Below are 57,671 nucleotides of genomic sequence, written 5' to 3' on the forward strand. Positions count from 1 at the left end.
TTTTTTAACGTCCTCCCCGTCTTAGCGGTGATTCTATTTTTTTAGCGTCTTAGCGTCCTTGCGGTGAAAACCTACAAGAATTGTCTTGGGTCAGTAACCACACCCGTCACCGCTGCTGCTGCTGCCACTAATGGAGAAGCCAAAAGCGTTCTTGAACCCGGACCTTGACGACCTTCAAAGTTTCTATTTGACGTTGAAACGGCGTATTTTCCAGCAGGAATTTTATCGTCATTCATCGCTAAACAAGCTGAACATCCTGGTTGACGAAGTAAGAAACCTGCTTCTGTCAAAACGTCCAAAATACCTTCTTCTTTAATTTGTGCTTCTACAATGTGCGAACCTGGAACTAACCAAGCAGTTACATTATCCGCTTTTTTACGACCTTTCACGATTGAAGCAAATGCACGGAAGTCTTCAATACGACCATTTGTACATGAACCTAAGAATACATAATCAATTGGTTTACCGATGATTGACTCGTTTTCAGCAAATCCCATATAACCTAATGATTTCTTGTAACTTGCTTCACCATCAATTACTTCACTTGCCAAAGGAATATTTTTAGAAATACCTGTTCCTAAACCTGGGTTTGTACCGTAAGTAATTTGTGGTTCGATATCAGCAGCATTATAAGTATATTCAACATCGAAAGTTGCACCTTCGTCTGTTTTCAATGTATTCCAATAAGCTAATGCTTTTTCCCAAGCTTCGCCTTTTGGTGCTTGCTCACGACCATTCAAGTAGTTGAAAGTAGTTTCGTCTGGAGCAATCATACCACCTCTTGCACCCATCTCGATTGACATATTACAAACTGTCATACGTCCTTCCATCGTCATATTTTCGAAAACCTCACCAGCATATTCACAGAAATATCCCGTTGCACCTGCCGCCGAAAGTTGAGCGATAATATACAAAGTAACATCTTTTGGCGTAACACCTTTTCCTAATGTACCATTGATAGTTACACGCATTTTCTTTGGTTTAGGTTGCATGATACACTGCGAAGAAAGTACCATTTCAACCTCAGAAGTACCAATACCAAAGGCAATTGCTCCGAAAGCACCGTGCGTAGAAGTATGAGAGTCACCACAAACGATAGTCATACCCGGAAGAGTAATACCATTTTCTGGCCCAACTACGTGAACGATACCATTTTTCTGATGTCCTAAGCCCCAGTGAGAAATACCGTGTTTCGCTGAGTTTGTCTCCAATTGTTGTAATTGGTTAGCAGAAAGTGGGTCTTGTACAGGTAAATGTTGGTTAATCGTTGGCGTGTTGTGGTCAGCAGTAGCGAAAGTACGATTGTTGTACATAACGCCAATTCCACGACCTTCTAAGCCTAAGAAAGCCACTGGACTTGTTACTTCGTGGATAAAGTGACGGTCGATAAAAAATACATCTGGACCATCTTCAATTTTACGTACAACGTGTGCATCCCACACTTTGTCGAATAAGGTTGTTGGATTATTCATATTATTAAATTTATTCTCTATTTGATTATTCTACAAAAGTTATGCTTCTCCGAAGCATAAATCGCAACTTTAAACCCTTTTTCTACAAAGGTTGTGCTTCTACGAAGCATTGACGAAAGGTTAAATCCTTAACGACAAAGGTTGTGTTTCTACGAAGCATTGACGAAAGGTTAAATCCTTAACAACAAAGGTCATACTTCTACGAAGCAAAAATCGCAACTTTAAATCCTTTTTCTACAAAGGTTGTGCTTCTACGAAACATTGACGAAAGGTTAAATCCTTAACGACAAAGATTGTGTTTCTACGAAACATTGACGAAAGGTTAAATCCTTAACGACAAAGGTCATACTTCTACGAAGCATAAATCGCAACTTTAAATCCTTAACAACAAAGGTCATACTTCTACGAAGCATAAATCGCAACTTTAAATCCTTTTTCTACAAAGGTTGTGTTTCTCCGAAACATCCTCACATATCTTTAATTAATTGATTTTCTTAAGATTATCACAGGTATAACCTCGGAGAGGTTTAAACATTTGTAGCAAAAAAATATGAATGGGAACTAAACTTCGGAGAAGTTTAACCTTAAAATCAATTCCTCAACTATTCAGATAATTCCTACGTTTAATCAAACCATTCAAAAAATTCTTTCCTACCTATTTCAATTCCAAAATCATCACAAAACTTCACAAACTCTTCTTGAAACGTCTTTTTATTATGATGTTCTTTCTGATTGAGAATATACTTACAAACTGCATCTATTTGTGAACGACTATGTGAAAAAGCTCCATAACCATTCTGCCATTCAAACTTAAATTTTGACAGTTTTTCGTTTTTTATAAAATCATTTGAGGCAACTTTTATCTCTTTTACTAAATCTGAAATTGCTTCAGCGGGTTTTAATCCCACAAAAATATGAATGTGATCAGGCATTCCTCCAATAGCTAATAATTTATGACCTCTTTCTTGAATCGTGCCTGTTATATACTTATGCAAGCGTTCTTCCCAATCTGAATTAATTAATGCTTCTCTATTCTTAGGTGAGAATACAAGATGAATATATAGTTGTGAGAAAACATCTGCCATTTGTTTTAAGGTTTTGCTTATCGGAAGCGAACTAATTGATGATTGAACATTTTTAAACTATTAAGTATTTCACCTTACAAATTTCCAAATAAATACTCAAACATTCATACCGACAAACGCCCAAACAATAGCGTTTTTAGTCCAAAACACCAAAAAGTCTTAAAACCTTATTGATAAAAATTAGTTTTATACAGAAAGCAGGATAACTGAAAGAGAATATTGCGTACTTTTACGGATTGATAACCCAGTAAAAAATTAGATGAGTAAGAATATATTGTACTTTGAATTAACCACGCCAGTTGAAGATGAACGCCCTGTATATATTTCTGGAAACTTTAACGCTTGGCTACCTGATAAAGAAGAGCTTAGATTAGACAAAGTCGAAGATGGCAAATACGCTTTAAAATTTCCAGAAAACATAAAGCTCCCCGATACTTTTGAATATAAATACACAAAAGGTGGTTGGAACCAAGTTGAATTAGACGAATTTGGGAATCCAACAGGAAACCGTGTAGCCAAAAATAAAACAGGCGTTTTCCATGATTTTGTCCCACATTGGAGATTAGATGGTGAAAACCTTTCAGAAAATCTTATGCCCGAAGTTCGTTTGATTTCTGATGAATTTGAAATGCCTCAGTTGGGTAAAAAACGTGCTGTTTATATCCTTTTACCTCACAATTACGAAAAATCAACCAAACGTTATCCTGTTATTTATTTGCAAGATGCCCAAAATCTCTTTGGTAATGGTTCTGAATTTGGTAATTGGGGAATAGACAAACAATTGGCAGTTTTGGCAGCTCGTGAACACGGTGATGTTATTGTGGTAGCTATTGCACACGGCGGTGACGAACGTTTTGAGGAATATTCTCCGTACAGCAATCCCAAATTAGGCAAAGGACAAGGACGAAAATATGCTCAGTTTTTAGCCAAGACTTTAAAACCATACATCGACAAAAACTATCGTACCATTCCCGACCGTGAATCTACGGGGATTGGTGGAAGTTCTTTGGGTGGTTTAATTAGTATTTATGCAGGTTTGATGTTCCCAGAAGCATTTGGAAGATTGATGATTTTCTCTCCTGCTCTCTGGATTTCTCCTAATATTTATTTCGACGCTATTGATTTTCTCTCACATTTACCCACTCGTATTTATGTATATGCAGGAGGGCAGGAAAGTACGGCGATGATTCCCAATGTTGAAAAATTAAAACAAACCTTTGAGCGTCAAGGAGTTAAAAAAACCGAAATCAATATTTCTCTTGACCCAGAAGGTGGACACAGCGAAGACCAATGGGGCAAAGAATTTCCGAAAGCAATGGAGTGGCTGTTTTTTTAGTAATTGTAAAATAGATTTTAGAATGCAGAACAAGGAATTGAGAATGTAAAAGTGAGTTCAATAAAACTTCTACATTTTTAGTTCCTTGTTCTGCATTTTGCCTTTGGTGACAATTGAAAAATTTAACAAAAAAAGATTTTGTGTTATCTCTACATAAAGTCAAAATAAAAAATGAAAAAAGTCGCCATCATCGGAGCAGGTATTGCGGGAATTGCCTCCGCTATTCGTTTGGCTCACAAAGGTTTAGACGTTTCCGTTTATGAAACTAATTCCTACGCAGGTGGAAAGTTGAGTAGCTTTGAACTAAACGGCTACCGTTTTGATGCTGGCCCTTCACTTTTTACACTTCCCAATTTAGTTACTGAACTGTTTGAGTTAGTTGGTAAAAACCCCGCTGATTTTTTTGAATATGAACAACTTAATGAAGTTTGTCGGTATTTTTGGGAAGACCAAACCCGACTAACGGCATGGGCTGAACCGCAAAAATTCGCCCAAGAAGTTGAGCAAATTACAGGCGAATCTGCCGAAAAAATCGTGCAATTTTTGAAAGAAAGTGCCTTTAAATATGACGTTTTAGACGGACTTTTTCTACAAGATTCTCTACATAAATTATCAACTTGGGCATCTCGAAAAGCTTTAAAAGGTTATTTGAATCTTCCGAAATTAGGTATTTTTGGAACGATGAATGATGCCAATGAAAAGCTATTTTCAAATCCTAAAATCGTCCAACTTTTCAATCGTTATGCCACTTATAACGGTTCAGACCCTTACCAAACACCCGCAACGCTCAATATTATTCCACATTTAGAGTACAATATTGGAGCATTTTTTCCGAATAAAGGCATGGTTTCTATTACTGATTCTTTGGTAAAATTGGCTGAAAGTCTGGGCGTTCAATTTTATTATGAAACAAAGGTGGAGGAAATTGTAGTGAAAAATGGAAAAGTAACGGGGGTAAGAATTATGCGTGAAGAGTTAGAAGGAATGGGGAATGAAGAAGATAATGCAGATACCTTTATACCTCATAACTACGACCTTATACCTCATAACTCCAACTTCATACCTACCGACTCCGTCATTTCTAACATGGACGTTACGCATACGTATCGTAAACTTTTACCGAACGAAAAACATCCGAATTTCTTACTAAATCAGCCCAAATCGAGTTCTGGAGTTATTTTTTATTGGGGAATTAAAAAGCAATTTTCAGAATTGGGCTTGCATAATATTTTCTTTAGCGATAATTATCAAGAAGAATTTAGGACGATGTTTGATAAAAAAACCATTTATCACGACCCAACGGTTTATATCAATATCACCTCAAAACATAAAACTGACGATGCCCCCGAAGGCTCTGAAAATTGGTTTGTCTTGATAAATGCCTCTGCCAACGAAGGACAAAATTGGGACGAAATTATCCGTCAGACCAAAGAAAATGTATTGCAAAAAGTTAGTAGAATTTTAGGGCAGAATATTGCAGCATTAATTGAATGTGAGGAGATTCTCGACCCAAGAACGATTGAATCAAAAACCTCCTCAGCACAAGGAGCATTGTACGGCAATTCGTCAAATAACCGATTTGCAGCATTTTTGAGGCACGCTAATTTCTCTTCAAAAATCAAGAATTTATACTTTGTTGGTGGAAGTGTTCACCCTGGTGGTGGTATTCCGTTGGCTCTTTCTTCGGCAAAAATTATGAGCGATAATTTTAAGTAACACAGGCTTTAGCCTGTTTGATTGACGACAGCCTAAAGTCTGTGTTACAAATTTACTTTTACTCGCTTTTTGTACAACCAAAATCCCCCGAAAGCTAATAAAATCACAAACCAAAGTCGGAATATAACCACCACAATATCCTCAAAAATGTACCAACCTTCTCGTACACTTTGCCAAATTCTCAGAAATAAATTGGGTTGAAATGCGTGCGTATTTTCAATATTGGGCAGTTTTTCCTGCATAATTGCTATGGGCTGATAAAGATGCAAAGTGATTGTACTATAATTGACTTCGTCTTTCAATTTTAAATTGAGGACTTGGTTTTGGTCGGCTGACGATTGGTGATTGTATAAATTCTCCTCCGCTGATGAGGTTTCGGATAACTTTTTCCCTTTTTCATCAATGGCATTTTCAAATCGTTTTTCAAATTTTGAGAAGCGTTTTTTCTGCAATTCATTACTAATAAATGACAAACTGACATCTTCAGCAGAAACCGTCTGATTATCTAAAAACGCCATAATTGGTTGTAATTCTCTCAGTGTTTTCTCAAAATATTCGTTCGGAATTCTTAGCGTAATTTCATTGCTGGCTTCATAGGACTTGCTTCTTAAAATTGAGTCTTCACTAATTTCTATGTCATTGATATTAAAAACTTGCGTAGATAATTCGTTACGAACAATAAAACCCTTGTATTTATCAACTAAATCCTCCACGACGTTAGTGGCATTCTGAACATTATTAACCTTAAATCTGACCTCAGCGGTACGAATAAACTTGCGGTCTTGCGGTGAAAGAGGTATTCCTGCATCAGCTTGGGTTTCTACCGATGTGGTATCCGCCAAACCAAAATTAGAAGCACTTTCTGCTTTCTTTTCTGAACAATTTGATAATGAAAAAGCTATCATAACGACAGCCACAGAGATGGGAATATTTTTCATTTTTGTAAAGGTTATGTTGTTTATCAAAAACGACATAACCTTTACAATTATTTCAAATAATTAAAAACTTATTAAAATTTACTTAAAATAATATTAAATTATAGTCCAATATTCAATTTGCTACTTGCATTATTAAACTTTAAAGAGCCTGTTCCATTATACTCAACGTTTTTGGCAGTTCCTATTCCATTAACGATAACGGTATGATTAGGCTGAATAATTACAGAAATTCCGACTTTAGGAATACGACTAATATCCCATGTTGATTCTATTTCCCAATCGCCAGAAGATACACTTTTTATCACCGAAGTCAGTGCCACGTTGAGAATATTACTTTTCAGAGAAGGACAAGCTAAAGTATTTTGGGTTTTCTCACAAGTGGCATAATATTGAGATGAAGCGATGGGTGAAAGTGGCATATTTACAGCAACATCATTTAGAGCTTGATACCATTTCAAAGCAGAGCCAACTCCAACACAATTCGTAGCTTTAAGCGTAATCGTATCGCCAAGCAGTAAAAGTGTATCTTTTTGAATATTGGGAATTGGAGAAATAGCATTAACCGTTACTAAAACATCTATAAAAGCACTTTGGCAGGTCAAGTTTTCACAACGTGTCTTGTAAGTGGTATTATTACTTAAATTTTCTGTGGTAAAAGTTGTGCCTGTTCCTTTTAAAATTGTTCCCGTAGAATCATACCATTTCATCGTATTTCCTAAACAAGTACCTGATAATGAGGCAATAGAATTGTAACAGATTGTCTTATTGGTTGTACCAGAAGGTAAAGAATCTATCAGTGTTTTTGTGGAAATATCCGTACCTACGCAGCCTAATCTATTGACAGAAAAATTGCTATATATGCCTGATTTTAAACCAGATACAGAAAAAGAATTATTCAAAACATTAACATTTTGAGGAGAATCAGCACCTGTATAACTTACCGAATAACTACCGTCTGGAAGATTGACTGACGTGAAATTTATACTACCATTTGATAAGCTACATAATGTTGGATTATTGGCACTTCCAGACAAAATTGTTGGCATTGGCACAGCCGTTATTGTAGCTACCTGCGAATTTGCAGCTACACAAGCACCACTTTTTAGAATAGCTCTATAATAGGTTGTTTGCGATAAATTGCTTGTCGTTAAAGAAGTCGTTGTATTGGCAATATCTGTGGCAGTAGCAAAATTGGCAACAGTTGATGATTGCCATTTCTGAACATTTCCTTTTTGTCCAGACAGTGTCAATGTAGAAGTATTTGTGCCTGCACAAACAGAAGTTGTTCCTGTAATATTACCTCCAACGCTTGGCGGATTTATGGTAAAAGTGGTAGCAGTTTTACAGGTTGGATACAAACTATTAGAAACATAAAAAGTGGTTGTTCCTTCGGTGGCGGTATTGGTAATGCCTGAGCCAGAAATACCAACGGGATTAAATATTTCTCCTGTTGCCAAGGCAGTGCCTCCACTTGCATCTTTATACCAACTGTTTATGATTGGGAAAATCGGAATACTTAATTGTAATCTAAAACTTCCTGTGGTTAAATTGTCATACGTACTCACAACCACGATATAGGTAGTTCCTTGCACAAGCGTATGTGTAAAACTTGATTTCAGACTAACGCCACTATCATCATCACCTCTTAAAAAATTGGTAGCAGGATTGGCGGGGTCAAATGAAGTTTTATACAAGGTCATATAAGTATCATCACTGCCTGCATTACCCAAAACTGCCTGTGTAATTTCAAAATTAACGGCACCGTTACTTGGAGCTACAAAAGTATATGTTTTGTAATATACCGCCGTAATGGTACTTTCTGTAATATAAGTAGTTGTGTTATCGCCTCCACCTCTTCTATAAGTTGCTCCTACTGTTAATACACCATCAACAACATTTGTAGTGGATGCAGGAACAACTAAACCTTCTCCATTGAGAACAACACCATTCTGACAAACAGCATAATCCGAAACTGTTGGTACAATAGACGGAGTTACCGTAACTGAAACCACCTGTGTAATGGGTGAACAAGTATTAGGAGCTAATACAAAATTATATTTTACGATAATGGGGGCATTGGTTGTGTTAATTAATATTTCGCTGATGTTTGGCGTATTTCCTGATGAAGCCAAATTACTAATTCCTGCCACCACAGGACGTGTCCAGCTAAAAGTTGCTCCAACGGTTGATGAAGTTGCCACGTAATCGAAAGCAGTATTTGTACAAATATTGAAGGTTTTGGCAGAAGTCAAAGGGGCATTTCCGACGGGATTATAGTCTTCTGTAACAATTCTATCATTCGACGATGCACCTGTTGAGGCATTTACGCCTAAACCTCTACGTGCAAAGGCTTGCCCAATAGCACAACGATAACGTCCATTAAATAATAATTGGTCTGCTTGTAAAATTGCATCTCTGGCATCTACAAAACTTGGGCTACATGGTTGCAATCTCAAGCCTTCATTAACCAATTTTAGGGCAGCAGCATTTCCTCTCAAATCAGCAATTACCGTTGGAGTTTCATAGATATTATTCACAATTTGGTTATCCTGCAAGATAATTGCCCATGTCATATCCCAGAGCATAGTAGCCCAAATAGAACCTATTCCGTGAGGCTCTGAAAAACTGACATCGCCAACTTTTGCATAGGTTACAGGAGCATTAATATTTGCCATGTCATACGAATAACGATATGGACGTATTCCTGCCCCAGCAGTAGTTTGCCCTAAAACGTAAGTTCCGATTCCTCTGGGAATATTGGCACTTGTCACCGTAGGAGTTAGTGATGCCCAATTAGTAGTTAGCATTAGGGTAAGATAATCACTCCAACCTTCTCCACCTTGTTCTACATTATCCAAGCAGTTTGAATTGGCAGGACCTCCCGTCAAACGTATTGACCAACCGTGTCCGTATTCATGGGCAATAATACCATTATCGAAATCTCCATCAGGCTGAAAAGAAGGAGAACCAACATTACTCCACAAATACATTTGCATACGTCCGTTTGTACCATCAGCGGGCGGATAAAAATTGGCATTATTTGTACCACCACCATCTTGTGCATCTGCAAAAACGTAGTCGTTGCCAAGCCCTCCTCTTCCTTGATTATTATTCTGAAAATTACCACTTGGTTCATCAAAACCATATCGCCAAAGCACATCATGAATTAAATTATTCCAATAAAATAAATTGGTAATGGCTGCATTTTGATTTCCCGTAGAAGTGGCTAATCCTTTTGTGTAAGCATAGTTAAAGTCTAAAGTTGCCGACGTTGGGCTATTTCCAGGAATATCATCATCATTCACATCTTCCTGAGCCCACACATTATTTCCTCGGGTGGTGGTATAATTGGTCGTTCCATCATTATGCCAACCATTGGTAGCACCCGGCCCACTTGATGCAGGGAAAAAACGAGTGTATGGACTTGTTACGGCTGTTCTTGTTCCATGAATTGGGCTTTCAATTGGATAATCAAAAACTTGATAGGAATTTGCCGCCACAGCCAATTTTGCAGTATTTTGAGTAGCAAGCGGAGAGGAATTTTCCGCACATTCGTGAGGAGTCGTCAAATGTTCTGGTGTTCCAAAATTACAGTGAATGATATTATCTTGTTGACGAATGATTTCTCCAGAATTAGCATCAATATGAAAACTCCACGCATTTTGCTGATTTTTTGCTAAAAACTTTACATTCCAAGCAAGAGCCAATTTAGATTTCGTCACTTTGTTTTCTTGTATATCATAAGGCAACCAATAAAGTTTGACTTCTATGTTATTATCAGCAATAGTCGCATCTGTAAATGACGTTTGAGTCGCTATGCCATTGAGTAAATTTTTAGGGTTAATCTCCTGTAAATTAGCCGCACTGATTCCGAGTTTCGTTAAAGTTTTGTTTAATGCCTGCGTTGGACTAACACTTAGTTGTTTCAAGCTAACGGGTACTTTTTCTGCAACATTCTCAATAAATTTATTGGCTACATACTGAACTTGCCCATCTTTTAGTATCAAATTTAACATTCCATTATACACTTCGATAGACTGATAAGTTTGATTAAAATATATGTGATACCAGCCTGTTGTTGGTGATAAATAGGCACTCGAAACCACCATTTCGTTTACATCAGAAGAAAGTAGTTTATATTGGTTGGTATGGTCTGACAAATATTTTTTGGCGGATTCAATTTCGGTTTGTGCCTGAGAGGATACCGAAAAAAACAAACTCAAAAACAGTATTATTTTAAATTTGAACCCAAAAGTAAAATACGTAAAATTAGACTTCATAAAATGAGGCTTTAGTTAGTGTGGCTAATTAATGTAATGATTATATTAGAACTTCTCGGGCGAGTATTGTATTGAAGAGTTTTGTGTAAGGCTTCAAATGTAAAATTAAAATATTGAAAAGGGTAATATTTAAGATAAAACTATTACAAAATTTATCTTTTGGTCATTGTTGAAAAATTGTAAATGCTCAAAATACCTTGTAAAAAGCAAAAAGGTCAGCAATTATGCTGACCTTTCTATTTATTGAAATTAAGAAATCTTGTAAATATAGGCTATGCTTGATTATTCGGTAAGTTCTACCCCTAAATCCTAACCGAGCGACGGTCGCCCCTACTTATTACTAAAAGTATGCTTTCATTAAAGTACGGCTGCTCAAATAAATAATCAATAAACCAACTACAATGGTCATTGGTCTTCTTTTGATTTTATTAACGAAAAATGCTCCGAACGGTGCAGCAACAACGCCACCAATTATCAAACCAGCAATTACTTGCCAACCGTTAATTCCTTCAAAAAGTAAAAAGGTAATACCACTGGCAAATGATATGGCAAACTCAGCCGCATTTACAGAACCAATGGTATAACGTGGGTCACGACCACGCCCAATAAGCGTTGAAGTTACGATTGGACCCCAACCACCACCACCAACGGCATCCATAAATCCACCAAAAACGGCTAAAACACCTAAGTTTTTAGTCTTCTTTTTAACATTATTATTTCTCAAACCTTTAATAATAATCATCACCGCCAACACAATCATATAAACAGCAATAAATGGCTTGATGACTTTTCCATCAATAACATCCGAAAGTAAATAAGCACCCACAACTGAACCAATTACCCCTGGAACTAATAAATAAGTCACCAAACGCTTATTTATATTTTTGAATTTGTAGTGAGAAAGTGCCGATGCCCCCGTTGTGAACATTTCAGCCACGTGTACACCCGTACTACTAATAGCGGGCGGAACGCCTACTGATAAAAGGAAAGATGTTGAAGTTGCACCATAGCCCATTCCTAAAGTTCCGTCAACTAATTGAGCAAAAACGCCAATTAACAAATAAATGAAAAAATCTTGATTCAAGCCTGCAACCAATTTATCTACCGAAAACAATGCGTGATAGTTATATATCAGGATACTCGCAAGACCAACCAATAAAAAGGCAGGAATACCAATCCAAAGTAACTTGGATGAGTAAATGTTATTTTTAGAAACATTCGTAATGCTTGGTTGCGAAGGGGATTCTACGTTCATTGGGAAGTTATTATTATTTTTAAAGAAAAAGTTTTTGACTGTGGAGTACAACTCAATTTTTTCACAAATATAATCATTCTATTTACTCTATCAAACCAATAGAGTAAAATATTTTTCAATAAGGAAAATATCGCAACTTTTCATTTGATGAAAATGTATTCAAAAATTACTATTTACGATGGACTTTTCAGGCTTTATAAAGATTATTTTAAATCGTCCTTGTGCTTACAATCAATTATGTTAAAACATATTAAAAAACCGACCGTTTATCAAAAAGAACAAGTTTATTTCAAGAATTATCACTTTATTGCAATTATTAAATCTAATCTAAAATCTACTTTTACGATGATTAAAGGACGCTTACAACTCTTAGCAATAGCTTTTTTGCTATGCTTCTCATCAACATTTGCTCAAAAAACGTATGAATGGAAAACTGCAACCTCTGGCGGATATACCTATAAATACGTGAGCAACGACCCCATGAAAGCCCGTTTTTATACGCTAACAAACGGTTTAACGGTTATTTTGAGTGAAAATCATAAAGAACCACGCATTGCGGCTCTTATTCCTACTCGTGCAGGTTCAAATACTGACCCACGTACTAACACGGGTTTAGCCCACTATTTGGAACACATGCTTTTTAAAGGAACTGATAAATATGGTTCTTTGGATTGGTCTAAAGAAAAACCATTGCTCGACCAAATTGATGCTCTTTACGAAAAGTACAACAAAACAACTGACTCTACTCAACGTAAAGCCATTTACAAGGAAATCGACCAGAAATCTGGAGAAGCAGCCAAATTTGCCATTGCCAACGAATACGACAAAATGATGGCTTCGATGGGTGGACAAGGCACAAACGCTTTTACTTCTTATGAACAAACAGTTTATACCGAAGATATTCCCGCAAACGCTCTCGACCGTTTCTTGAAATTACAAGCTGAACGTTTCAGAAATCCAATTCTTAGAATTTTCCACACGGAATTGGAAGCTGTTTACGAAGAAAAAAACCGTAGTCTTGATAACGATAACTGGAAAATGTATGAAGCTCGTAACGCTGCACTTTATCCAACGCATAATTACGGTCAACAAACAACCATCGGTACGATTGAGCATTTGAAAAACCCTTCGTTAGTGGAAATTCGTAACTATTTCAAAAAATATTACGTACCCAACAACATGGCAATTATCATGGCAGGAGATTTTAATTCTGATGAACTCATCAAGAAAATTGAAGCTTCTTTCAAATACATGGTTACTAAGCCAGTTACAGAATACAAACCTGCTCCAGAAGCTCCCTTAACAACTCCAGTTGTGCGTGAAGTATTTGGACCAACTCCCGACAATCTTTCTATTTCTTGGCGTTGGTCAAGTTCTGTAAATGCGAAAGAGAAAATCGTTGGAACAATTGTAGATGAATTGATGTCGAACTCAAAAGCAGGTTTAATTGACCTTAATTTAGTAAAAGCTCAAAAGGTTTTAAGAGCAAGTTCAAGTCCTGAGTGGAACAAAGATTATTCAACTTGGTCGATGACGGCAACGCCTAAAAAAGACCAAAGTTTAGACGACGTAAAAGCCTTGTTATTAGGAGAATTAGATAAACTAAAAACAGGCAATTTTGACGAATCTATCATCAAAGCAATTGCGGCTAACTATAAATTAACTGCCATTCAAGGTTTAGAAGATAATACCTCACGAGCGTATGGTTTGTTAGGAAGTTTCATTGCATCAAAAGCAACCAACTGGAACGACAATGCGGCAATGAACGATGCTTTGGGTAAAGTTACCAAGCAAGATGTAATGGCTTTTGCTAAAAAATATTGTGGTGATGGTTACGTAGTTGTGTACAAACGCAAAGGAACTGACCCTAAAATTACTAAAGTTGATAAACCAACTATCACGCCAGTAGAAGTAAACCGTGAGGCACAATCTGCCTTTTTGAAAGATGTCAATGAAACACCAATGGCAAACATTCAGCCTAAATGGTTAGATTTCTCGAAAGACATGAAAAAAGGTAAAATCGGGAATTTAGATGCTTATTATGTTCAAAATACAGATAACGATTTATTCAGAATGTCATATCGTTTTGACATGGGTTCTTGGAATAGTAAAATCTTGCCAATTGCTTTACAATATTTACAATTTGTAGGAACTGACAAAATGAATGCCGAACAAATCAGTACCGAATTTTATCGTTTAGCAAGCAGTTTCACCCAAAACTATACCGACCACCATATCACTTTAGGAATGTCTGGTTTGAATGAAAATTTTGCCAAAACAGTAAGTCTTTTTGAAGATTTAATGACAAAATGTAAAAAAGATGATGCCGCTTTAGAATTATTGAAAGGCAGACTTTTGAAACAAAGAAATGATGCAAAATTGAACAAAGGAGCAATTCTTCAAGGCTTAACATCTTATGCAACTTTTGGAGCGAAAAACCCAAGAAATACCTTACAATTCACCGATGCAGAGTTGAAAGCACTAACGGCTGACGAATTGATTTCTTTCCTTCAAAACTTATTCTCATATAAGCATTCTATTACTTATTATGGGCCACAAACAATGGAAGGTTTAGCCTCAACAGTGAGTGGAATTCATAAAACACCTGCAAGTTTCAAGGCTGATTTACCACTTGTAGCTAATTTTGAAGCGACTTCTCCAGAAAAACCAACTGTATTATTTACAGATTACGACATGGTTCAGGCAGAAATCAACTGGGTTCGTCCAACTGTTAAATACAATGTAGCTGAAACACCAGTTGTAGAATTGTACAATAATTATTTTGGTGGAGGAATGTCGTCAATTGTATTCCAAACCATTCGTGAATCTAAAGCTTTGGCGTACTCAACTTATGCGTTCTATTTCACACCTGCAACCAAAGACGAAAAATACAGAATGATTGCGTATGTAGGAACACAAGCAGATAAAATTCATGAATCTATTGCAGGAATGAACGAATTATTAAACGTTTTTCCATCTTCTGAAAAGAACGTAGAAACGGCAAAAGCCAGCATGAAAAAGAATTATCAAACCGAAAGAATCACGCAAGACAATATCATCAATACGTATTTCAACAACCAAGAAAAAGGTATTTCGGGAGATGAACGCCAAGCCATTTATCAGGCTTTGGATAAATTAACGGTTGATGATTTGAAAAAACTGCAAGACTCTCAACTTGCCAACAAACCATATAATATGTGTATTGTGGCTTCTGAGAAAAAAGTAAATTTAGAAGACCTCAAAAAATACGGCGAGGTTAAGAAATTAACTTTGGAAGAGGTTTTTGGTTATTAATTTAAGTAACGGGTATAATTGTCCACAATTGTACCACAAAGCGTCTTCGCTTACAGGAGCGTGGATGCTCAAATCAGTTCAAACGTAGGCGTTTGAACCAGTTAGAAATTTTATTTTCGGATAAACAACAAAGGAAGTCTTTGCTCAGTGCGAAGACTTCCTTTTGTTTTGTAACTTTTTGGTACGAGCTTTGGTTATTAATAAGTATTCTCAAATAAAAAATCATATTTAAACATGAACATTGCAGTAATTGCCACATCCCCAAGACACAATAGCAACTCTTTACGCTTTTCAAAATATATTCAAAAAACACTACAAACCTCTGACTATAAAAACGTTACCGTTGTAGATTTTCATCATTACGACATTCCATCGGTTGGACGTGGTACAGTTAAAAAAGATGATTTAACGACTTTTCAAAACGAATTAATTTCAGCTTGGGAAAAAGCTGATTTAGTATTTTTTGTAACACCAGAATACAATTTTACCGTAAATGGAGACTTACTAAACGCTCTTCATCAGTTAGGTTCAAAAGACTTTGCACATCTTTTCAATAATAAAACATTTGCTTTGGCGGGCGTTTCAAGCGGAAGAGGCGGTAAAGTTCCTTGTTTAGAATTAACGACGGTGATTAACAAAATCATCAATTTCAGCAATCAATATTCGGTAGTTTCTCCACGCATATACGAGTCACACGAGACATACAAAAACCTTGATGAAAACGCAGATTCAGTAGGAAATACCATTTATGAAACTACCGTAAAAGCGTTTATTGACTATTCTTTGGAAGTGGCAAAACGTTGGAAAGCGTAAGATAAAACTTTCAGAATCTTAAAATTATTGGTTTTTCAACGATTTATAAGGTAATTATGAATATGGGCTAACGCTGACAGGGTTTGAACCCTGCCAGCGTTTTTCTCGGTATATTATCAACGAAAAAACAAATTATTTCTCTCAAAATCACTCCTTCTCATTTACTCAATTCTCGCCGTCAATCGACTGATATTTTGGAATTTGGCTAATAAATAGCGACCTTGCGGGATAGTAGCAATTGATGCTATTGCCAAAAACAACAAAACACTTCACTAACACCTAAATAACCAAAACCAAAAAATGACAGATTTAAAACCATCAAAAGAACAAAATTTTAGAAGTAGAATTAAGGCTGAAATCCTTGAATTCTTCCAACTAAATGAAGATACTGCTTGGTCACTGAACCAAGTACATAAAGCGTTTGCCATCCGTGACCGCAAAACGAAAGACCTTTTTGGAGATTTATTAACGGAACTTCACAAAGACAAAAAATTGATTCGTCAACAAGACGGTCATTATTTAGCAGATACCACCACCGAATTTGTTGAAGGACGTATCGACCACGTAAATGTCCGTTTTGGATTTGTGGTTGTAGAAGGACGTGAAGGCGATATTCTCATCAACGCTCGTGATTTGAATGGAGCTATCGATGGAGACATCGTGAAAGTATTGGTTTGGGCAAAAAAGAAAAAAGGCTCAGACCGTGCCGAAGGAGAAGTGGTAGAAATTCTCCAAAGAGGACGTGCCGAAATGGTTGGTACTATTGAAATTATGCCTCATTATGCCTTCGTTGTACCAAGTTCTAAGAAAATTTATGGAGATATTTTTGTCTCTAAAAATGACTTAAAAGATGCTCAACATGGTGATAAAGTGATTGTAAAAATCACGAAATGGGCAGAAGGCGAGCGTAAAATGGAAGGCTTCGTAAAAGAAGTTTTAGGAAAATCGGGAGAAAATAATACGGAAATGCACGCCATTTTAGCAGAGTTTGGACTTCCAAATCATTTCCCAGAACAAGTAGAAAAAGCTGCTGATGCTATTTCAACAAAAATTACTGCTACCGAAATTAAAAAACGTAGAGACTTTAGAAACATCACAACTTTCACCATTGACCCTGTGGATGCAAAAGACTTTGATGATGCTTTGAGTTTTGAGTTTTTGGAAAACGGAAATTACGAAGTAGGTATTCACATCGCTGATGTTACGCATTACGTTACGCCCGAGTCTATTTTGGAACAAGAGGCTTATTTACGTGCGACTTCGGTGTACTTGGTAGATAGAGTTGTGCCAATGTTACCAGAAAAACTTTCTAATGGACTTTGTTCGCTTCGTCCAAATGAAGATAAATTGACTTTTTCGGCAGTTTTTGAAATTACGCCAGAAGCAAAAGTTGTGAAAGAATGGTTTGGACGTACAATTATTCACTCCGACAAACGATTCACTTACGAAGAAGCACAGGAGCAGTTGAACAGTGAACAGTCAGCAGTAATCAGTGAGCAGAAATCGGAAGAAATTTCAAACATCGAACATCAAGCGACGGACATTGAAATTGAACCAAAGAAAAAAGGTAGAAAGAAAAAGGTTGAAGAGGGCGAAACACTAACACCTAACCCCCAAAACCTAACACCTAATTTCAAAAAAGAACTTACAATCCTCAACCAACTTGCTCATAAATTGCGAGATGAGCGTTTTGCCAAAGGTGCGGTAAATTTTGAGACGGTGGAGGTTAAATTCAAATTAGATGAAGACGGAAAACCTTTGGGAATTTATCAAAAAATACGTGTTGATTCGCACAAATTGATTGAAGAATTCATGTTACTTGCCAATAAAAAAGTAGCAGAATATGTATTTAATCTAAAGAAATCTGAGCCAAGAAACACGATGGTTTATCGTACCCACGATGCTCCAGACCCAGAAAAGCTCAAAAATTTCTCAACATTTGCTAAGCGTTTTGGCTACACAGTTGATACTGATACTACTAAAATAAGTGCATCTTTCAATGAATTAATGCACGATGTAGAAGGAAAACCAGAGCAAAATATTTTAGAGAATTTGGCGGTTAGAACGATGTCAAAAGCAAAATATAGCACCGACCCAATCGGTCACTTTGGTTTGGCATTTCCATTTTATTCGCACTTTACGAGTCCAATCAGACGTTATCCAGACATGATGGCTCACCGAATGTTGCAACATTATCTCGACGGTGGCGAACCTTTAGAGCGTGCCTCGTGGGAACAACGTTGTAAACATAGTTCTGAGCAAGAGAAAATGGCTGCCGAAGCCGAGCGTTCTTCTATCAAATATAAACAAGTGGAATACATGAGTTTGATGGACGAAGGCAAAGTTTGGGACGGTATCATTTCGGGCGTTACGGAGTTCGGAATTTTCGTTGAAATTACAGAAACGGCTTCGGAAGGATTAGTTAGAATGGTAGATTTGAAAGACGATTTCTACGACTACGACCGTGAAAATTATAGAATTGTTGGACAAAGAAACGGACGTGTTTTCACTTTTGGCGATAAATTACAAGTAAAAGTAAAAGAATGTAATCTGGCTCGCAGAAGTATGGATTTATTATTAGTAGGTGGTGACGAGAAAATGAGAAAAAGTAAATCTAAAGCTCCAAGAGGTAGAGAATCAAGACATAAATCAAGTGATTCGAGGTCATCAAAAGGCGGTAAACGCTCAAATTCAAAAGATTCTGATAGAAGAAAAAGAAGATAAATAATATGTAGAGACGTTGCCTGCAACGTCTCTTTTATTTTATCAAGAAAAGCAACGATTTTTGCAACATAATATCAAAAACGTTGCGGGGAACATAATACAAAGACGTTGCGGGGAACATAATACAAAGACGTTGCAGGCAACATAATACAAAAACGTTGCAGGCAACGTCTCTACGAATATCTGTCATTTCTCCAAGGGTATGCCGTATTTGAATATCCTCTTTCCTCCCAAAAACCTAATTTATTTTTAGGCATAAATTCCAATCTTTTTATCCATTTCGAGCCTTTCCATGCGTACAATTGTGGCGTAATCATGCGTAAAGGACCTCCATGTTCTACTGCAAGTGGCTGACCGTCAACGGTATGACCTAATAATACATCAGGTTTTAAAGCTTCTTCCAAAGAAATATTAGTTGTATAAGTATCATAACCGTAACACATAATATGCGTAGCAGTTTCTTTAGGTTGTACCAATGCCGCCAAATCAATCAAACTTACCCCTTTCCAAGCCATATCCAATTTCGACCAAGTTGTTACACAGTGAAAATCAGAAACATCTTCTGTTTGAGGCAAAGCCATGAAATCGTCCCAAGTTAAAATCACAGGATTTTCAACTTCTCCGTCAATAATTAAACGCCATTTATCCAAAGGAATTTTCGGTTGGTAACCCAAATCTAAAACAGGCCATTTAGTTGTCAACGTTTGCCCAACGGGTGTATTTGGCATTCCATGACGATTAATTTCTCCTTTTCCCTGCGGTTTTTCATCCGCCATGGAAGGGGTCAACTTCATTTTTTCCTCAAATCGAGCCTTCAATTTCATGCGGGCTTCAATAATACGGTCGAGTTTATTATCTTGAATTTCTTCGTTTTCCATTTGTTGAATATTTAGTATCGTTCTAACGTAAAAAAATAAGAAAAGGTTTATAAAATCTATTCAATAACTCAAAGTAGTCGGCGTTTAAAACACTGACTACTTTACTGTTTCAAAATCACAAAAAAAGAGACAAAGCAATGTGCTTTGTCTCTTCATAAATAAATCAAACCTTATTAATCACTAAATAAGACCGTTTTTAGCTAATGCTTCACAAATTTGTACTGCATTTGTAGCAGCTCCTTTACGTAAATTATCAGCTACAATCCACATATTTACGGTATTTGGTTGAGTTTCATCACGACGAATACGTCCTACAAAAACCTCATCTTTACCATGTGCATTGATTGGCATTGGATAAACAGCATTTTTAGGGTCATCTTGTAAAATTACACCTTCTTCTGCTGCTAAAATGCTCTTAATTTCTTCTACATCAAAATCGTTTTCAAACTCAATATTTACTGATTCTGAGTGACCACCAATCGTAGGAATACGAACAGTTGTTGCAGTTACTTGAATCGAGTCATCCATCATGATTTTTTTCGTTTCATTCACCATTTTCATTTCTTCTTTGGTATAACCGTTATCCAAGAATACGTCGATGTGTGGTAAAACGTTTAAGTCAATTTTGTGTGGATAAACCGCAGGAACGTCTGCACGTCCTTCACGTTCTGCAAAAAGTTGGTCAACCGCTGCTTTTCCTGTACCTGTTACTGATTGGTACGTAGAAACAACAACACGTTTGATTTTGTATTTTTTATGTAATGGATTCATTACTACCACCATCTGAATCGTTGAACAGTTAGGGTTTGCAATGATTTTATCTTCTGATGTAAGTGTGTGAGCGTTGATTTCAGGAACAACCAATTTCTTAGTTGGGTCCATTCTCCAAGCTGATGAATTATCAACTACTGTGATTCCCGCCTCTGCAAATTTTGGAGCTAAATTAAGAGAAGTACCTCCACCCGCTGAGAAAATTGCTACGTTAGGTTTCATCTTGATAGCATCGTCAAAACCTACTACGGTATATTGTTTACCCTTAAACTCAACCTGTTTACCCACTGAACGCTCAGAGGCAACTGGAATAAGTTCTGTTACAGGGAAATTACGTTCCGCTAATACTTTTAGGATTTCGCCACCGACCAAACCTGTGGCTCCGACTACTGCTACTTTCATTGTAATTAATTGATTATTAAATGATTATATAAAATACTTTAATTGAATTAGTTGTTAAACGTATGACAGATTTTCAACCTGTCAAGAGAAACTGATACCTATTTGACAATTTAGAAACCTGCTCTACATTATCAAAAACTATGCACAAACCCCACTCCTACTATCGCTTGATTATCAAAAGATTTATCAAAAACCAAGCCTACTTTATTCTCTGCAATAATTTCGTTGTAACGTTTTATGGCTTTCCCTAAATGCTTTCCCGACTTAAAATTCAAATAACCTGAAATTAAAGCTGTTCCTCCAAAAACGCTCCAGTATATTCTATTCGATACTTTTTCACGATTCAGAACTGTATAAAGTGAAAAACCTGCCGTAAGTAAATTAAGCGTTTGAACTAACTTTCGTTGTTTTTTGAAAGTCAAAAACTCAACATTTACTTCGGTATCTCTCGCCTGCAACAATGGAATTTGTAAGGCTAAAGGATTTTCAAGAGTTTGTCTATCATAGATAAATTTTGTACTCAAAAACTTATGTCTTACCTCAATAGGAAACAAACTTTTCCTATCAAGTTGACCATAAGATTTTGAGAAAACACCTATCAATAAAAAAAGTAATATTCTTGTTTTCAAGGCTTTATCTATCTAACCACGAAAACAAATATTATTTGTCTATTTCGTGTTACAATTCTCATGAAAAAGTCCGCAAAATTACTCTATAAAATTGGAAGAGAAAAGGGAAATTAGAGATTAGCGTTTAGAGTTTAGAGACAAACAGCATAATCAATTGATTATCAAAACATTACGACATTTTAAAATTTGTAAAAATTTGAGTGGCTTATACAAAAATCCATTTTTACATCAAATTTATTTACGTCTTCAATTTGTTCTATTGGTTCTTCGAGACAAATGCCAACTTTTAAGGTTTCGGGGCGACATTGGTTTAAAAATCTATCATAGAATCCTTTTCCATAACCCACTCTATTGCCTTGTTGGTCGAAAATGAGTAGCGGAATAATTACTAAGTCTATTTGATTGGGCTGAATTTCTGTTAAATTTTCTCCAGAAGGTTCTAAAATCCCCCAATGATTTTTAGTTAGATTTTCTTCGTCTAAAAGAAAATGTTGCATTTCAAAAGTAGAAGGAATAATTCGTGAAACTACCATTTTTATTTTAGCATAATTACGCTTCAATTCTTTGATTATCAAAAATGTATCTATTTCATTTTGCTTTTCAATCGGCAGAAAAATATGCAAATATTCTACCGATTCAAGATTTATTTCTTGAAAAAACAAGTCTTTAATTTCTTCGCTTTTTGATTTTACTTCTTCTGGAGAAAGCGTTTTTCGTTTTGCGAGATAATATTTTCGGAGAGAGGATTTATTCATAGTTTACTTGAGCGTGGACGCTCAAATTTGTTCAAACGTTGGCGTTTGAACAAGTGGTTATCAGCAGTAATAAAAATCAAAACGTACCACAATGAATATTATGGTACGTTTTGGAAAATAGGAACCTCCCGAAAGTTTAAAACTTTCGGGAAATTGAACAGTAAACTCCAAATTCTCATCTTTATTTTGAAAGTGCCAAAGAAGAAGTTTAGAATGGTAATCCTAACCCCTAATTATTGATGTTCGTCTCTCAATAAATCATTTACCGTTTTAACAGGATTGAAAGTTATTAAAGGAACTTCGACAAAAATGGTATTCCAGTCAGCCATTGAGCCATTCCAAAGTCCTGGAAGTTCTTGTGCTTGAAGGTCTTTCCCATCTTTTGATTTTTGAGTAACGAATCCCGTTTTAGGGTCACGATATTTCAATAAATCGAATTTTTCGTTACGATAATTCTTCATCGAACAAATTAAATCAACAGGATTAAAGTGCGTTGAGTTATTGAAAATTGCTTTTTGTGCAGCATCGTCCATATCAACTTGTGCTGATTCTACAATTTGAAGTGATGTTGTTCCATCAGGATTTTTACACCAGAAAGGTCCTCCACCGGGTTCGCCTGTATTTTTCACAACACCACAAACACGTAACGGACGATTGAGTTTTCTTTGGAAATACATTACTTTCTCATTATGATTGAAACCTTCGTAGCCAATTGGAGGCAACACACAAAGTTCTTTCTCGAAGAAATTTGAAAGTTCAAGTAAAAGTGGCTCAGAAGCCCATTCTTTCAGTTGATATTGGTAGTCAAAAATACGGTCTTGATATTTCAATAAAACACCTGCCAATGCTTTTTTATAAGCGTAAGTTGGTTGTTTAATGCGGTCTGGAACGACGTTATCAATATTTTTGATAAAGACAATATCCGCAGAAATATCATTTAAGTTTGCTAACAAAGCACCATGTCCTGCTGGGCGGAACAATAATGAACCATCTTTTTCACGGAATGGCGTATTGTCCATATTTACCGCAATGGTGTCGGTAGAACGGCGTTGTTCTGAAAATGAAATATCGTATTTTACACCGTAAGCTGCTTCATAATCTGGTACAACTTTGTTCAATAATTTCAAGAAACGGCTTAAATGCTCTGGAGAAACCGTAAAGTGTAATTTCACCTTTCCGTTATTGTTCGCATAGTTTGCTCCTTCCACTAAATGTTCTTCTAAGGCTGTTCTTGAGCCATTTTCATATTTATGGAATTTCAATAAGCCTTTTGGCAAAGTGCCATATTCTAAACCTTTTCGGGTAAGATAGTAGTCTGCAACGGTTGTATTATCAGCACCTTCAGGTACTACTTTGTTCAAGTCGTCGGCAAAGGCGAAGTCTGATAATTTGTCAAAAAATTGGTCAGTTGATTTATCCGATTTTCCTTCTTCCAAGAAAGAAAACAAGGATTTAAACATTCGTGTAGCAGCTCCAGAAGCAGGAACAAATTTCAAAGGAGTTAATTTTGCGACCTTACTTTCATACAAAGATTTCAATTCTGATAATTCTTCTTCTGATAATTGCGTTACGCCGTCATTTGGTGTAGCCGCTTTTTGTAATTGCATGAAAGGAAAGCCCTCTTTAAAATCATTGATTTGTTGGTAAACAGTCTCTAAATCAATTCCTAATTCATGAATTTGGGTGAAATCTTTTTCTAAAAACATAGTCTTGGGTTGAAATCTAATAAGGTAATAAATAAAAATAGCACGACTCTTGGAATCGTGCTACTAAGATAATATTATTTTGGAGTTTATGAGTTTTTGAGTTGAAAGTTTATGAGAGAACTATCACCTTAAACTTAGAAAGTCTCTACTTAATCCTAAAAACTGCTTTGATTTCGTAACGAACTTTAATTTTTTGTACGTCAATCGTACTTTCAGGCATTGCATCGGCAGCCATTTCCATTTTGGCACTACGCATCATCATGTTTGAATACGCAACGGGTTGAGGGCTATATCCATTGTCAATTTCGATAATCTCGATGGCTTCTCCCAATTGTTCGCCTATGCCTTCCAAAAGATATTTGGCTTTTTCTTTCGCTGCTTGCAAAGCCTTAATTTTGATGTCACGACGAAGTTGCTCTATTTTAGAAAATTCATAGCGGTCGATATTAATACCAGCTACGCCTTTTTCTTCAACTTTAGAAACGATACCGTCTATTTTATATAGATTTGGTACTTTCAAGATATAGTTTTTAGTTTCTAAAAAGGTTGTTGGTTTCTTTTTGCCCCACCATTCACGATACCCATTGATTGCTCCGATAGTAAAGTTTTCTTTCGGAATGCCAGCTTCTTCTACGGCTTTTTGGAGTTGTTTTTCCAAAACCATAATATCCACTTTATTCTTGTTGTCTTTCTCCTTGAAATATTCACGTAGAGAAATACTCACAAAGATTTCATCTGGCAGAACTTCCTGTTCGGCACTGCCATTCACTTCGATTTTTTTAACGAGCGGTTTTTCCATTGTTTGTTGTGCATTGCCCACAAAAGCTGTTGCGAGCATTAAAGTACTAATTGCAAGAGTTTTTATTAATCTGTTCATTGTATTGGTTTGTTTGGTTTTCTGTTTAACGAGGCTTTTTTGTAGAAATTATCTATTAACAAAACATTAACGTTTAGGCGGGACAGAGGACATACAAATCCGATAAATTTCTGCCTAATCCGTCATAATCTAATCCGTAGCCTAACACAAATTTATTCTCAATTTCAAAACCTACGTATTCAACTTCAAGGGGTTGTTTTAAAGCTTCTGGTTTTTGAAAAAGAGTTACTACCGACAATGAGGCAGGATTTTGAGCCATTAATTGTTGCTTAATTTCAATCATGGTTAAACCTGTATCCACGATGTCTTCAACCACCACAATATCTCTTCCTTCGATATTTTCTAACAATCCCAAGATTTGATGCACCTTCCCCGACGATTCTGTGGCTTGATAAGACGACACTCTCAAAAAAGTAATTTCACAGGACACGCTGATAGATTTCATCAATTCGGCAGCAAACATAAATGAGCCATTAAGAATAGCTAAGAAAAGTGGACGTTTGCCTTCATAATCTTGATTGATACTCGATGCTAAGGCAGCGATACGATTTTCGATAACGGATTTTTCAATAAAAACTTCAAAATGTTTATCGTGTACTTGAATAGTTGGTTTCATAAATGTTGATTCAGTTTTAACAAAAATAAGGAATAGGCTTTGGCTAAAAAAATCTTTAACAGTGAAGCAATTGATTTACCCATTTATCAACTGAAACAAACCGAAACATTGAGAGTCTCGTATATTGATTTGAACATTAAACCTTAAAAGATTTTATATATGAAATCAACGAAATTCACCTTATTGATGGTTGCCTCCACTTTTGTTGTAGGCTCTATTGTATCATCTTGTAAAAAAGACGATTCTGTTGTTACACCTGCTAAACCAGATGTAACTTTTTATGCTCTCGCTGACGGCAAACAATTACTAAAAATAAATGCCATGAATTCTGAAATGGCAACGGCAACAACGCCCATTACTGGCTTGATGACCAATGATGCTTTGACTGCCATAGATTTTCGTCCTGCTACGGGAGAATTATATGGCGTAAGTTCTCAGAATCGTTTGTATGTTATCAATCAAGAAACAGGAATGGCAAGAGTTATTGGTACAGCAGCACTTAATCCAACCATTAGCGGAACTGCCGTAGGGCTTGACTTTAACCCAACCGTTGATAGAATTAGATTGGTAACTAATACAGGACAAAATTTGCGTTTGCATCCAGAAACAGGAGCAGTTGCGGCAACTGATGGAGCAATTAATGGAGGTACTACTCCAACGATTGAATCAGTAGCTTATACCAATAACGTAGCAGGTGCAACCACAACTATTTTGTACGACATTGACCCAAAATCTGATAAACTTTACAAACAAGACCCACCCAATAACGGTACATTGGTAGAAGTTGGAGCATTGGGCGTAGATGTAACCATGTCAGCAGGTTTTGATATTAATCCTGCGGGAGACGTTGCTCTTACTGCCGTAATGGTTGCTGGGAAATGGGAGTTGCATCAAGTAGATTTAACAACGGGCAAATTAACGAAATTGGGTAATTTACCAACTGGAAACATTACAGGCTTGGCAATTCCAACATCACCTGTGGCTTATGCGATTGATGAAACTAACAATTTATTGATTTTCAATCCCATGAATATTGGTACACCTGTTAGCAAAACCATCACAGGTTTACAAACGGGCGAAATGATTTTAGGCATAGATTTCCGTCCTACAACAGGTCAATTATACGGTTTAGGAAGTACAAGTCGCCTTTATGTTCTTAACACATCTTCAGGAGCGGCAACAGTAGTAGGCACTGCCCCATTTGCAACTTTATTATCAGGTACTTCTTTCGGTTTTGACTTTAACCCCACCGTTGACAGAATTCGTTGTATTAGTGGTTCTGGACAAAATCTTCGTTTACACCCTGAAACAGGAGCAATTGCTGCGGTTGATGGAGCGTTAAATCCGGGAACGCCAAACATTGCAGCATCGGCTTATACGAACAATTTTGCGGGAGCAACGACAACAGTCTTGTTCAATATAGATGCCACAACCGACAAATTAACCAAACAAGACCCACCCAATAACGGTACGCAAGTAGAAGTTGGAGCATTGGGAATTAACGTTGAAACCGCAGGAGGATTTGATATTACAAGTCGTGGCGGAGTGGCTTACGCAGCCCTAAAAGTTGGAAACACTTCATCAATATATACAATCAATCTTACTTCTGGTGCAGCTACCAAATTAGCAGATTTACCAAGTTCAGTAAGAGCTTTTACAGTAGGAACAGGTTTTTAGTAAGTAAAATCAAAATTCGAGAAAAGTCCCAAGGTAATTTATCTTGGGACTTTTTCATTTTAGCGAAATTGTATTTATCAAAACAACGTCATTGATTAATTAAGGTCAAATGAATGTAGTGATTTTTTAAGTATCTTATTCCGATACTTTTTACCGTCGCTTTTCGTTAATTTTGCACAAAAAGAATGAAACTCTGACATGAAAAACATATTGAAATCTCATCATATCATCAAAATATTTACCCTTTGTTTGTGCTTATTGGTACAGTCACAAACGGTAACGGCTCAGTGGTGGAAAGACACCGAAAAAGCCGAAAATGAACGTTCTAAAGGAATGTTATTGCTTACCAATGAAGTACAAATTGAAGCAACCACGGCTATCAATCACATGTATAATTTTAAGTTTTATGAAGCAGAAAGAGAATTTGGGTATTTAAAAGTAAAATATCCAGACCATCCGCTTCCAGACTTTTTATTGGGATTGATGGAATGGTGGAAGATTGTACCCAATACAGAAAATGCTCTTTACGACGAAAAGTGTTTGGGCTACATGGATAAAAGTATCGACAAAGCCATGAAGATTTGGGATGATTCTGAAAACCCCGAAGCCGCCTTTATTATGGCAGCCGCTTTTGCTTTTAAAGGTCGTTTACATTCTGAGAGAAAACATTGGTCGAAAGCCACTTTTGCTGCTAAAAACGCTTTGAAATATTTAGATAAATCAAGAAGTTTTGCAGATTTTAGTCCAGAATTAATGTTCGGTGACGGACTTTACAATTACTATTTTTATTACGTAAAAGAAAATTATCCTTTGCTTCGTCCTGTGCTTTGGTTATTTCCAAAAGGTGATAAACCAAAGGGAATCAAGCAGTTAGAAAAAGTGAGTTATAATGCCTTTTACACTCGTACCGAAGCACGCTATTTTCTTTTGCAAATTTATGGCTTAGAAAACATGAATGATAAAGCCTTAGATTTATCAAAATATACCCATGAGGCATACCCTGACAATCCATTTTTTCATCGTTTTCATGCTCGTTGTGCTTTTGTATCGGGCAGAATCGGGGAAGCTAAAGAACTGTCAAAAAGCATTTTAGCTAAAATTGACGAGCATTATCCTGGTTATGAAGGCGTGAGCGGACGTTATGCAGCCTACATTTTGGCATATTACGCTTACAATTATGATAAAGACTATAAAACTGCCAAAGAATATTATCAGAAAACGCTGACTTTTGCTAAAAATACAGGCACAACAAATTCTGGATATTATTGGTCGTCGATGTTGGCATTGGGAAAAATTGCTTCGCAAGAACAAGATTATGATACTGCAATCGAGTATTTCAAACAAGTTATTGAAGATACCGACCGCAAAGCTACCCAGCGTGACGAAGCAAAAAAACTATTAACAGAAGCGAAAAAAGCACGTAGAAAAATGAAGTAGATAAGTGTCTGAACTATGATTTTTAGGATTCATGGATTTTAAGATTTATCAATCATAAAATCCATAAATCTTATTAATCATAGTTCAGTCTCCCTTTTCTCAAATTTCTTCAAATAATAAACTCTTGTTCTGGCAATAATGATTCCTCCAATAACTCCCGGGGCAATCCAAACCACTAAACCCGGAATAAAAGGTGGATTATTAACCACCAAAAACGCCGTAACCGTAGCAATATACGAACCTCCCATGCGTGAAATATGGTTTTGAAACCAGTAACGTACAGGAACAGGCGTTCCTTCTTCACTTTTTATTGACTTTCTTCCTGCAAAAATCTGTAAATCTTCAAAAACCAAAACAAACATAAATATCCCGAAAACAAGGAACAAAACAGTATAAAAAACATTGTCCATTCTGAAAGCTAAATAACTAAAATAGACCATTGCTAAAGAACAAATTACCCCTAAAACTGACGCAAACCAATCGAGAAAAATAGGTTTTCCATTTTCTTTCCGATGAACTAATCTCGCTCCTGTGAAAGTATTATAAAAACTAAAAACGGCGATTCCAGCCAAGAAAATAAGATTTAGTTTCATCTGAAATCGTAATAATGCCGTGAGGGCAACCACAAACATTGCCCAAAAATAAACCCTGCCCCAAAGGATATGAGCTTTGCCTCCTTTTTTAGAGAACATCGGAATAAGTCCTGTAACTAAAGCAAGAAAACCTGCGACAATATGAAAGTATAAGGTGATTTTTAAGAAGTTTTGCATAGCATTTTAATCAGAATAGAAGTTTTATTTTGGAGGAAATAAGTAGGGATTGGGTGAATTGGTTAGCTAAGTTATACCTACAATTACTATTTACGATTAATTCGATTTACGATTAAAACCCCTGTTCGTCAAGGTTACGTACCCCGTCTAAATCGAATCAATCGTCAATAATCTTGGAGATAACTTAATAAATCCTTACCAGCTACGGTCGCCCTACTAAAAAGGGAAATTAAACAAGAAAAAGGAAAATTCAATGGAGATTTTCAGAGATATTTAATGGTATAAATTCAGTATTAACCATAAAAAAAGCCTTGCGGTTGGCAAGGCTTCTCAGGATTGAAAGGCAGTTTATTTCTTTCCTTCTCCGTATTGTTTTGGATAAATATCTTTTTGGTATTGCTCCCAATTACCTTTTTTGTAGTGGTCATCTCCAAAAAACGTAATTACTTGATGAAACTGCGGTGCTTCTTGAAAACCGGGAACAGGCTGAATCATATTAAATTTTTCGTCTAAATACACGATAGTTGGGAAAGACATTTTCCCCTGCAAAAGAGCCACACCTGCTTGATTATAACCATTTTGCCAAATATATTTTTGCGTACCAATTCTAATGGTATCTTTTATCTCTGCGTCTAATTTTACGGCATAAAATTTTTCATTGACAAAATTCGCCACTTTATCATTCGGGAAAGTACGTTGGTCCATCACTTTACACCAACCACACCAGCCTGTATAAACATCTACCAAAATTTTGCGTGGTTCTTTTTGGGTTGCAGCAAAAGCTTCTTCAAGCGTCATCCAATGGATTTTTTGTCCTGCGTGTAGATTAGCAGTTTGAGCATCAACGACAAATGTTAATGAAAAAAATATGGCAATTAATAAAAAAACTCTCATTTGAATTAATGATTAAATTTTACACATTCCTTAGACGACGAATGTTTAGTCATTGTAACGTAATTTCAGACAAAAATAATTCATTTCGTATATGTTTTTGCACTGACAATCAATATTTTCACGGTAATTAACTTTATACGTTTGGAAGAAAGATGAATAATGAAACGAAAATCTGTCTAAATAGGTTAGTGATTTATTAAAACTGCTCAAATATGAATTTACTTCACCCCAAAAAAGATAAACTTGTTGAAGCTGAGGAAAAACGCCGAGACTTAGGTTTTGGAACTCAGATAAATGACCCCGATACTCGTTTGTTGAATCGTGATGGGAGTTTCAATGTAAAACGTGAAGGTGGCGGTTTTTGGAGTGAACTAAACATTTTCAATCGTTTGGTGGTGTGTTCGTGGGGAAGGTTTTTTGAATTAATTGCTTCATTTTACTTAGTTCTAAATCTAATTTTTGCAGGCATTTACGAAATAGTTGGCATTGAAAATCTACAAGGGGCAGACATGACGTCGGTACGAAGTAGATTAATGGATGCGTTCTTTTTCTCATCTCAAACGCTCACAACGGTTGGTTACGGACGCATTGCTCCGATTGGTTTTTGGGCAAGTACAGTCGCAGCGGTTGAGTCATTGTTAGGATTATTGATTTTTGCCTTAGCTACCAGTTTGTTGTACGGACGTTTTTCAAGACCTGTGGCACATATTTTATACTCCGACAAAGCCATTATTTCACCATACCTTGATGTAACAGGTTTTATGTTTAGAATTGTCAATGAACGAGCCAATCAGCTCATTGACCTACAAGTGGAAGTTGCCATGTCAATTCTTGAAAAACAACCTAATGGCAAACTTCTGAGACGATATTATGGCTTAGATTTAGAACGAAGTAAAGTTAATTTCTTCCCGACTAATTGGACAATTGTTCATCCAATTACCCAGACGAGTCCGATGTTTGGTTTAGGAAAAGAAGATTTAGTAAAATTAGATGCAGAGTTCTTGATTTTGATAAAAGCAACCGAAGATACTTTTAATCAGACTGTTCATTCACGTACCTCCTATCATTCTCGTGAAATTGTAGCAGGTGCAAAGTTTTCGCCTATGTTTAGCGACAAAGAAGGGGCAGGCGTTGTAACATTAGATTTAACAAAAATCTCAGATATTCAAGAAGTTAGTTTAAGTAGCGAATACGTTCCTACTGTAAAAGAAGTAGAAATTGGCAAACAGAGTGATTTTTTTATTGGGTAATAACGCCTTATTCTCCCAATAAAAAATTCCTTCTTCTTCTACGAGCAATGGGAAGAACTGTTTTATTAGCAAGCACCACATAATCACTTCCAACCTCCACGATAAACTTACGATTGACCAAATGCTTGCGACTAATACGAGTGAAGTTTTCAGATTCAGTTTTTTGCTGAATAAATAATAATGTATGTGCTACAATTTTTGACTGTCCAGACTTGAAGTGAATCCAAGTATAATTAATATCTCCTTCAAAATAGAGGATTTCGTTGGTATAATACTTCACTTTATTACCCAAAATCAAAGGCATACCGAATAAATTAGCGATAGTTTTTTGCATTTTTTTATAAGTTAGATTGGTAAGCTATAATCGAACCTGTTTAAACTTTCTGTTTTGAGATATAAAGTATTGTATTTTTGAAGTCTTTAAACTGAAATTTTTAAACCCCAGTGGAACTGCATAGCAGAGCTACGTTGATAAAATTTTGGTTTAAAGGATTCTAAAAGACTTAGTTTTAGCCGAAAGAGAAAGTTTAAACAGGTTCATATTCAATCAGTGTTTTTCACCCTCCCATCCACTAATAATCCATTTATTATTGTCAATAAAAACATTGCTTTCTTTCAGCATATCAACAAGAATATGGAATTCTGATGGAGGAATTTTGCCAAAAACATGAGACATTTGCGTTTCATCAATGGCAGTAAAGTATCCTTCTTTACCCTCTATATCCCAGCCTATTGTGTATTTTACTATTCGTTTCATCCATTATTATTTTCGGACTTTATCCTATTCAAAATTAGATTAGAAACTCAATCTGAGAAATACCATCAAAGTAGTATTTTCAGTAAATAAACTACTGTCTATCAGGTAGTTTTGTCGTATTTTCAAAATATTATTCGTATTTTTCAAGACAAAACATAGCCCTAATGAAGTCCATAAATACAATTCTGCTTTTTCTATTATTCATAAACCTTTCTCATGCCCAAGAGCCATCAAAACTTGATAGCCTGAAAAAAGTATTAGCTCATTTGCCAGCAGAAGGAAAGTCTTTTGCGGGGGATACTTTGCGGGTGCGGGTTTTGTGTGAGATGGGGGAGCGTGGAGGTATTTCTTTAGGAGATTCGGCTTTTCCTATTGTAGAAAAAGCTCTTAATATTTCTATTAATAGCAATTGGAAAAAAGGAATAGCAAATGCTCAAAATGTTTTGGGATTACTCCATGAGATAAAAAATGAATACATGGTTTCAATTGATTATTTCTATAAAAGCTTATCAATCAGTATTGAAATAAATGACAAATATTTAATCGCAAAAAACTACCAAGCTTTGGGAGACTGTTATTCATTACTTGGAAATTATGAAAAGGCAATCGATTTCAATCTAAAAACAATAGCTATTTATAAAAACCTTAAAGATTATAAACTATACGTAAGAGGATTAAACAACTTAGGATTAGCGTATCATGATAAAAAAGACTTTAGAAAATCTATCATGTATTTTCAGAAAGGATTAGCCCTAAATAAAACGTTTCATTTCTATAATCTTGACAATATTTTTCTCGCTAATCTTGGTTTATCATTAGTACAAATAAAGCAGTATGAACAAGCTATCAGTTGCTATAATAAAGTATTGGAGAACCATAAAGGTAATTACGGCTATAATGATATAATTATCCTGATTTCATTAGCGGAAGCATTTGCATACAAAAAACAACCAGCAAAAGCACTCGACTATTTAAAAAGTGCTGAAACCCAAATGAAAACAATACAAGGTATCGACGATATTTTGCTATTCTTTTCAGAGGTAAGTTATAAGGTTTACAGTCAATTGAATCAACCCGAAAATGCACTCAAAAATTATATTACCTACAATGAGATAAAACAAAGAAACTCTAAGCAAGATGTTGAGAAAAGAATCCAAAGTTTGCAATTTGAGTTTGACAATAAGAATCAGCAAAAGGAAATTCAAATTTTGAAAAGAAATGGACTTATCGCCTTCGGAGTTGTCTCAATCTTAGTAATTTTTGGGATAATACTTTTTCGAATAAATAAAAAATTAGCTTCAAAAAATATGACTATTGAGAGTCAAAAAGAAGAAATTGTTAAGGCTAACGAACAATTAGGGCGTTTTAATAATGAGTTGGAAGAGAAAGTAGAATTAAGGACATCAGAATTGAAGCGAGCCAATGCAGACTTACTCAAAAAGAATGATGAAATTATGGCAGCTTTAGTGGAAGGACAAAAAATTGAGAGGAAGCGAGTTTCAGAAGAATTGCATGATAATTTAGGAAGTACCATTTCAGGAATTAAATATCGTTTACAAGCATTAAATCTGGTAAGTTTTACATCGAAAGAAAAGGAAATTTACACCAGTATTATGCAAATGATGACTGATGCTTATTCAGAAGTAAGATTAATATCGCACAATTTACTGCCAGATGAATTTGAAAAGAAGGGACTAAAATCAGCCTTAGATAAATTAATTCATGACTTAAATTTTAGTAATAATTTTAAACTAACCTTAACTTTCAAGCAACCAAAATCACCTTTAGGTCAGAAAATAGAAATAGAACTTTATAGTATTTGTTTAGAATTAGTTAATAATATCATCAAACACTCTGGAGGTAACCAAGGGGAGATTCTGATATTTTCAACAGCTAATAATGTAATTTTGAATGTAAAAGATAACGGAAAACCCTCTTCTGAACTAAAAGAGGGTTTTGGGTTAAAGAATATAAAAGCTCGTATTTCAAAATTAGAAGGAGAAATAGATATCCAACAAGATGAATTTGGAACAGATATTATTATTAAGATTCCTTTTGCTGAGGCGGTTCTTCAAACAAACTTGGGCAATAGACAAATAACATAATTATACCCATTTGTAATTTTCCTTTTGAAGTTGGACAGTATTCGTAGTTAGTAAATTTATTAGTAATAGGATAATTAGGTTTGGCATATTTATAGTAAATTCTTGTTGCTTCTCTAAATACCTCACTCTTAGAAAGCTTCATAATATCAATGCCATGAATATGTTCAGAAGTAGTATTAGCGGAACTCCAAGAATCAATAAATTCATTGACATTATCTTCAATCATACTGTATATTTTTGTTCTATCAATGGCAATCTTTTGGAGAAAAGTCTTTGACTTACTAAACAATGAAGAAACATCGGCTTCATCAATCGAGCTTAAACTATCCAATATTTCTTGATATGATTCTTTACTCTCTTTTAGTAATTCTTTAAGGTTCTCACTATAGTTGGTCTGGTTTTTTTTATAATCACCTACTTTTTCTTCTATAATTCTTATAACTTTTTGGGGAAATCTACTTCTATTGTATTTAATTTTCAATAATTTGTCTAAAAAGCTAAAAATTTCAAGCTTCTCATTTTCATCTAACATTTTATAAAACTTCTGTCCACCGTCTTCATTATACGAAAACCATGTAAAGGTATTCTTGTCTATCCAAACAGCTCTTTCCATTAATTCAAGACCGCAGTTTAACGCAACACGATTATAAGGAAAATAGTAAATCTTCCCTATCCTCATATCGAAAACGTTTTCTTTCGATTCTTTATCAAAACTATAATCAAAATTAGTGTATGGATTTCTGTAAAATTCTTCGGTATTATATCCTTTAGTTTTAATATAATCAATTATTTCATCAATAGAAACTGTTTTATTATTCTTTGCTATTTCATTAATGGCTTCATAAACTAACGCACACCTGTGTTCTCCAAAACTATCTTTCCCAGCAAAAAAAGGGTCTTCTGCAAATCCAACACCTTTAGCAATTTCCTTCACAAAAAGTGGAATCTCTTTACGTAAAATATCCGTATTCGCTTTTATTAATGAAATTATAAATTCAATAACATAAAAATAATGATTTTGTGCAACGTAAAGCACAAGCGTATCTGCACGTCCAAAATTGGCTAATTTGTGAGGGGTTTTATATTGAAAAGGAATCTTCCGTTGGTTAAAATACTCTCTGATTTCGTTAGTTAACGTTCTTACTTTTGATACATCAGGCACTAAACTGAAGTAAAACCTAATGATAGGTTGATTTGTATTCCGTAAAAGATATTCACCATAGGTATAAACATAAAAGTTTTCAATAGCTAATTTGATTTTCTGAGGATAGTAAACATAAACAAATTCTTTGTATCTGTCCTCTTTCTTGCTTTCTTCTGCTTCTCCTCCATCAACATACATTCCTGGCTTTAAGATAATGTTAATACCTTCTTGAAAAGCCATTGTTTGCCCTTCTTTTATGGCTATTTTATTTTGAGAATCCTTAAACCAAAAGCGTCTAATATTGAAATCTTGAAAGAAAGGTTTTACATTTTCAATTACTTCGTCACTCTGTACTCCCAAAAGAGGGATGTTTTTTTTGTAGCTCTCATACATTTTATCCTTAGCATTAGAACAACCTACTATGTTTTTTATATCAATTATATCTTCTTTGATAGGAAAAGCCTGCAATAATGTTCTTATATCATCTTTTAATAATTCTGACATTTGAGTAGGGGATTTAAAAAGTATAAATAGAGTTTTTGTTGGTTCAACTTAATAGTGTATCAATGTTCTTAAAATAGTATTCCTCATCAAATAAATAGAAACTATGAATTTTGAAAATAACTTTTAATTGCTCTCTTTTAGTGAAATCAAATTTAGAATCATATTGTAAAAGGAAATATTCAACATAGTCTTTTATTTGGGGGAAATTACCTGTTAACTCTAAGTTAAAAAATGGAGAATCTCCCATCGTCAAACAGATTACTCGAATAACAGAGCATAAGTCAAGATATGGATGTCCCATTTCAGACATTTCCCAGTCAATAATCTTCACATCGCTATCTTTTATTAGAACATTAGCCCCGTTCAAATCATGATGAACCAAACATTGAGAAGAATTCCAAACGTTTTCAAATAGTTTCCAAAATGGAGCAATAGGGTAATTGGCTTTAATATGTTCCTCCCATTTTTCAAGAGGATATTTTTGTGGATTTTCTTGGCTATGAATTATTGTTTTCTTATGAATTACTTTTAATCTCGTTGCAAGCGTTTTTAAAATGTTTTTAATTGTTTCAGAGCCAAGTTTTTTACAGTTTCTCAATTTTAATGAAATAGGTTCATACCCAACAAACTTTTCAATAATGATAATCTTATTTTGATAATCATAGAAATGTAGCTTAGGCATAAAATCTAAGTCTTGCCTTAAAGCTGTAATTTCCGACAAGAAGAATTTATTTTTTTCTTCAACGTCAATTCCAAATTGCTTGAAAATCAAGCAATTTGAAGCAGACTCTTGTAATTCAAAAACTAAATTATTTGTACCTGAATCAACATCTAAAACTATATAGTTTGATAAATTAGTCAGTAAATAGTTAAATTCTTTATCTCTCTTTTTTTCAAGATAATTATTAGTTCTTACCCAAGTTAAATACTCAAGAACAGAATATTTAGATAAAATAACCATATTGTTTTCTATGTTTTAGCAAGGGTATCTGGAAGTAGAACAATTGACACTTTTTGCAGTAAATGTTAGGTCTTTTAAAGTTTCCCTTTTTTTCATAATGTAATTCTTGAATTTTGTATCATTTAGCCGAGAAATTTCGTAGGAGTCAGCACTTTTAAATGTCTTATCTGAATTTGATATTACCAGATAACCTGTGGTGTCATCTTCCAAATTTACCTCAACTGTAAAAACTTTATGTTCTGTTGCAGCAACATCATTTTGTGTAACAACAATCTCATGTTTAGTTTCCTCACGATTAATAATTGTACTTTTTATGACGTGCCATAAAATATAAAGTTCAGAATCTTTATCTCTATTATTGTTGATAGAATTACCATTTGTAAGAAGAACTTGAAGCGTAATAAAATCTTCAGTACTCCCAGTAAAATTTTTCAATTCGTCATTGAAAGATGATAATTCTTTACTAATCAATGCTTGTACTTTCATGAGTTATTTATATTTAAAAGTTAAAAATCAAACCCTACACCCCCTCAACCAACCCATGCTTCAGTCCCCAACGCATAAGTCCTATTGCAGTGCTTACGCCTACTTTTTTCATTAAATTTCGCCTGTGTGTTTCTACGGTGGTACTACTTATATGGAGGTGTTCGCCTATTTCTATGTTACTGAGGTCTTCTACGATGAGCTTCAAGATTTCTATTTCTCGCTTTGTTAGAGGTAAAATATCTTCTACTCTTGTTTTCCCATTCGGACTTTGAACGTCTTGGATTTCTGCCAATTTCTTGATAATCTTTTCACTGAAATATTTTTCGCCCGATACTACTGTTTTGATGGCTTTGATAAGCTCTGGTTTTTCGGCACTTTTCATTACGTAACCGTGTACGCCTGCCTGTATGGCTTCTCTGATGTGTTGTGCTTCTTCGCTCATGGTGAGCATGATAATGGAGCTTGAAGACGATTTTTCTTTTAGTTTTATCGCCATCTCTAACCCATTCAACAAAGGCATGTGAATGTCTGCTAAAACAACATCTACCTCATTATTTTCAATAAATTGTAGGGCTTGCCAGCCGTTACTTACCATTCCTACAATTTCAAATTTTTCAGTCGTTTCCAAAAGCATACTCAAACTTTCGGCTACTAAATGGTGGTCATCGGCAATTAAAATTTTTATAGATGGCATATCAAAGCATTTGTTACTCAGGAATTTATAAAAAAAATTGCGAAAGTACAACCTTTTTTAACTGTACAAATTTCAGTTCTAAGCATTGAAGATAAAATACTGACTAAACAGTATGTTTTTACTTTTCTCTACCTTCTAAACAGTATTTTTGGGGTTATTTATTCTACGGATTTTACCGAAGACTTAAATTTGAATTAGTAGTAAGTCTCTGTAATTTTGTAAAAATTAAAACTCTCATATTTTGCGACCAACTCCATTACAAAAAGGTGATTCCGTAGGCATTGTAGCATTAGCCTGCAAAGTAGATTTCGAAATGCTAAAACCTTCTATTGAATTAATGCAGGAAATATGGGGTTTGAATGTAGTTATCGGTGAATCTGTGATGAGTGCATATCACCAATTTGCAGGCACTGACGACGTTCGGACAGAGGATTTTCAGTTGATGTTGGATAATCCAGAAATCAAGGCTATTTTTTCTGCTCGTGGTGGTTATGGAAGTTCTCGTTTATTAGATTCAATTGATTTTACGGACTTTCAAAAATCACCAAAATGGGTTGTTGGTTTTTCAGATATTACGGCTGTTCTATCTCATATCCACCTCCTTGATATTGAAAGTTTACACGCTACCATGCCCAAATTATTCTTGCAAGAAGGCGGAGAGGAATCATTAGAAAGTCTGAGAAAGGTTTTATTTGGAGAAGCACTCAATTATGAAGTTAATATCCATGAAATGAATCGTTTGGGCATGGCAAAAGGGCAATTAATCGGTGGAAATCTTGCCATTTTATCTCATATTACGGGTTCAAAGTCTGATATAAATTACGACGGTAAAATCTTGTTTTTGGAAGATGTCAATGAATATCTCTACAGTCTTGACCGCATGATGATTCAGTTGAAACGCTCAGGAAAACTGAAGAATTTAGCAGGTTTAATTGTTGGTCATTTTTCAGACTGTCAAGACAATGACGTTCCTTTTGGGAAAACTGCCAATGAGATTATTCAAGAAGCAGTTTCTACTTATAATTTCCCTGTTTGTTATGGTTTCCCTGTTGGGCATGAACCCGAAAATTGGGCTATGCCTGTGGGTCGGGAAGTAATTTTGGAGGTAAAAAATGATGGCGTTTTTTTGAAGGATGTTAACAAGATTCAAAACTAATGCTTAAACAATCTCTAAGATTTTAAAAAGTTTTCTGGTAATTGGATTTGATATTTTTGAGTAGGGACGAATAGCATTCGCCCATTGTACAGGAGTTAGACGAATGCTATTCGTCCCTACATAAAATCTCCATATTTATTATCATTGAAAATTTTTCTTCAACTACTTAAAATCATAAAATATCATCAATCATAAAAATCTTAGTTTAGCTTACCTGCATAGATTTTCGCCAATCAATTATGCCTTTAATGGGCAATAGAATGAGTATGAAATATAAAATACTTGTTCCGTAAAGTCCTCGTGAAAAATACACTCCCACATAAAAAATATTTGCTACAATCCATACAGACCAGTTTTCGATGTATTTACGAGCCGCCATCCATGTAGCTACCAAACTCATGGCTGTCAAGAATGAATCCATATACGGAATACTTGCGTCTGTATTTTTACTGTGAAAATAACCCGAAGCCAAGGTAAAAATGCCTAAAAAAGCAAAGCAAAATAGAGCCATTTGCTTCGAGATTTTACTAACTGAAAGTGTTGTTTTTTGCTTCCCGCCAAATTTCCATTCGTACCAACCATAAATACTCAAAACGATAAAAACCAATTGTAATTCCATATCGGAATATAATTTTGATTGGAAAAAGGTTACTGCATAAACTCCAGAGGCAACAATTGCCCAAAACCAGCCCCAAACATTTTGCTGAGTATTAAGCCAAACGCAAAGAACAGAGGTAATAATTCCAGCAACTTCAATCCAATTTTGTTGTAAATATTCTATCATTTTTGAGGTATGTTTGGTTTTGCCACTAAGGCACGATGACACTAACAACGTCGTCAGCGTTTTGAACGCTGACTACGTTTCTATAAATAATCACTATTTAGCTGCTTCCTTCTCTGCGGCTTTCATCACTTTTCTTTCCAATGCTTCAAAATGCTTGCACAAGCCTTTCAAAGCACATTCTCCGCATTTGGGCGAGCGAGCCACGCAGATATAACGCCCATGTAAAATCAGCCAATGATGAGCAACGGGTACAGATTCTTGCGGAATATATTTGATTAATTCTTTTTCAACTGCCAAAGGAGTCGTTGCGGATTTTGGCACTAAACCAATACGGTGAGAAACCCTAAAAACGTGCGTATCCACTGCCATTGCAGGCTGATTATATATGACCGAAACAATCACATTTGCCGTTTTTCGACCAACTCCGGGAAGGGTTTGCAATTCTTCAATTGAACTTGGTACTTCCGAATTATATTCTTTCACCAAACGCTGAGCCATACCAATCAAATGTTTGGCTTTGTTATTTGGGTAAGAAATAGAACGGATATATGAAAAAACTTCGTCAAATTCTGCTTTAGAAAGAGATTCTGCATCAGGAAAACGCTCGAAAAGTGGAGGCGTAACGATGTTCACACGCTTATCGGTACATTGAGCCGACAAAGACACGGCAACTAATAATTCATAAGGATTTCGATAAGCTAATTCAGTTTCTGCAATCGGGAAGTTTTCAGAGAAATAGCTAATCAGTTGTTTATATCGGTCTTTTTTGAGCATTGTTTTTAAGTTATGAAATATGAATGATGAGTTATAAATGAAACGATAATCGAAAGAGTAAAACTCATAACTTATCACTCATAATTCATCACTCTCTTAATAAAAAGCATCTTCAAAATGGATAATTTCAGGTTCTTGGTTGGGTTTAAAAACGACTGAAATAATATCAAATCGAATTTGTTGTTGCCAATTGGTACTATAAACAAAGTTTCCTGCCGCCTTTGTTACCAATTTTACTTTATTCTTTGTAACATTAATTTCAGGGTTGCCAAATTTAGTGTTTGTCAATGATTTTACTTCTACGAATATTAGAAAAATATCCTTTTTCACGATAATATCAATTTCGGCACGACCATAACGATAATTTCGTGCAAGGATTTCATAGCCTTTTTGTTCTAAGAAAAGAGTCGCTAAATCTTCTCCATTTTTGCCAGTTTCAAGGTGTTTTGCCATAATTTTTGATGTTCGATGTTCGTTTTTTGATACTTTGGATTTGTAGAAAATAGAATGAAAGTTTTGCCGTAAAATCGTAATTATGAGTACAAATAACCAAACTGCCACCTACTTTCTCAAGATACCTCATATTGATTAGCCAATCAAAAAATCTTTGATTAAATTTATCAAAACATCAATTTACTGAATTAAAATATGTCTCCAACCACACAAAAAACTGAAATTCTTGCAGGTGTAAGTTCATTTTTAGCCACCATGTACATTATCGTGGTCAATCCAGCGATACTTTCTCAAACAGGAATGCCTTTTGCGGCGGTGTTAACAGCAACGGTTTTACTTTCATTTTTTTGTAGTTTGATGATGGGTTTGTATGCCAAAAACCCAATCGTCGTTGCTCCCGGAATGGGCATGAATGCCTTTTTTACTTTCACTGCCGTAAAAGGAATGGGTATTAGTTATCAAGTGGCTTTGGGTGCTGTGTTTTGGGCGGGCGTTTTGTTCATGATTTTATCGGTTTTCAACGTCAGAACGCATATTGTTAAAGCAATTCCCAAACCTTTACGTTTTGCTATTTCCGCAGGAATTGGTTTGTTTATCAGCTTAATAGGTTTTGAAAATGCCAAATTTATTGTGTCGAATCCTGCCACTTTAATCGGGATTGCTAATTTGAAAGACCCGATTGTATTAACGTTTTTATTCGGATTATTTCTGACTTCAATCTTGATAATTCGTAAAGTTCAAGGCGGAATCATTATTGGAATTGTCTTGACTACTCTGCTCGCCATTCCGATTGGGCGATATTGGGGAGATGCTTCTGCCGTCAATTTCGGACAAAAAGCTTTGGTTAATTTTCAAGGAATTTTTGCCAAACCAGACTTTAGTTTAATCGGTCAATTAGACCTTGTTGGGTCGTTGAAATTCTCGCTACTTCCTGTAATTTTTGCTTTCGTTTTTACGGATTTATTCGATAGCCTTTCAACCTTTGTGGGACTTGCCGAAGCGGCTTATTTATACGATGAAAGCGGAGAACCTCGCAATGTCAATCAATCTCTTTTGACTGATGCCGTTGCCACTTTATTAGCAGGAATTTTAGGGACAAGTCCGGGGACGGCATACATAGAATCCGCAGTAGGAATTGAGCAAGGCGGGCGACGTGAACTGACCGCCATCACGGCAGGAGTTTTGTTTTTACCCTTCATGTTTTTATCACCTTTATTATCCATTATTCCCGCCATTGCCACCGCTCCTGCTTTGGTAATTGTGGGAGTTTTTATGGTAAAACCAATCACAAAAATCAATTGGTCGAAATTAGATGATGCCATTCCTGCTTTTTTAGCCATGATTTTAATACCATTTTCGTACTCCATCACGCAAGGAATTATTTGGGGGTTTCTGTCTTGGACAATCTTAAAAGTTGGAACAGGAAAATATAAAGAAGTATCCACAACGCTGTGGATTATTGATTTATTTGCGGTTGGGGCGTTGTTTTGGGGACATTAAAATTGTCTGAACTGAGATTGGTAAGATTTAAAAATTTTAGGATTGAGAAAGAATAAATATCCATTACTTAATCCTTTTTGCCGTTGTCTGTGTCTCCACAGACGACTCCGATTTATCGTCTGTGGAGACACAGACAGTAGAATTTAAAATATATTCACGATGAATAACTATAAAATTTTAATAATAATTACTTTATTTTTAATTGGATTTCTTCCATTTGATTATATCATTGATAGAATATTTTATTTGTTTTATCTTCCTAAAACAATAGATAGACAATTTAACTATTTTTTTATTGTTAAATGTTTTTCTGCTTTCAGTTGGATTTTAATTCAAATTTTATTGACTAATTATTTTTTACACCTCCAAATAAAAAGTCAAAGCATATTAAATAAATTCATTTTTTTTGAGACAGTCATTCTAATTTATTTTACTCTTAAAATTTGGATATATTAATGTTTTTACCCCTCTAACGCTGTCAGGGTTTGAACCCTGACAGCGTTGAAACTATTTTGGTACAAATAAAAAAAATTGCCGTTGTCTGTGTCTCCACAGACGACTCCGATTTATCGTCTGTGGAGACACAGACAACGGCAGTAGAAGTAACAAATCAATCACAAATTCGTCAACCTCTGTACAAATTCATCTTTACGTCTTTTGCTCACTTCTACGTGTTTCCCGTTATAACCATCAGATTTTAAATACTTTACTGTATGATTTAGATTTAACAAAAAACTGTGGTGGCTTCTGAAAAAACCTTGTTCTGATAAAATATCTTCGTACTCCTTTAAATTATGAGACGACACGATTTTTCCGCCATTCATTAAGTAAAACGTAGTATAAGGACCATCCGCCTGCAAATAAACAATTTCAGAAATATTCAAAACCGAAATTCCATCAGAATTACTCACGGTGATTTTAGAAGGTAATTTTTTAGGTTCTTCCAACGTTTTCATCAATAACGAAAGTCTTTCTTGCAAACCCACTTGTTGCCGTTTTACCTTCAATCTTTCTATGGTTTTACACAGTTCTTCGGGGGCAATGGGTTTTAGGAGATAATCAAAAGCGGCATATTTATAGGCTTTCACGGCAAATTCGTTGTGAGCCGTTACAAAACAATTTCAAAATCAATATCAACCATCTCAAAACCTTTGACTTCTGGCATTTGAATATCTAAGAAAATGAAATCAGGTTTCAATTGTCGAATCAATTTAATTGCTTCCGTTGCACTTTCTGCTAAACCCAAAACTTCAACGTCAGGACAATATCTTTTCACCAATTCATTCAGTAAATTGTGTCCTTTCTGTTCATCGTCAATGATGAGAGTTTTTAGCGTTTTCATCATTGAAGTCGTGTTGGGGATAAGCATCTGATTATCAAAATTACAAGTCATTTTATGTTTTTCAACAACCGATTACCAACAAAGCAGGTTGGATAAAACACAATTTTTAACTATTATTGTATGACATAATTTATTAGACTTCCTACGAAAGTGTTTTAAGTCGTAAAACAACATCTTTTCGGCTACAAATAGCGAAAATTTTTCAAGATTGGGCATCCCCCCATTTCTCTGCTATGCTTTCAAAATTCCCGCTATTTTCACTCGAAAATATACCATTTTTCAATCATAAAACACTTTCGCAGGAAGTCTATTTCAACAAACCAAAATAATGAAAAACCATTTACCTAAAATAACTCACAGAAAGCGGTTCGCCGCTTTTTTGTTTTTGCTACTGGCTCATTTCAGTTTCGGACAAGTTCCCAACAGTTATTATTTACCTCAAAATGTCAGTTACGACCCAAAAATCCCAACACCTCAACAGTATTTGGGCTATCAGGTGGGAGATTGGCACATTCAGCACGATGCTTTGGTGGGTTATTTCAAGAAAATTGCGGAACTCTCAAACCGTGTACAATTGACTGAATATGGTCGTACTTATGAAAATCGTCCTCTGTTACTGATGACGGTTTCATCACCCAAAAATTTATCGAATATTGATAAAATTAAAGCCGACCACCACGCTTTGGTTGAACCCGAAAAATCGGCAAGTTTAGACACCAAAAATATGCCGATTGTGGTTTGGATGGGTTATTCAGTTCACGGAAACGAAGCCAGTGGAACAAATGCTTCGGTTTTAGCCGCCTATTATTTAGCGGCGGCTCAGGGTGCAGAAATTGACTCGCTTTTGAACGAAACGGTCATTTTAATTGACCCAAGAATTAATCCCGACGGCGGAGAACGTTTTTCGAGTTGGGTAAATGCCAATAAAAGCCAAAACTTAGTATCCGACCCAAACAGTCGTGAACTCAATGAAATGTGGCCTGGGGGGCGATACAACCACTATTGGTTTGATTTAAACCGTGATTGGCTTTATACGCAACACCCAGAAAGTAAAGGCAGAATCCAGAAATACCACGAATGGAAACCGAATATTTTGACCGACCACCACGAAATGGGTCCCAATTCTTCGTTCTTTTTTCAACCGGGGATTCCTGCTCGTACACACCCACTTACGCCCAAAAAGAATATTGATTTAACCGAAAAAATTGGCAAATTTCACGCTGAAGCTTTGGATAAAATTGGTTCATTATATTTCACCAAAGAAGGTTACGACGATTTTTACTACGGAAAAGGCTCTACTTTCCCCGACGTGCAAGGTTGTATCGGTATTTTGTTTGAACAAGCCAGTTCTCGTGGACATTTGCAAGAAACGCAAAACGGAAATATGAGTTTTGCATTTACCGTCAGAAATCAGTTCACTACGACGCTTTCAACCTTAAAATCAGCTCGAAATTTACGCCAAGAATTATTGGATTATCAACGTAGTTTTTACCAAGAAAAGAACGCTTCGCCTGTTCAATCTTACGTTTTTGGCGGTGGAAATGACCCTGTAAAAGTTTGGGAAATGACCCGAATTTTACGTCAGCACGAAATTGATGTGTATGAAGTTGCCAAAGATGAAACCTTAGACGGAAAATCTTTCAAAAAAGGAACGTCATTTGTTGTGCCATTAAATCAACCTCAGTATCGTTTAATTCAAGGAATTTTTGAAAAACGTACCACTTTTGAAGATTCACTTTTCTACGATATTTCAGCTTGGTCGATGCCACATTGTTTCAACGTACCATATTCAGAAGTGAAAATGCCTTTGACTTTAGGTACAAAATTGACGGCAAATGATTTCCCGAAAGGAAAAGTAATTGGTAAAAGTGCCTACGGATATGTTTTTGAATGGAACAGTTATTTTGCCCCAAGAGCCGCTTACGAATTACAGAAAAAAGGCTACAAATTGAAAGTTGCTACCGAACCTTTCACAGGTGTAATTGAAGGTGGAACAAAAGAATTTAGCTACGGCACAATCGAAATTACGGCAGGCTCAAATCAGCAAGCCAATTTTGAGTCGCTTAATACGCTTTTACAAACGTTAGCAGAACGTGACGGCGTGAATTTCTATGGGGTAAAAACAGGTTTAACACCTACAGGAATTGATTTGGGCAGTAGTTACTTTGCTCCCATTCGTCAGCCAAAAGCCTTGATGTTGACTGGTTATAACGTAAATCCAAACGATGCGGGCGAAACTTGGCATTTATTGGATACTCGTGTAAATCTCCCTTTAACAATGGCGGATATTACGCAAACCAACCGCATGAATTTGGAAAAATATAATACTTTAATCCTTTCAAGTGGTGATTATAGTGCTTTGGAAGAAGAGAAAATCAAAACTTGGGTACGTAATGGCGGCGTATTAATTGCTATGACAGATGCCGTAAATTGGGTGGTTGCGAAAGGACTTTCTCCTGTAAAAATCAAGGCAATTCCAGCCGATACTTCTGCTCCAAAACCTTACGCTTTGGCAGAACGCTACAAAGGGGCTCAACAAATTGGTGGGGCAATTTTCCAAGTAAAAATCGACCCAACGCACCCAATCGGTTATGGATTTAAGGAAAATACGTTAAGCGTTTTCAGAGACAATACTATTTTCTTGGAAAAGATAAAAGACCCATACAACGCTCCGTTAATTTACACCAACGAACCTTTAGTAAGTGGCTATGTTACAGAGCGTAATAAGAAATTATTGAAAAATACGCCATCGGTGGTAGCCACGAGTTTTGGTGCTGGAAAAGTAATTGTGATGACGGATAATCCCAATTTCAGAGCATTTTGGTACGGAACGAATAAGTTATTTTTAAATGCGATGTTCTTCGGTTCAACGATTCTTTCGGGAGTACGTGGCGGAGAAGATTGATATATGATACTTCTCAGATTTCCTAACTCTTCGAGAGTTAGGAAATCTCTAAAACTAAACAAAAAAATATCCCGCTGATGATAGAAAAATCTACCTTCAGCGGGATTTGTATTTATAGAAACTTTGTTATTTTTTACTCTTCTTTCAATATATTTTCAAACTTATCGGGTCATTCCTCAAAATATAATAAATAGGAAATAAGCATTTTACCCGTTTTCTAATCACCACTACCATTAGAATTGCATTCCTTCTAAATCATTCACCGAAACCACATATTTAGCTTCATTATTTCCCATACGCACTTTCAAATGATAATTTCCTCCTGCTAAATAATATAAAGGTTTCAAAACGCCTGTTTGTGTAGCCTCACTGTATTTATAATCACAAGGAATCCCCATACCTGTTTCGGTAGTCAAAATCGGTACTAATCTGCTGTCACCAGTTTTGATATGAATAACGTTATTTTCATCTGTTTGTAAGCATCTTACAATTTCGCTTGGAGCAGGCACAGCATCTAAAGTCATTTTCACAGGAGCATAAATAATGGTTTTATCTTCTTCGTCAATTTCCATGATACGGTAATATTTTGTACCTACATACATTTTAGGGTCAACAAATGTAAACAAAGACCTTTCGTCGTTTTTCGATTCAACTTTTACTTCTATTAAATCATAAAAAGTCTCTCTATCATGACTAATTTGAATTACATAAAGCTTTGCACTCTTACCCACAGCACTAACCCACGATAATTTTGCTTTATAATTCTCATCAAGTGTAGCTTTCAATGAAATCTTAGAATTGCTTAATGATTTGATTGGTTCATAAGATTTTTTAGAAAGAATTGATGCGACACGGCTTTGTTGCTCATCAAATAATTTTACATCAAAAAACTTATATTCTTTGTTGGCTAACAATTTGAACGGTTTTGCGGGAATAGCGAAAGATGAATTGACGACAGAAATCATCAATACAGCATAAAGGAACGTTTTTTTCATGGGTTAATTATACTTGTTAGTGTACAGCTTTAAGTAGCAAAAAATATACCAAAAATATTTTTATAAATTAAAATCTTACCTAATAAGATTTTTTTGATTCCCTTTTTGATAAAACATCTTCGGGATTTATTCTTCAAAAAGCAAGCTTAGAGACATTCAAAAAAATTGTTTTCACAATCCATTTTAAAGCCTTATTTTTACATCATAAAACAGTCTAATCATTTGATTTTGTGAATATTTCAAGAAGTTTTTGAAGAATATTTGCTTATTCAGAGGTGTTAGGTATTAGATGTTAGGTTTTAGCATTTTGAGATATTCCTTATTTGGGAAAATCTTAGAAAACTAATCCCTAAAACCCAATTCCTAAAACCTATTACCCAAAACATTCACTCATTGAATTTACCAATGGCAACAGCAACTTTCACGCTCGAAAGAGATACCGAAATTTTTAATTTGATTAATCAAGAAGCTCACCGTCAAGAGTACGGAATCGAATTGATTGCTTCTGAGAATTTTACTTCAAAACAAGTTATGGAAGCCCAAGGCTCTGTTTTGACTAATAAATATGCGGAAGGGCTTCCAGGAAAACGTTATTATGGTGGTTGTGAAGTAGTTGACCAAGTAGAAACTATTGCTATTGAACGTGCAAAAGCACTTTTCGGAGCATCTTGGGCAAACGTTCAAGCTCACTCTGGAGCTCAGGCAAATGCGGCGGTTTTCTTGTCATTCTTAAATCCGGGAGATAAAATTTTAGGTTTTAATCTTTCTCATGGTGGTCACCTTTCACATGGTTCTCCCGTAAACTTTTCAGGAAAATACTTCCAAGCATTTTTCTACGGAGTTGAAGAAGAAACAGGTTTGATTGATTGGGATAAAGTAGAAGCTACGGCTTTGAAAGAAAAACCAAGATTGATTATTTGTGGTGCTTCGGCATATTCTCGTGATTGGGACTACGCTCGTTTACGTACCATTGCTGACCAAATCGGAGCAATTTTATTAGCAGATATTTCTCACCCATCGGCATTAATTGCTAAAGGTTTATTGAATAACCCAATGCAACATTGCCATATCGTAACTACTACTACGCACAAAACTTTAAGAGGTCCTCGTGGTGGTTTAATTATGATGGGTAACGATTTTGTAAATCCATTCGGTTTAACAACACCAAAAGGAGAGTTGAAAATGATGTCTGCTTTATTAGACGGTGGAGTTTTCCCAGGAACTCAAGGTGGACCTTTGGAACACGTTATCGCAGCAAAAGCAATTGCATTTGGCGAAGCTTTAACGGATAACTTCCAAGCTTATGCAGAACAATTACAACGTAATGCAAAAGTAATGGCTCAGGCATTTGTTGATAAAGGATATAAAATCATCTCAGGAGGTACAGATAATCACCTGATGTTGATTGACTTACGTCCAAAAGGATTGACAGGAAAATTAGCTGAAAATACTTTAGTAAAAGCTGATATTACTATCAACAAAAACATGGTTCCTTTCGATGATAAATCGCCATTTGTAACCTCAGGTATGCGTGTAGGTACGGCAGCCATGACAACTCGTGGTATGAAAGAAGCAGAAATGTTGCACATTGTGGAGTTAATTGACAGCGTTTTGATGAATCACGACAATGAAACTTTCATTGGTTCAGTGAGAACAGAAGTAAACAAATGGATGGAAGCATTTCCATTATATGTATAAATTTTAGTACAAAGTATTGGGTATTATACCAAGCGAAAAGCGATTTGCGAAAAAGCGAATAAGGAAACGACACAAAATCATAGATTTACTTAATTTCTATTTTACTAAACCTCAATCGGTTGAGTGCCAGTTTTAAGATTTAGTATATGATGTTTTTTCTCTTAATACTTGATACTACATACATAGTACATTATAAAAACCCTGACAATACTAAACGTTGTCGGGGTTTTTTGTGTTTTTGATGTAACTTTACGAGATAAATTTTAATCCAAGAAATATGACGAGAATCATTTCTCGAAATAATGATAAACACAAATGGCTTTAGACCAAGATTTTGAACACGAAATAGACGAAACAGAAGGCAATGAAATGTCCTTCATTGACCATCTTGAAGAATTACGTTGGCATATCATTCGCTCACTGATTGCCATTTTTGTTTTTACAATTATTGGGTGGATTTTCCAGAAAGAGATTTTTGGGGGAATTATTATGGCTCCTTCCAAATCAGAATTTTGGACAAACCGAATGCTTTGTAAATTAGCTGATTTGACAGGTGTAGAAGGACTTTGCTTTAAACAAGCAGATTTTATTCTGCAAAGTCGTGAAGTTTCTGGGCAATTTATGATGGCTCTTACACAGTCAATCATGGTGGGTTTGTTACTTTCTTTCCCTTATTTTTTCTGGGAAATTTGGCGTTTTGTTAAACCTGGATTGAAAGTAAAAGAAGCAAAAGCGGCAAGTGGAGCTGTATTCTGGGTTTCAGTATTATTTTTTACAGGTGTTGCTTTTGGATATTACGTGGTATCGCCGATGGCAATTAACTTTTTGGCAAGTTTCAAGTTAGATGACGCAATCCAAAATCAATTTGATATTAATGATTATATCTCATTACTTTCAACGATGACTTTGGCTTGTGGTATTACATTCCAGTTGCCAATGATTGCTTATGTACTGTCAATGGTTGGTATTCTTACGCCACAATTCATGCGTGAATATCGTCGTCATGCTTTGGTGGTAATTTTGATTATTGCGGCAATTATTACGCCTTCGCCCGATATGATTTCTCAACTTTTGGTAACCTTACCTCTTTTAGGACTTTACGAAATCAGTATTGGTGTATCTGCGAGAGTGAACAAACAACGCCAAGCAGAAGCTTTAGAAAGCTAATTCATTTTAGGGTTTGATATAAAAAACGGTCAGGTGAAATAAATCACTTGACCGTTTTTGTTTGTCTGAACTACGATTTGTTAGATAGATATACTTTAAAGATTTGTCATCTCAAAAATCATAGTTAAATGCCCGCAATAGATAAATTCACTCCTGCTGCAACATTTAAGTTTCCGTAGTTTTGCAAATTTTTAATCGTTGCATTGGCACTCAGCGTTACGGTATGACCTGCACAAATTCTGGCATTTTCCGTTGTGAAAGGTACACGCCCACACGACCATGTTTTTTCGTCATGCCAACTTCCTGTTTTTATGGTACAGACTTCATCGGTAAATAATGAAACGGTATCAAAACTTTTATTGAATAATAATGACGTTGCATCTGTTTTACTTCTTCCGAACCAGTCGATGAGAATATCCCAATAAATCCTTCGGAAGTCTATTTGCATTTTTAAATCTTGATTACCCGTTGTACCATTCAAATCTGTGGGTAAATTAGAATATCCACCAATATTGGGATTTCTACCAACCATTTGGCGTTTCAGACTTGACCCAAAAACAAACATTGGAGCAGCTACACCGTGGTCAGTTCCAGCACTTGAGTTAGAGTTTGCTCTTCTTCCAAATTCTGAAAAAGTAAATCCAACGACTTTATCTTCAATTCCTCTTTGTTGCAAATCGGCTTGAAATGCGGCAATTCCTGCCGAAACTCTTCCTAATAAAGTAGCATGACCTCCCAAATTATTATTGGTTCCTCCACCCGATTGTACTTGTCCTGCATGGGTATCAAAGCCTCCAATGGATAGAAAATAGACCTTCGTTTTTAAGCCTCCTCCTACTAATCTTGCGACAATTTTTAATTGGTCAGCAATAGAATTACTTGTAGGATAGGTTGGTGCTGGCGTAATATTTCCTGCATTATGAGCTGCCGTAATTTCAGCAGAATAGCCAATAGCCAAAGCTTGTTGTTGACGAATAAAAGCGACTAAATCTCCTGCTTCGCAACAAGGTAAATCAGTCGTTGTTCCTCCACTTCCACCACCTACCAAAGTGGCATAACTGGCGGGGTCATTGATAGCAACTGCCATTGACTGATTACTTCCCAAAACAGTAGTAGAAGTCAAGTACCCAATCTGAATTGCCAGAGGGTCTTCCATGGTGGCATTCGCTGCATCACGGTCGGTAATTGGTGGCGTTGGATAATTCAAGAATCTGTCTTCCAAATATCTTCCTGCCCAGCCTGTATCCGCTTGCACAGACGCATCCGAACCCGTCATCCAAATATCAGTTGCCCGATAATGCGAATAATTTGGTGTTGGATAAGAAACAGAATGTACAACGGCTAACTTTCCGTTATCATGCAATTGTTTCAAGCCTGTCATGCTTGGATGTAAACCTGTTACGCCACTTCCAATCGGTAAAACCGAAGCTTGCGGAATAGCAATATTACTTCGTAAGGTATTGTATTGAGAATATTGGTCGAGGGGAATAACGGTATTTAATCCGTCATTTCCGCCATTAAGATATATGATAACTAAAACACGGTCTTTGGCGAGTGCATCTGTTTTCATTAAAGACTGCACAAGTGGAGAATTCGCTCCGAAGGCTTTAACTCCCATACCTCCTACCATTACTGGCACTAAAAAAGAAGACGTGGCAGCAAGGAAATCTCTACGTTTCATAATTATATATTTTGATGCTTTGAGTTTTATGGATAATTGATTGTTTACAGGAAAAAATCCTGAGTTACTTTAACAAATACTATACTCTGCCATTCTGAGTAAATACTTCATTAAAGCCTCCAATTTAGATTTCACCGTATTGATATTCGTTGTGGTAGGGTTTGCTTTATATGATGCCCATTGGGTTGTCCAGTTAGTTCTTGGCTGATTAATCATAAAAATGGTATCAATCAAAAATGTTTTCTGATTTGCAGTAAGCTCAGTGGCAAACAAATTCATAGTTACCAATTCCACAATATGTACACAATTGGTTACATCATAATTAGGAGGTAGTGGAATGCTCGGATTATGATTAACATTGGTTAAATCCACCATTGCCAACATATCAATTTTAATAGTTACCAAAGGCGTAATACCAGAAACGAGCGTTCTTCCTGAGATGAGTTTATCAGTAAATGAATTACGAAGACCAATTTGAGAGGTGTTTATCCAATTTCGGGAATAGCCTGTTTGAAAGTACGCATCATAACCAAAAACGGTTGGTTGGTCAAGCAAAGCCATTTGCATTTCGGTCATCCTATCATAAATATATTGGGCATACGTTCTATGATTTTTTACGCTATTAATCAAATTGGCAGAGTCAATTATTGGCACTGGAAAATTGAAAAAGCGATGAGCCCCAACAATGAATTCGGCAGGAGATTTTATGATTGCTCCAATATTTCCAACATCATAAAAATGTTCAGAAGATAATAGTTTGTGAATAATTGGTTTAATTTCAAAAGTACGTCCCGTTGTAGGGTCAACACTTTTAAAAATATTGGCTAAAGGAATAATTACGTTGTCTTCTATTTCTTGCGTAACATTTGGGTTTACGAAAAAACGATACAATTTTCGACAAATGAATTTTGCTGTTTCTGGGTGAGCAAAAAGCATATTCAACAATTCATCTATTTCAAACTCACCAGCATTATTATAACCCACAGGAGCTGTAGTAGGCGTATTTATCGTTTTATTTTGATAACTGGCGGAAAAAACCTTAGAGGCAGTATCATGTCGAGTTGAGGTAAAGTAACTCTCCACAAAAGTTGTTCCGTTGGTATAAAAGTTTCGGTATCTCCAACCCGTCAAAACTCTGGCAGCGGCTTTTACGTCATTTTCAGTATAATTACTATTTCCTGCAAAATCCTTTGCTCCTACCACAAATAATTCTTGTAATTCACGAGCATAATTTTCGTTTGAAGCGGCTCCACCCGTTCCCTTTTGGTTATCGTGTCCGTTCAGAAACTTTAACATAGCAGGGTCATAAGTAATATCACGAACAAAGTCTTTAAAATTCTCTAAGGAGCGACTTCTAACCTTCATAAAATACTTATAAATAGCTCGATATTCATCAACGGCAGCCTCAGTAGTAACAAAATGATTTTGCCAAAAAAGCGTCATTTTATCAATAATTGACGGATTGCCACTCTGAGTAGCCATCATATTTATCCACCAATATTTATAATAAAATCTAAAATCAAAATTTCGGGCAAGCGTCGAGTCATAGGAAGAATTTACATACTCTTGCCCAACCGTCGTTTTGGCATCATTCAAATCAACAGGCGGAGGTGGATTGTAGTTAATATTATCTATTAAAGTTTGAATTGCCAGCGTTGAGCTAACTCCAGTATATGCCGCAATATTGGCTTGGGTAGGACCAAACGTAGCCCTGCGTAGTAAATGAGCAGCCTGTTGAACCGTAAGGGGTTGTGCATAGGCGTTCAATGAGTAGTTCATTGTTAAGCGAGTTAAGGATTTAATAATGGAAGTTTGTATTCAAAAACTGGGTGAAGAGCAAATTTGCTTGAGCAAGTAGAATAGCTTAGAATTGAACCTGTTTAAACTTTTCGTTTTGAATGGGAATTAATTTTACGACTGTATTTTTAAAATTTTGCTCCGCTGTGGAGCAGATATAGCATTGCTACATTAAATAAATTTTAAACTCACAGACTTCAAATGAAACGATTTACAATCAAAGGAATAAGTTTAAACAGGTTCATTATATTTCAGTGTTAAATTATTGACTAAATTTAGTAAATAACATTGTTTTTTGGTACAACGTGGTGTTTGAAAATGAGTAAATGGTAATTTTACTAACAAATATATTCAGAACAAGAATTATGCAATTCATCACATTTATGAAAAAATTAATCATATTATTTTTATTATTTTCTTTTCAAGTACAAGCACAGAAACCCTTAACTGCTATTTTGGGTGCATTCAGTGACGAAGTAAAATTGTTAGAAGATTCTCTTCAACATAAACAAATCATCAATCTGAAAGGAATACGTTTTCTTACAGGCGAGTTACGTGGACGTTCGGTAGTGGTGGCTCTTACAGGCGTAGGCAAAGTAAATGCCGCCATGACTACCACCATTTTATTGATGAATTGGCAACCTCAACAATTGATTTTTACAGGTATTGCAGGAGGCGTAAATCCAGAGATTATGCCGGGCGATATGGTCATTGCCCAATCAACGATTCAGCATGATTTTGGCAAAATAGACTCCACAGGAATGGTGCTTTGGCAGACCTTTAATCCAACCGATAAATCCAGAAATCCGCTTTATTTTCCTGCTGATTCCGTGTTGTTAAAAAAAGCTCAAAAAGTGTCAAATCTGACGAAATTCAAGGAAATTGTAGGTAGAAAAGTGAAGGTTATGACAGGAATTGTTGCTACGGGAGACGTTTTTGTAAACTCAGATGAAAAAGTAAAAGAACTCCAAAATAAAGTAAAAGCCGATGCGACCGAAATGGAAGGTGGAGCAGTAGCACAGGTTTGTTACGAGTTGAAAATACCATGTTTAATCCTCAGAAGTATCAGCGATAATGCCAACTCAAAAGCCCACGTTGATATGAATGTTTTTGGTTCAATTGCGGCTTATAATTCAGCAAGTTTGGTATTGGGGATTTTGGGGGAGTTGTAAGTTTTTGAGCGTAAAATATTATTAAAATACCTATATTTGATTTATGACCATTGAGGAATACGCCACAAAATACCTTTCTCTTGAAATTCAACTCATCGAATCCAGCCAAGAACGGCTGAACATTTTACCAGAATTGACTGTTTATGAAAAAGCTATTATTTTTAAATATTCAGAAGACGGATATGAAGATTTGAACGAAAAATTACGCCTGAGTGGAGGCAAAGACATTTCTATTTTTGGAATACTTTTAGATGAATGTTTAAACAAATTACCTGATTATCAGGGACGAGTTTATAGAGGAGTAAGTTTAAACAAATATGATTTGAATAGGTATTTAGAAGCATTTCAAAACAATATTCTGATTACTGAATCTTTTTTTATTTCAACAAGTGAATCTCAATTAGCATCAAGAATGTTTGGACGAAATGTTCAATTTCAAATTATCAGCAAAAAAGGAAAAAGTATTAGAGAAATTGCTAAATTTGAAGATGAAAGAGAAGTATTATTTAGACATAACACTTGTTTTGAAATTTTAGATATTTCTCATAATCAGGATGTTATTATAATGAAGGAGATTAATGGAAAAGCATAAAAAAAATATTTCGACAACACAACCTGACCGCTTGACTAAATTATTAGTCAATGACTTTCAGAAATTTAAGAATACAAATGTTTCTCCAAGAAGTTCTGAACTTGACGAAGAAATCCTGACTTCTTTCATTCAAGTTCTTGACGCTAAACTTTTAGACGATACTCTACCAAGAGAAGAAACGGTCAGAATAATGAAATTAGTGAGTATTTTGGATTGGGAAAGAGAAAAAGCAACAATTACTCCCGAAAATATTGATGGGAAAATAGATACCGCCAAACGATTACAGAAAAAGTCGCAATCAGGATTTAATCAATAAAAACCCCAAAAGCCCACGCCAAAAACGTGGGCTTTTCTTTAACTTTATAGTCAATTTAGGTGTTAGGTTTTAGAGGCTCAGGTTTATTTAACCCCTAAATCCCAACCCCCATTCCCTAAAATATGGCAAACAATCATTCAGACATTACAGGACACGATAATATTGAAATTCTTGGTGCAAGAGAACACAATCTCAAAAATATTGACCTAACCATTCCCCGCAATAAATTAGTCGTTTTTACAGGAATTTCTGGCTCTGGAAAATCCTCTTTGGCTTTTGATACGGTTTATGCCGAAGGACAACGCCGATATATGGAGTCGTTTTCTGCGTATGCTCGTAGTTTTATGGGCAACATGGAACGTCCTGATGTCGATAAAATCAATGGGCTTTCTCCTGTAATTTCTATTGAACAAAAAACGACTTCCAAAAATCCACGCTCAACCGTTGGAACGGTTACGGAAATTTACGACTTCATGCGTTTGCTTTACGCACGGGCGGGCGAAGCGTTTAGTTACGTCACGGGCGAGAAGATGATTAAGCAGTCTATCGACCAAATTATTGACGTGATTTTGCAAGATTATCAAAACCAAAAATTGATTATTCTTGCCCCCGTCGTGAAAGGGCGTAAAGGTCATTACCGTGAATTATTCGTTCAAATTGAGAAGTTGGGCTATACAAAAGTGCGTGTGGATGGCGTAGTGATGGATATTCAGCCCAAAATGCAACTCGACCGTTTCAAAATTCACGATATTGAAATTGTGATTGACAGAATTATCGTCAAAACCGAAGACCGTTTTCGTTTATCGCAATCCGTTCAAACTGCTTTGAATCAAGGAAAAGGCATCATGATGACTCGTGATGAAAAAAATGAGGTTCGCAATTTCTCAAAATACTTGATGGACCCCGTTTCGGGCATTAGCTACGACGAACCTTCGCCCAATAATTTTTCTTTTAATTCGCCCTACGGTTGGTGTCCGACTTGTCAAGGTTTGGGAAAAGTGGAAGAAATTACCGAAGATTCAATTCTACCCGACAAAACCCTCAGCATTGAAAAAGGAGCAATTGCTCCCATCGGAGAATTTCGTGATATGTGGATTTTTAAGCAATTGGAAG

The 57,671-nt window shown here is 35.7% G+C and carries 46 protein-coding genes (1 of these 46 cut by a window edge); 18 read left to right on the forward strand and 28 right to left on the reverse strand.

All coding sequences use genetic code 11. From position 1 onward, the window contains the following. Positions 1-71: 71 nt before the first annotated feature. A complete protein-coding gene (gene leuC / locus LV89_RS02065) occupies positions 72-1,472 on the reverse strand; it encodes a 3-isopropylmalate dehydratase large subunit (protein ID WP_109741201.1) in 1,401 nt (466 codons plus the stop codon). A gap of 623 nt (positions 1,473-2,095) precedes the next feature. Next, complete coding sequence (gene tnpA, locus LV89_RS02070) at positions 2,096-2,557, reverse strand: IS200/IS605 family transposase (RefSeq protein ID WP_109741202.1); 462 nt, start codon at positions 2,555-2,557, stop codon at positions 2,096-2,098. Positions 2,558-2,816: 259 nt separating this feature from the next. On the opposite strand from tnpA, the gene LV89_RS02075 reads away from it, so the two are divergent. Together LV89_RS02075 and LV89_RS02080 are read left to right on the forward strand one after the other, a co-directional pair. After that, a complete protein-coding gene (locus tag LV89_RS02075) occupies positions 2,817-3,893 on the forward strand; it encodes an alpha/beta hydrolase (protein WP_109741203.1) in 1,077 nt (358 codons plus the stop codon). Between the two features lie 171 nt (positions 3,894-4,064). Continuing rightward, positions 4,065-5,609: a phytoene desaturase family protein gene (locus LV89_RS02080; protein WP_109741204.1), complete on the forward strand. Its 1,545-nt coding sequence runs from the start codon at positions 4,065-4,067 to the stop codon at positions 5,607-5,609. 44 nt (positions 5,610-5,653) lie between these two features. On the opposite strand, the gene LV89_RS02085 is transcribed toward LV89_RS02080, so the two are convergent. The 3 genes from LV89_RS02085 to LV89_RS02095 all read right to left on the reverse strand — a co-directional run bounded on the left by LV89_RS02085 (position 5,654) and on the right by LV89_RS02095 (position 12,082). Next, positions 5,654-6,547: a DUF4349 domain-containing protein gene (locus LV89_RS02085; protein WP_158279489.1), complete on the reverse strand. Its 894-nt coding sequence runs from the start codon at positions 6,545-6,547 to the stop codon at positions 5,654-5,656. Between the two features lie 98 nt (positions 6,548-6,645). Next, positions 6,646-10,827, reverse strand: a complete 4,182-nt coding sequence (locus tag LV89_RS02090) for a M36 family metallopeptidase (protein WP_109741206.1) — start codon at positions 10,825-10,827, stop codon at positions 6,646-6,648. Positions 10,828-11,167: 340 nt separating this feature from the next. Next, a complete protein-coding gene (locus LV89_RS02095) occupies positions 11,168-12,082 on the reverse strand; it encodes a sulfite exporter TauE/SafE family protein (RefSeq protein WP_109741207.1) in 915 nt (304 codons plus the stop codon). A 237-nt stretch (positions 12,083-12,319) separates the two neighbouring features. On the opposite strand from LV89_RS02095, the gene LV89_RS02100 reads away from it, so the two are divergent. The 3 genes from LV89_RS02100 to LV89_RS02110 all read left to right on the forward strand — a co-directional run bounded on the left by LV89_RS02100 (position 12,320) and on the right by LV89_RS02110 (position 18,913). Next, positions 12,320-15,376 carry a M16 family metallopeptidase gene (locus LV89_RS02100; RefSeq protein WP_229201457.1) on the forward strand — a complete coding sequence of 1,019 codons (3,057 nt, stop codon included), beginning with the start codon at positions 12,320-12,322 and terminating at the stop codon, positions 15,374-15,376. Between the two features lie 234 nt (positions 15,377-15,610). Then, positions 15,611-16,189, forward strand: coding sequence for an NAD(P)H-dependent oxidoreductase (locus LV89_RS02105; RefSeq protein ID WP_109741208.1), 579 nt, complete (start codon positions 15,611-15,613; stop codon positions 16,187-16,189). A 300-nt stretch (positions 16,190-16,489) separates the two neighbouring features. Beyond that, positions 16,490-18,913: a ribonuclease R family protein gene (locus tag LV89_RS02110; RefSeq protein WP_109741209.1), complete on the forward strand. Its 2,424-nt coding sequence runs from the start codon at positions 16,490-16,492 to the stop codon at positions 18,911-18,913. A gap of 173 nt (positions 18,914-19,086) precedes the next feature. On the opposite strand, the gene LV89_RS02115 is transcribed toward LV89_RS02110, so the two are convergent. The 7 genes from LV89_RS02115 to hpt form a co-directional block, all read right to left on the reverse strand. Beyond that, on the reverse strand, positions 19,087-19,791 hold the full coding sequence (locus LV89_RS02115) for a sulfite oxidase-like oxidoreductase (RefSeq protein WP_109741210.1): 705 nt from the start codon (positions 19,789-19,791) through the stop codon (positions 19,087-19,089). Between the two features lie 180 nt (positions 19,792-19,971). Next, positions 19,972-20,964 (reverse strand): aspartate-semialdehyde dehydrogenase, encoded by a 993-nt coding sequence (locus LV89_RS02120; RefSeq protein WP_109741211.1) that lies wholly within the window; start codon positions 20,962-20,964, stop codon positions 19,972-19,974. Between the two features lie 131 nt (positions 20,965-21,095). Further along, a complete protein-coding gene (locus tag LV89_RS02125; RefSeq protein ID WP_109741212.1) occupies positions 21,096-21,593 on the reverse strand; it encodes a hypothetical protein in 498 nt (165 codons plus the stop codon). Between the two features lie 179 nt (positions 21,594-21,772). Beyond that, positions 21,773-22,348, reverse strand: a complete 576-nt coding sequence (locus tag LV89_RS02130; RefSeq protein ID WP_109741213.1) for a 5-formyltetrahydrofolate cyclo-ligase — start codon at positions 22,346-22,348, stop codon at positions 21,773-21,775. A gap of 233 nt (positions 22,349-22,581) precedes the next feature. Then, complete coding sequence (locus LV89_RS02135) at positions 22,582-24,054, reverse strand: DUF4301 family protein (RefSeq protein ID WP_109741214.1); 1,473 nt, start codon at positions 24,052-24,054, stop codon at positions 22,582-22,584. A 145-nt stretch (positions 24,055-24,199) separates the two neighbouring features. Continuing rightward, complete coding sequence (locus LV89_RS02140) at positions 24,200-24,931, reverse strand: SIMPL domain-containing protein (RefSeq protein ID WP_229201458.1); 732 nt, start codon at positions 24,929-24,931, stop codon at positions 24,200-24,202. Positions 24,932-25,004: 73 nt separating this feature from the next. Further along, complete coding sequence (hpt, locus tag LV89_RS02145) at positions 25,005-25,547, reverse strand: hypoxanthine phosphoribosyltransferase (protein ID WP_109741215.1); 543 nt, start codon at positions 25,545-25,547, stop codon at positions 25,005-25,007. 159 nt (positions 25,548-25,706) lie between these two features. On the opposite strand from hpt, the gene LV89_RS02150 reads away from it, so the two are divergent. Continuing rightward, the gene (locus tag LV89_RS02150) at positions 25,707-27,224 is read left to right on the forward strand and encodes a DUF4394 domain-containing protein (protein ID WP_109741216.1); all 1,518 of its coding nucleotides are present in this window, start codon (positions 25,707-25,709) and stop codon (positions 27,222-27,224) included. Between the two features lie 198 nt (positions 27,225-27,422). After that, a complete protein-coding gene (locus LV89_RS02155; protein ID WP_109741217.1) occupies positions 27,423-28,661 on the forward strand; it encodes a tetratricopeptide repeat protein in 1,239 nt (412 codons plus the stop codon). Between the two features lie 77 nt (positions 28,662-28,738). Here the strand turns inward: LV89_RS02155 and LV89_RS02160 are convergent, their stop codons facing one another. Both LV89_RS02160 and LV89_RS02165 read right to left on the reverse strand, forming a co-directional pair. Further along, on the reverse strand, positions 28,739-29,431 hold the full coding sequence (locus LV89_RS02160; protein ID WP_109741218.1) for a DUF2306 domain-containing protein: 693 nt from the start codon (positions 29,429-29,431) through the stop codon (positions 28,739-28,741). Between the two features lie 348 nt (positions 29,432-29,779). Next, positions 29,780-30,325: a thioredoxin family protein gene (locus tag LV89_RS02165; protein ID WP_109741219.1), complete on the reverse strand. Its 546-nt coding sequence runs from the start codon at positions 30,323-30,325 to the stop codon at positions 29,780-29,782. A gap of 212 nt (positions 30,326-30,537) precedes the next feature. Between LV89_RS02165 and LV89_RS02170 the strand changes: the two genes are divergently transcribed. Next, positions 30,538-31,575 (forward strand): ion channel, encoded by a 1,038-nt coding sequence (locus LV89_RS02170; RefSeq protein ID WP_109741220.1) that lies wholly within the window; start codon positions 30,538-30,540, stop codon positions 31,573-31,575. 7 nt (positions 31,576-31,582) lie between these two features. On the opposite strand, the gene LV89_RS02175 is transcribed toward LV89_RS02170, so the two are convergent. Further along, on the reverse strand, positions 31,583-31,909 hold the full coding sequence (locus tag LV89_RS02175) for a LytR/AlgR family response regulator transcription factor (protein WP_109741221.1): 327 nt from the start codon (positions 31,907-31,909) through the stop codon (positions 31,583-31,585). A 213-nt stretch (positions 31,910-32,122) separates the two neighbouring features. Then, on the reverse strand, positions 32,123-32,332 hold the full coding sequence (locus tag LV89_RS02180; RefSeq protein WP_109741222.1) for a hypothetical protein: 210 nt from the start codon (positions 32,330-32,332) through the stop codon (positions 32,123-32,125). Between the two features lie 164 nt (positions 32,333-32,496). Between LV89_RS02180 and LV89_RS02185 the strand changes: the two genes are divergently transcribed. Next, positions 32,497-34,437, forward strand: a complete 1,941-nt coding sequence (locus tag LV89_RS02185) for a tetratricopeptide repeat-containing sensor histidine kinase (protein WP_109741223.1) — start codon at positions 32,497-32,499, stop codon at positions 34,435-34,437. Here LV89_RS02185 and LV89_RS02190 read toward each other — a convergent pair. From LV89_RS02190 to LV89_RS02205, 4 genes are read right to left on the reverse strand one after another with little or no spacing between them, the layout of a single operon-like run. Further along, entirely contained in the window at positions 34,376-36,085 is a 1,710-nt protein-coding gene (locus tag LV89_RS02190; RefSeq protein ID WP_109741224.1) for a T3SS effector HopA1 family protein, read from the reverse strand. The two genes, LV89_RS02185 and LV89_RS02190, sit on opposite strands and share 62 nt — an antisense overlap. Before the next feature lie 43 nt (positions 36,086-36,128). Next, the gene (locus LV89_RS02195) at positions 36,129-37,046 is read right to left on the reverse strand and encodes a phosphotransferase family protein (protein ID WP_109741225.1); all 918 of its coding nucleotides are present in this window, start codon (positions 37,044-37,046) and stop codon (positions 36,129-36,131) included. A 15-nt stretch (positions 37,047-37,061) separates the two neighbouring features. After that, positions 37,062-37,532, reverse strand: coding sequence for a hypothetical protein (locus tag LV89_RS02200; RefSeq protein WP_109741226.1), 471 nt, complete (start codon positions 37,530-37,532; stop codon positions 37,062-37,064). 34 nt (positions 37,533-37,566) lie between these two features. Then, a complete protein-coding gene (locus LV89_RS02205) occupies positions 37,567-38,226 on the reverse strand; it encodes a response regulator (protein WP_109741227.1) in 660 nt (219 codons plus the stop codon). Between the two features lie 241 nt (positions 38,227-38,467). Here LV89_RS02205 and LV89_RS02210 point away from each other — a divergent pair, with 241 nt between their 5' ends. Continuing rightward, a complete protein-coding gene (locus LV89_RS02210; RefSeq protein WP_310588755.1) occupies positions 38,468-39,382 on the forward strand; it encodes a S66 peptidase family protein in 915 nt (304 codons plus the stop codon). A gap of 205 nt (positions 39,383-39,587) precedes the next feature. On the opposite strand, the gene pnuC is transcribed toward LV89_RS02210, so the two are convergent. The 3 genes from pnuC to LV89_RS02225 all read right to left on the reverse strand — a co-directional run bounded on the left by pnuC (position 39,588) and on the right by LV89_RS02225 (position 41,393). Then, positions 39,588-40,166, reverse strand: a complete 579-nt coding sequence (gene pnuC, locus LV89_RS02215; protein WP_109741229.1) for a nicotinamide riboside transporter PnuC — start codon at positions 40,164-40,166, stop codon at positions 39,588-39,590. Between the two features lie 93 nt (positions 40,167-40,259). Further along, the gene (gene nth, locus LV89_RS02220) at positions 40,260-40,940 is read right to left on the reverse strand and encodes an endonuclease III (protein ID WP_109741230.1); all 681 of its coding nucleotides are present in this window, start codon (positions 40,938-40,940) and stop codon (positions 40,260-40,262) included. 96 nt (positions 40,941-41,036) lie between these two features. Beyond that, complete coding sequence (locus LV89_RS02225; RefSeq protein ID WP_109741416.1) at positions 41,037-41,393, reverse strand: YraN family protein; 357 nt, start codon at positions 41,391-41,393, stop codon at positions 41,037-41,039. Between the two features lie 195 nt (positions 41,394-41,588). Here LV89_RS02225 and LV89_RS02230 point away from each other — a divergent pair, with 195 nt between their 5' ends. Then, positions 41,589-42,893, forward strand: a complete 1,305-nt coding sequence (locus tag LV89_RS02230; RefSeq protein ID WP_109741231.1) for an NCS2 family permease — start codon at positions 41,589-41,591, stop codon at positions 42,891-42,893. Between the two features lie 614 nt (positions 42,894-43,507). Here LV89_RS02230 and LV89_RS02235 read toward each other — a convergent pair. Both LV89_RS02235 and LV89_RS02240 read right to left on the reverse strand, forming a co-directional pair. Then, the gene (locus tag LV89_RS02235; RefSeq protein WP_109741232.1) at positions 43,508-43,981 is read right to left on the reverse strand and encodes a LytR/AlgR family response regulator transcription factor; all 474 of its coding nucleotides are present in this window, start codon (positions 43,979-43,981) and stop codon (positions 43,508-43,510) included. A gap of 20 nt (positions 43,982-44,001) precedes the next feature. Continuing rightward, on the reverse strand, positions 44,002-44,286 hold the full coding sequence (locus LV89_RS02240; protein WP_109741233.1) for a response regulator: 285 nt from the start codon (positions 44,284-44,286) through the stop codon (positions 44,002-44,004). 277 nt (positions 44,287-44,563) lie between these two features. On the opposite strand from LV89_RS02240, the gene LV89_RS02245 reads away from it, so the two are divergent. Beyond that, positions 44,564-47,140: a M14 family metallopeptidase gene (locus tag LV89_RS02245; protein ID WP_109741234.1), complete on the forward strand. Its 2,577-nt coding sequence runs from the start codon at positions 44,564-44,566 to the stop codon at positions 47,138-47,140. Between the two features lie 233 nt (positions 47,141-47,373). Here the strand turns inward: LV89_RS02245 and LV89_RS02250 are convergent, their stop codons facing one another. Beyond that, positions 47,374-48,135, reverse strand: coding sequence for a hypothetical protein (locus LV89_RS02250; RefSeq protein WP_109741235.1), 762 nt, complete (start codon positions 48,133-48,135; stop codon positions 47,374-47,376). A gap of 405 nt (positions 48,136-48,540) precedes the next feature. Between LV89_RS02250 and glyA the strand changes: the two genes are divergently transcribed. Beyond that, positions 48,541-49,833 (forward strand): serine hydroxymethyltransferase, encoded by a 1,293-nt coding sequence (gene glyA / locus LV89_RS02255; RefSeq protein ID WP_109741236.1) that lies wholly within the window; start codon positions 48,541-48,543, stop codon positions 49,831-49,833. A 315-nt stretch (positions 49,834-50,148) separates the two neighbouring features. Beyond that, the gene (tatC, locus tag LV89_RS02260) at positions 50,149-51,000 is read left to right on the forward strand and encodes a twin-arginine translocase subunit TatC (protein WP_109741237.1); all 852 of its coding nucleotides are present in this window, start codon (positions 50,149-50,151) and stop codon (positions 50,998-51,000) included. A gap of 124 nt (positions 51,001-51,124) precedes the next feature. Here tatC and LV89_RS02265 read toward each other — a convergent pair whose 3' ends face one another. Next, positions 51,125-52,681, reverse strand: coding sequence for a DUF1501 domain-containing protein (locus tag LV89_RS02265; RefSeq protein ID WP_109741238.1), 1,557 nt, complete (start codon positions 52,679-52,681; stop codon positions 51,125-51,127). Between the two features lie 69 nt (positions 52,682-52,750). Beyond that, on the reverse strand, positions 52,751-54,460 hold the full coding sequence (locus LV89_RS02270; protein ID WP_109741239.1) for a DUF1800 domain-containing protein: 1,710 nt from the start codon (positions 54,458-54,460) through the stop codon (positions 52,751-52,753). 401 nt (positions 54,461-54,861) lie between these two features. On the opposite strand from LV89_RS02270, the gene LV89_RS02275 reads away from it, so the two are divergent. From LV89_RS02275 to uvrA, 4 genes are all read left to right on the forward strand, one after another. Beyond that, complete coding sequence (locus tag LV89_RS02275; protein ID WP_109741417.1) at positions 54,862-55,650, forward strand: 5'-methylthioadenosine/adenosylhomocysteine nucleosidase; 789 nt, start codon at positions 54,862-54,864, stop codon at positions 55,648-55,650. Between the two features lie 43 nt (positions 55,651-55,693). Beyond that, positions 55,694-56,242, forward strand: a complete 549-nt coding sequence (locus LV89_RS02280; protein WP_109741240.1) for an ADP-ribosyltransferase — start codon at positions 55,694-55,696, stop codon at positions 56,240-56,242. After that, entirely contained in the window at positions 56,229-56,558 is a 330-nt protein-coding gene (locus LV89_RS02285) for a hypothetical protein (RefSeq protein WP_109741241.1), read from the forward strand. The genes LV89_RS02280 and LV89_RS02285 overlap by 14 nt, the downstream gene beginning before the upstream one ends. Before the next feature lie 122 nt (positions 56,559-56,680). Continuing rightward, on the forward strand, positions 56,681-57,671 hold the 5' portion of the coding sequence (gene uvrA / locus LV89_RS02290) for an excinuclease ABC subunit UvrA (protein ID WP_109741242.1). The gene runs 1,844 nt beyond the window's last position; 991 of the gene's 2,835 nt are visible here — the first part of the coding sequence; its start codon is at positions 56,681-56,683; its stop codon lies off the right edge, out of view.

Source organism: Arcicella aurantiaca, from assembly GCF_003148625.1.
Lineage (GTDB): Bacteria > Bacteroidota > Bacteroidia > Cytophagales > Spirosomataceae > Arcicella > Arcicella aurantiaca.

What these genes read in the sequence shown, in the direction of transcription:
- LV89_RS02250 (WP_109741235.1), bottom strand. Translation starts at nt 48,135, where the DNA reads ATGAAAAAAACGTTCCTTTATGCTGTATTGATGATTTCTGTCGTCAAT.
- LV89_RS02150 (WP_109741216.1), top strand. Translation starts at nt 25,707, where the DNA reads ATGAAATCAACGAAATTCACCTTATTGATGGTTGCCTCCACTTTTGTT.
- LV89_RS02165 (WP_109741219.1), bottom strand. Translation starts at nt 30,325, where the DNA reads ATGAGAGTTTTTTTATTAATTGCCATATTTTTTTCATTAACATTTGTC.
- LV89_RS02280 (WP_109741240.1), top strand. Translation starts at nt 55,694, where the DNA reads ATGACCATTGAGGAATACGCCACAAAATACCTTTCTCTTGAAATTCAA.
- LV89_RS02160 (WP_109741218.1), bottom strand. Translation starts at nt 29,431, where the DNA reads ATGCAAAACTTCTTAAAAATCACCTTATACTTTCATATTGTCGCAGGT.
- LV89_RS02115 (WP_109741210.1), bottom strand. Translation starts at nt 19,791, where the DNA reads ATGGAAAACGAAGAAATTCAAGATAATAAACTCGACCGTATTATTGAA.
- LV89_RS02180 (WP_109741222.1), bottom strand. Translation starts at nt 32,332, where the DNA reads ATGAAACGAATAGTAAAATACACAATAGGCTGGGATATAGAGGGTAAA.
- LV89_RS02205 (WP_109741227.1), bottom strand. Translation starts at nt 38,226, where the DNA reads ATGCCATCTATAAAAATTTTAATTGCCGATGACCACCATTTAGTAGCC.
- LV89_RS02075 (WP_109741203.1), top strand. Translation starts at nt 2,817, where the DNA reads ATGAGTAAGAATATATTGTACTTTGAATTAACCACGCCAGTTGAAGAT.
- LV89_RS02085 (WP_158279489.1), bottom strand. Translation starts at nt 6,547, where the DNA reads ATGAAAAATATTCCCATCTCTGTGGCTGTCGTTATGATAGCTTTTTCA.
- LV89_RS02135 (WP_109741214.1), bottom strand. Translation starts at nt 24,054, where the DNA reads ATGTTTTTAGAAAAAGATTTCACCCAAATTCATGAATTAGGAATTGAT.
- LV89_RS02175 (WP_109741221.1), bottom strand. Translation starts at nt 31,909, where the DNA reads ATGCAAAAAACTATCGCTAATTTATTCGGTATGCCTTTGATTTTGGGT.
- leuC (WP_109741201.1), bottom strand. Translation starts at nt 1,472, where the DNA reads ATGAATAATCCAACAACCTTATTCGACAAAGTGTGGGATGCACACGTT.
- LV89_RS02275 (WP_109741417.1), top strand. Translation starts at nt 54,862, where the DNA reads ATGAAAAAATTAATCATATTATTTTTATTATTTTCTTTTCAAGTACAA.
- LV89_RS02195 (WP_109741225.1), bottom strand. Translation starts at nt 37,046, where the DNA reads ATGGTTATTTTATCTAAATATTCTGTTCTTGAGTATTTAACTTGGGTA.
- LV89_RS02100 (WP_229201457.1), top strand. Translation starts at nt 12,320, where the DNA reads ATGTTAAAACATATTAAAAAACCGACCGTTTATCAAAAAGAACAAGTT.
- LV89_RS02245 (WP_109741234.1), top strand. Translation starts at nt 44,564, where the DNA reads ATGAAAAACCATTTACCTAAAATAACTCACAGAAAGCGGTTCGCCGCT.
- LV89_RS02110 (WP_109741209.1), top strand. Translation starts at nt 16,490, where the DNA reads ATGACAGATTTAAAACCATCAAAAGAACAAAATTTTAGAAGTAGAATT.
- LV89_RS02120 (WP_109741211.1), bottom strand. Translation starts at nt 20,964, where the DNA reads ATGAAAGTAGCAGTAGTCGGAGCCACAGGTTTGGTCGGTGGCGAAATC.
- LV89_RS02285 (WP_109741241.1), top strand. Translation starts at nt 56,229, where the DNA reads ATGGAAAAGCATAAAAAAAATATTTCGACAACACAACCTGACCGCTTG.
- nth (WP_109741230.1), bottom strand. Translation starts at nt 40,940, where the DNA reads ATGCTCAAAAAAGACCGATATAAACAACTGATTAGCTATTTCTCTGAA.
- LV89_RS02240 (WP_109741233.1), bottom strand. Translation starts at nt 44,286, where the DNA reads ATGACTTGTAATTTTGATAATCAGATGCTTATCCCCAACACGACTTCA.
- LV89_RS02200 (WP_109741226.1), bottom strand. Translation starts at nt 37,532, where the DNA reads ATGAAAGTACAAGCATTGATTAGTAAAGAATTATCATCTTTCAATGAC.
- LV89_RS02155 (WP_109741217.1), top strand. Translation starts at nt 27,423, where the DNA reads ATGAAAAACATATTGAAATCTCATCATATCATCAAAATATTTACCCTT.
- LV89_RS02105 (WP_109741208.1), top strand. Translation starts at nt 15,611, where the DNA reads ATGAACATTGCAGTAATTGCCACATCCCCAAGACACAATAGCAACTCT.
- LV89_RS02140 (WP_229201458.1), bottom strand. Translation starts at nt 24,931, where the DNA reads ATGAACAGATTAATAAAAACTCTTGCAATTAGTACTTTAATGCTCGCA.
- LV89_RS02170 (WP_109741220.1), top strand. Translation starts at nt 30,538, where the DNA reads ATGAATTTACTTCACCCCAAAAAAGATAAACTTGTTGAAGCTGAGGAA.
- hpt (WP_109741215.1), bottom strand. Translation starts at nt 25,547, where the DNA reads ATGAAACCAACTATTCAAGTACACGATAAACATTTTGAAGTTTTTATT.
- LV89_RS02230 (WP_109741231.1), top strand. Translation starts at nt 41,589, where the DNA reads ATGTCTCCAACCACACAAAAAACTGAAATTCTTGCAGGTGTAAGTTCA.
- LV89_RS02130 (WP_109741213.1), bottom strand. Translation starts at nt 22,348, where the DNA reads ATGAATAAATCCTCTCTCCGAAAATATTATCTCGCAAAACGAAAAACG.
- LV89_RS02095 (WP_109741207.1), bottom strand. Translation starts at nt 12,082, where the DNA reads ATGAACGTAGAATCCCCTTCGCAACCAAGCATTACGAATGTTTCTAAA.
- LV89_RS02190 (WP_109741224.1), bottom strand. Translation starts at nt 36,085, where the DNA reads ATGTCAGAATTATTAAAAGATGATATAAGAACATTATTGCAGGCTTTT.
- glyA (WP_109741236.1), top strand. Translation starts at nt 48,541, where the DNA reads ATGGCAACAGCAACTTTCACGCTCGAAAGAGATACCGAAATTTTTAAT.
- pnuC (WP_109741229.1), bottom strand. Translation starts at nt 40,166, where the DNA reads ATGATAGAATATTTACAACAAAATTGGATTGAAGTTGCTGGAATTATT.
- LV89_RS02185 (WP_109741223.1), top strand. Translation starts at nt 32,497, where the DNA reads ATGAAGTCCATAAATACAATTCTGCTTTTTCTATTATTCATAAACCTT.
- LV89_RS02265 (WP_109741238.1), bottom strand. Translation starts at nt 52,681, where the DNA reads ATGAAACGTAGAGATTTCCTTGCTGCCACGTCTTCTTTTTTAGTGCCA.
- tnpA (WP_109741202.1), bottom strand. Translation starts at nt 2,557, where the DNA reads ATGGCAGATGTTTTCTCACAACTATATATTCATCTTGTATTCTCACCT.
- LV89_RS02080 (WP_109741204.1), top strand. Translation starts at nt 4,065, where the DNA reads ATGAAAAAAGTCGCCATCATCGGAGCAGGTATTGCGGGAATTGCCTCC.
- tatC (WP_109741237.1), top strand. Translation starts at nt 50,149, where the DNA reads ATGGCTTTAGACCAAGATTTTGAACACGAAATAGACGAAACAGAAGGC.
- LV89_RS02090 (WP_109741206.1), bottom strand. Translation starts at nt 10,827, where the DNA reads ATGAAGTCTAATTTTACGTATTTTACTTTTGGGTTCAAATTTAAAATA.
- LV89_RS02270 (WP_109741239.1), bottom strand. Translation starts at nt 54,460, where the DNA reads ATGAACTACTCATTGAACGCCTATGCACAACCCCTTACGGTTCAACAG.
- LV89_RS02225 (WP_109741416.1), bottom strand. Translation starts at nt 41,393, where the DNA reads ATGGCAAAACACCTTGAAACTGGCAAAAATGGAGAAGATTTAGCGACT.